The sequence below is a fragment of the Streptomyces mangrovisoli genome, assembly GCF_000974985.2.
GTDB lineage: Bacteria > Actinomycetota > Actinomycetes > Streptomycetales > Streptomycetaceae > Streptomyces > Streptomyces mangrovisoli.
In genome coordinates this window covers 57672-112656 of sequence record NZ_LAVA02000034.1, presented here as the reverse complement: position 1 = coordinate 112656, position 54985 = coordinate 57672, and the positions used below count along the sequence as shown (strand labels likewise).

Genomic DNA, 54985 nt, shown 5'->3' with positions numbered 1-54985 from the left:
CATCCGCTCGCCGGGTACCTGCTGCTGCGGGGGCTCGCGACGCTGCCGGTCCGGGTGCGGGCCGCGTCCGCGACCGCCGCGGAACTCGCCGGGCGGCTGGCCGCCGACCCGCGCGTGGCCCGCGTGCGCTACCCGCGGCTCGGCGGGGCGATGGTGGCGTTCGAGGTGCACGGCGATCCGCACGAGGTGATCTCCCGGGTCCGGCTGGTCACGCCGGCCGTCAGCCTGGGCAGCGTCGACACGCTGATCCAGCATCCGGCGTCGATCAGCCACCGCATCGTCGACGCGGACGATCGCCGGGGGGCGGGCGTGAGCGACCGGTTGCTCCGCATGTCGGTGGGCCTGGAGGACGTCGAGGATCTGTGGTCCGACCTCGACGCGGCGTTGGGCCGCCGCCGCTAGCCGGGCCGCCGGCCGCGGCGCTCGCAGGGGTCCCGGGTGGTCTGGCGTGCCGCGGATCCGCGGGTGCGTGGTGGCCGCTCGCGCAGTTCCCCGCGCCCCTTGCAGGGCGTGGTTGGGGATCCGCGGGTCCGTCGTGCTTGCTCGCGCAGTTCCCCGCGCCCCTTCGGGGGCACGGTGGGGGTGCCGGGTCCCTGCGGGTGCGTTGTGGTTGTTCGCGCAGTTCCCCGCGCCCCTTTCGGGGCACGGCTGCGGGAGAGCCCCTGAAAGGGGCGCGGGGAACTGCGCGACCGGCCACGACGCACCCGCAGACTACGGCTTCCGAGCCTCCGTAAAACTCCGGGGTCGTCCCTGACAGCGGCCTCGGACGGGGGGCGGCCCGGAGGTGACACACCTCCGGGCCGCCCCGCCAACCGCCGAGCCCGCCGCCAGGCGCCAGGCGCTACTCGGACGACGGCCGCGCCGCGACCGGCACCGGCGCCAGCCGGGCCGTGATGACCAGCGTGCCCTCCTCGACCTGGTAGTCGAGCGGCAGGCCGAGCCCGCGCATGGCGGCGACCATGCCGGTGTTCGACGCCTGCGTCACGGCGTACACGCTCGCGCAGCCGGCCTCCACCGCCATGTCGACGAGGCGGACCAGCAGTTCGGCGCCGACACCGCGCCGCTGCCAGGCGTCCTCGACGAGCAGCGCGACCTCCGTCTCGTCGCCGTCCCAGAGCAGATGGCCGAGCCCGACGATCCGCCCGGACGCGGTCTGCGCGGCGAGGGTGCGCCCGAAGCGGGGGCTGAGCAGGTGGTTGAGGTAGCGGTCCGCGTCGCCGACCGGGCCGTGGTAGCGCATCCCGAGGGTGCGGGGCGAGCAGCGGTCGTGCATGGCGCGGGCCGCCTCGACGTCACGGGTGTCGGCCCGTCGTACGGCGATGTCGTTGCCCTCGGGCAGCGTCAGCACGTCCTGCCCGTGCGGCAGCCGCGGGCCGAGCCGCGCGTCCAGCTCCACCAGGGCGCGGGCGCGCGCGAACTCGGTCGGGGTGAACGGCAGATAGGGCCGTTCCACGGTGATCGCCCCGCCGTCCGGTGACGGCAGCCGCATGACGGTGTCCTCCAGGACGGGTTCGGCGGGCGCGCCGGGGCCGGCCGCGGCGCCGCGCGAGGCGCTCGCGGGCAGCGAGCGGATGGTGCAGCGGCCCAGCAACTGGCGCAGCGCCAGCGGCAGTTCGGCGGCGTCCAGGGCGGTGCGGGCGGCGAGCCCGAGGATCCGGGTCGGCGCGTCCACCAGGTCGTGGGTGTCGGCCCGCTCGATCCAGGTGTCGGAGCCGCCCGCCTGCGCCACCGCGCGGGTGATCGCGGCCGCGTCGAGGGACTCCGGGGCGCGCAGCAGGAACTCGTCGACCGTGCCGAGGGCCAGCGGGTGGGTCTGGAGGGAGAGGATGTCGACCTCCAGGGCGGCGAGGGCCGAGCACAGGGCGGCCAGCGAGCCGGGTTCGTCCCGCACCGTGGTGCGCATCCGCCACAGCGTGGTCGTCCCGGCCACCGGGTCGGCGCCCGCCGCCGTGGACCGGTCGGACCGCCCGGCCTGCCGCCCGGCGGCGGTGGGCCGGGCACCGGTATCACTGGCGTCCACCGGCGGGGCATGGCCGTGGCGTCGGGCCCACCATGTGTGGAACCCGGCCGTCGCGGCGAGCGCCGCGGCCGAGATCACCAGCAGTGCGGGACCGTCGGGTCCGTGGCCGACCAGGTTCGCCACCGCGTCCGCGACCGCCACGGCCGTGAAGACGGCGGCGAGCTCGACGGCGTCCCGCCGCCAGTGGTGCACGGGACGGCCGTTCTTCGCGCGCGTCACATCAGACATGCTTCGATTCATGCAGCCACTGTGAAGGAACGGTGTTGCGTGATCACGAACGCACTGTGACTGATGGGTAAAGCGCGCTTACGCCCTAATTTGTAGTTGTTTTTTGTACTTTTCCGCAGCGAGGTGGCGTTTTCGGCACACGGCCTCAGGGAGCGCCTGCAAGGGGCGCGGGGAACTGCACGAACGAGCCCCACCGGGCCGCGGACGGACCTACGGCGATCCCCCGGACGGACACCGTGCCGCGCACCGGGGGATGACGCCGGTACGCGGCACGGTGCACAGAGAGTACGTGATCTACTGCCCGACGAGCCCCGGCTGGAGCACCTGGGTGAACAGCACGGTGCCGTCGTACTCGCGCAGCCGCACGGTCAGCTCGCCGCTGCCGCCGTCGATGGCGACCTCGCCGAAGAACTGGTAGCCCTGCGCGGGCGAGACGTTCGACGTGGCCGGTGCCTTGACGAAGACCCGGTCGGGGCCGAACGTGCCGTCGAGCGCGCTGGCCGGGAAGGCACCCGCGTTGAGCGGCCCGGAGACGAACTCCCAGAACGGCGCGAAGTCCTTGAACGCGGCGCGCGAGGGGTCGTAGTGCTGGGCCGAGGTGTGGTGCACGTCGGCGGTCAGCCACAGCGTGCCGGTGATCCGCCGGTGCTTGACGAACCGCAGCAGCTCGGCGATCTGGAGCTCGCGGCCGAGCGGCGCGCCCGGGTCGCCCTGCGCGACGGCCTCGTAGTTCGGCGCCCCCTCGGTGGTGTCGGGCACGACCAGGCCGAGCGGCATGTCGTTGGCGATCACCTTCCACACCGCGCGCGAGGCGGCGAGCTCGCGCTTGAGCCACTCCAGCTGCTCCCGGCCGAGGATGCCGACCGGGTCGGTGGTCTGGTCGTCGGGGGAGTTGGCGTTGCGGTAGGTGCGCATGTCGAGCACGAACACGTCGAGCAGCGGGCCGTGGTGGATCACCCGGTAGATCCGGCCGTCCGGGCGGGCGCTGATCGTGGAGATCGGGAAGTACTCGGAGAAGGCCCGGCGCGAGCGCACGGCCAGGTCGTCCAGGGCGGTCCCGGCCGGATACGCGGTGCCGGAGCCGATCACCTCGCCCGGGTACCAGTTGTTGCGCACCTCGTGGTCGTCCCACTGGATGATGTTGGGCACCTGGGAGTTGAACCGGCGCAGCGCCGAATCCAGCAAGTTGTAGCGGAAGTTGCCGCGGTAGTCAGCGAGCGTGGTCGCGACGTGCGCCTTCTCCTCGCTGACGACGTTCCGGTAGAGGGTGCCGTCGGGCAGCGTGGCGGTCGCGGAGATCGGGCCGTCGGCGTAGATGTTGTCGCCGCTGCACAGGAAGAAGTCCGGGTCGGTGCGCGCCATCGCGTCGAAGATGCGGTAGCCGCCGATCGACTCGTTGATGCCCCAGCCCTGACCGGCCAGGTCGCCCGACCACACGAACCGCACGTCCTGGCGCCGCCGTTCGGGCGCGGTGCGGAAGGTGCCGGTGACCGGCTCGCCGGTGCGGCGCGGGTCGTCGGGGTCGGCGAGGGTGACCCGGTAGTGGATCTGCTCGCCCGCCGGCAGCCCGTGCAGCCGGGTCGTGCCGGTGAAGTCGCTGCCCGCGCCGAGCAGCGGGCCCCGCCATCTGCGCGCGTCACGGAACGACGCGGTGGCGGCCGTCTCGACGACCATGCGGGCCGGACGGTCCGAACGCACCCACACCAGACCGGAGTTCTGCGTGATGTCACCCGCCTGTACGCCCCAGCCGGCGTTCGGGCGGCCGGACAGGGCGAGGGCCGGGGCCGCGCCGAGGGCGGCCGGCACGGTCAGGGCCGCCGACGCGGCGAGGGAGCCGCGCAGCACGCTGCGGCGCCCGGGGAAGGGACGGTGTGACATGGATGCGCCTCCAGGGACGGGGTCCGACCGGTGTGCACCGTCACACCTACTGGTGTGCCGAGACGGACGCGGAAACCCCAAGTGAACAACTGGCCCTGGAGGCACGGTGGATGGCGCGCCGGTCGGCTCAGCGGCTGCCGTCGAGGATCACCCGGGCGACCAGCGCCGGGTCGTCGTTCATCGGGCAGTGGCCGCAGCCGGGGAGGCGGACGAGGCGGGCGCGGGGGATGATCTGCTTCGCGCGCACGCCCTGGCGGCGCACCAGGAGCATGTCCCGCGAGCCCCAGGCCACGGTGACCGGGATGCCGGGGATGTCGTCGGTGAACTGCACCTGCGCGCCCGCCCGCAGCGTCCGCTCGAACCCGGTGGCGTTCGCCAGCGCCAGCGTCTCCGCCACCACCGCCTCCGGCGCACGGCGCGCCGGGCGGGCGTAGATGGTGCTGGTCAGCGCGGTGCGCCCGGCCGCCGACCGGGACATCCGCTCGACCAGCGGCAGGGGCAGCCGGCGCGAGATGTGCCGCATGGCCAGGAGCACCCCGAAGGCGTACCGGCGCTCGGCCTCCGACCAGAAGCCCGCCGGGGACAGGGCGGTGACGGACCGGACGAGCTTCTCCCGGCCGAGTTCGAGGGCGAGCAGGCCGCCGAGGGAGTTGCCCGCGACGTGCGGGCGCTCGATGTCCAGCGCCTCGCACAGCCCGGCCAGCACCCCGCCGACCGTCGGCAGGTCGTGCGCCAGGCCGTCCGGCAGCGCGGGGGAGGCGCCGAAGCCGGGCAGGTCCACGGCGATCACGTCGCGCTCGGCCGCGAGGATGTCCACCACCGGGTCCCAGGCCTGCCGGTGGTGCCCGATGCCGTGCAGCAGGAGCAGCGGTGCACCGCTGCCCACGCGCGCGTACGACAGGGTCACCGGCTGCGGGCCGAGCGCGGAGGGGGCCTTGAAGGAGACGGTGGCGGACATGTGCTGCTCCTCGTGGTGGGGAGACGACAGAGGCGGGAGAGTCCTGGGCGTCGTACACCGGTGGCTGTCGGCCGACGCTGTGTAGACAGCTTGTCAGCAATTGCTACCAGCGGGTAGCCCCCACGCCGGAAGGCACCCTTACGGCCGGACGGCGTCGCGGGCAGCCACTGCGTGCCGACGGCCCGACATGCTCCCCGCGCCCCTGGCGGGACGCCGGACCTCAACGCCCCCTGCGCACCTCGATGTTGAAGTCGGCGTCGCCGAACTGCCGGAACAGGCTCAGCCACAGCGGCAGATACATCTCCACCGCGCGGGCCGCCTCGATGCCGCCCAGGTCCAGCACCCGCTCCGCGGGCCAGCCGAACTCCCCGAGCATGGCGGTCACCTGTGCCTTGGCGTCGGCGTCCGCCCCGCACACGAAGATCTGGTGCGCGCCCGCGACCAGCGTCGGCTCCACCATCACCTGGCAGTTGACCGTGTTGAGCGTCTTCACCACGCGCGCCCCGGGGAACGCCCGCTGGATCTGCTCGCCCACGCTGTCCGACCCGACGGGGTCGAGGGTCAGCTGCCCGTCCTCGAAGGCCATCGGGTTGGAGACGTCCACCAGGACCTTGCCGTCGAGGTGCTGCGCACCCGCCGCCTCCAGCGCGGCCAGCGCGACCTGGCCGCCCACCGCGTTCACCACGGTCTCGGCCGCCGCGGCGGCCTCCGCGAACGTGCCCGTGCCGGCCCGGGGCCCCGCGGCGCCCGCCCACTCCAGCGCCGCAGGGTTGTCCTTCGTCCGCGAGCCGAGCACCACCTCGTGCCCCAGCCCCACCAGCCTGCCGCCCAGGGTCCGGCCGACGTCGCCCGTGCCCAGCACCGCGTACCGCATCGCAGACCTCCCGTCGCCGGGCCGCCGGCCACCGGCGACCCCACCGAGGATCATTCTGCGTCGCCCGCCCCGGACGGGCCGGTTCCGCGTGGACAGCGGGGCGAGTGTCGGATGGGATGGGCCCGTGGGCACCGACACCGCGACCGACGTCTTCGAAACGCACCGCTCCGTCCTGATGGGCGTCGCCTACCGGATGCTGGGGCGGGTGACGGACGCCGAGGACGTCGTCCAGGACGCCTGGCTGCGCTGGTCCGGCGCCGACCGCGCCGCGGTCCGCGACCCCCGCGCCTACCTCGTGCGCGTCACCACCCGGCTGGCCGTCGACCGGCTGCGCCGGATCAAGGCACGCGGCGAGACCTACGTCGGGCCGTGGCTGCCGGAGCCGTACCCCACCGACCTCGCCGCGACCGTCCCCGACGGCGCCGAACGCGCGGTCCTCGCCGACTCCGTCTCGCTCGCCCTCCTGGTCGTACTGGAGTCGCTCTCCCCGCTGGAGCGCGCCGTGTTCGTGCTGCGGGAGGCGTTCGGCTACCCCTACGCCGACATCGCCGCCGCGCTCGACCGCGGCGAGGCGGCCGTCCGCCAGCTCGCCGGGCGGGCCCGGCGCCATGTCGACGAACGCAGGCCGCGCTACGACGTCGATCCCGCCGAACGCCGCGACCTGACCGAGCGCTTCCTCGCCGCCGCGGTCGAGGGCGACCTCGACGGCCTGCTGGCGCTGCTCGCCCCCGACGCCCGGCTCGTCGCCGACAGCGGCGGCAAGGCCAAGGCGCCCGTCCGGGTGCTGGAGAGCGCCGACAAGGTGGCCCGGTTCATCGCCGCCGTCTCGGCACAGGGGACCCCGGACCTGTCCCTGCGCCCCCTGGAGGTCAACGGCGGCCCCGCCGTGCTGGTGCTGACCGCCGGCCGGCCCGACAGCCTCCTCCAGATCGAGGCCGACCACGGCCGCGTCCGGGCGGTGTACATCGTCCGCAACCCCGACAAGCTGACGGCCCTCGCCACGGCCTGATCCGGCCGTCCGTCCGGCCCGTCGCACGACGGGAGCTTTGCCGCGATGTCACGGAAACGGCCGACTGCGAACGCCCCATGAACGCTGCGCTGCACGGCGCCTCTATGCCCCGTATGGGTTCGATGATTGGTCTTGACCAAGGGTGGGGGCCCCCTTATCGTCGCAAAGAAGTGCAACAACCTTTAATAAACAAGGGCGCTAAAACGCTGCCGGATCACGGCGATTGCGGAGGACAGGGTGGGGACCACGCAGTTGGAATCGGTGCCGGAGCCTAAGTACTGGCACCTCAAGACCGTGCTCAGCGAAGCTTTGGACTCCGAGTTCTCGGTGGGCGAGATCCTGCCCAACGAGCGTGATCTGGCAGCCCGGTTCGGCGTCGCCCGCGCGACGCTCCGGCAGGCCCTGGAACAGCTCGAACTGGAGGGCCGGCTGCAGCGCCGCCGCGGTGTGGGGACGACCGTCGCGCCGCCGCGCATGGGCGTGGCCGTCGGCACCGAACTGCACGTGTGGCCGGGCGCGCCGGGGGACGCCTGGCAGCCCGTCGACTGCGTCACCGAGGTGCCCGCCGCGGCCGTCGCGGCGGCCCTGGAGACGGGTGCGGACGAACCCGTGCACACCGTACGGCGGTCCCGCGTGACGCACGGTCAGCGGGTCGCCGCCGAACTGCTGCACATCCCCGCCGCCTCCGTCCCCGACCTCTCGGGCATCGACGCCCCGGCCGGGGTGGCCCGCGCGCGGGCCGTGCTGCGCGAACTCCAGCGGCTGGAGCTGGAGGGCCGGGACAGCGCGGTGGAGCTCGGCTCGGCCCGCGCGGACGACGCGAAGGAGCTGGACCGCCTGCCCGGCGCCCCCGTCCTGGTCGTCACCACCCGCTACCTCGCCGCCGGCCGCACCGCCGCGCTCTCGGTCGCCACCTACCGCGCCGACACCTGCCGGCTCACCTTCGGCGACTCGGGCAACGTGGAGATCCACGAGGACCCCCACCGCCACGCGTCCTGACGCGAGCTCCGTCCGCGCGGTTCCCCGCGCCCCTCTTCGGGGCCAACTCGCAGCTGCGCGGGTCCGTCGTGGCTGGTCGCGCAGTTCCCCGCGCCCCTTTCGGGGCACGGCTGCGAGGTGCCCCTGAAAGGGGCGCGGGGAACTGCGCGAACGGGCCCCACCGGCCCGCAGATCCGGACCGACACGGCCCAGGCCCGCCTGACCCTAGCGTCGGGTGCCGCCCGTACCCTCCACGGCGAACAGCTCCTCCTCCACATGGTCCAGAGCCAAGCGCAGCGCCCCCGTGGCGACCGCCGCCTCGCCCAGCATCGACAGCGTCACCTTCGGGGGCCGCAGGCAGTAGCGGGCCAGTTCGCGGCGGAGGGGTTCCAGGACGCCGTCGAGGCCCGCCGCCCAGCCGCCGATCACGACCAGTTCGGGATCGAGGGCGAGCACCAGCGCGGCCACGTCGTGCACCAGCCGCTGGATGAACCGCTCGACGGCCGCACGGGCCCGCAGGTCGCCCTTCTTGGCCAGGGCGAAGACCTCGGCGACGGCCTGCTCGTCCAGCGGGTGCAGCGGCTCGTCCGTCGTCGACAGCAGGGTCTCCGGGGTCACCTCGCGGCCGAGCAGGTGCAGCGCGCCGATCTCGCCCGCCGCGCCGCCGTAACCGCGGTGCAGCCGCCCGCCGATGAGCGCGCCCGCGCCGGGGCTCAGCCCCGCGAGGACCATCACCATGTCATCGGACTCGGTGGCGGCGCCCTTCCAGTGCTCGGCCACCGCGGCGGCGTTCGCGTCGTTCTCGACCAGCACCGGGCACTTGAAGGACCGGCCCAGCCGCTCGCCGAGCCGCAGCCCGGTCCACTCCGGCAGCGCCGTGCCGAGCCGCACCACGCCCCCGTCCTCGACGATGCCCGGCGTGCCCACGCCGACGGCCCGCAGCGAGCCGCGGGAGACCCCGGCCCGCCGCAGCAGCTCGGCCACCGCGCCCCGCAGCCGCTCCAGCCGCTCGTCGGCGTCCAGCGTCTCGTCGACCTCGCGGGCCTGCGCGCCGATCACCCGCCCGTCCAGGTCCGCGAGGAGCGCGGCCACCCGGTGCGCGCCGACCTCCAGGCCCAGCAGATGCCCGGCCTCCGCCCGGAACCGGTAGCGCCGCGCGGGCCGCCCCTGCCGGCGTGCCATGCTGTCGTCGGCGGCCTTCTCCACCACCAGACCGGCCTCGATCAGCCCCTCGACCACGCCCTCCACGGTGGGCCGGGACAGCCCGGTGACCCGGGTGATCTCGGTGAGCGTCGCACAGTCCGTGGCGCGCAGCGCGTGCAGCACCACCGCGGAATTGATCCTTCGCAACAGCGAGGGATCCCCGCCGGTCAGCCGCCCCACCGTCCGTCCTCCCAGCTCGTGCGCGTGTTGGCCGGATCGTACTCGGCATGGCGGAAAGCGGCGATAGCCAGGTACCGCCCACCGCGTTCACTCCGGGGCCACGAACCCCGACTCGTACGCCGCGATCACGGCCTGCGTGCGGTCCCGCGCCCCCAGTTTCGCCAGCACCGCGCTGACATGCGACTTGACCGTCTCCGCACCGACGACGAGCCGCGCGGCGATCTCCGCGTTGGACAGCCCGCGGGCCATCAGCCGCAGCACCTCGGCCTCCCGCTCGGTCAGCCGGGCCCGCTCCAGCGCCGCCCGCGCGGCCGGATTCCCGCGCTCGGCGCCGTAGGTGTCGACGAGCCGCCGTACCGACGCGGGGAAGAGCAGCGAGCCGCCCTCGGCGACCAGCCGTACCGCGTGCACGATCTCCTCGGGGCGGGCCCGCTTCAGCAGGAAGCCGTCGGCACCGGCCCGCAGGGCCTCGTAGACGTACTCGTCGTTCTCGAACGTCGTCACCACGAGGATCCGCGGCGGCTCGGGAACGGTGCGCAGCACCGCGCGCGTCGCCTCGATGCCGTCGAGCAGCGGCATCCGTACGTCCATGGCGACCACGTCCGGCCGCAGCCGCCGCACCAGCGGGATCACCGCCGCGCCGTCCGCGGCCTCGCCGACCACCTCGATGTCCGGCTGTGCGTCGAGGATCGCGCGCAGCCCGGCGCGCACGAGAGGCTCGTCGTCGACGAGCAGCACGGTCAGCGGCATCCGGCCAGCGTAGATCCACTGGAGGGGAGCTCCACCCGGACCCGCCACTCGTGGCCCTCGGGCCCGGTGTGCGCCCGCCCGCCCAGCAGCGCCGCCCGCTCGCGCATCCCGCGCAGCCCGCTGCCCCCGCCCGGCGCCGAGGCGCCCGCGGCCAGCGGATTGCGCACCTCCAGCGCCACGACGGTGTCCGTGACGTCGACGCGGACCCGCACCGGTACCGGCCCCGCGTGCCGGATCACATTGGTCAGGGCCTCCTGAAGGATGCGGTAGCCCTCCCGGGAGACCGGGCCGGGCACCGACCCCACCGGACCGGTCACCTCGGCGTCGACCCGCGCACCGGAGATCCGCGCGGACTCCAGGAGCCGGTCCGCCTCCGCCAGCGTGGGCCGGCCGCTCAGCGGCCGCGGCGCCTCGCGCAGCACGCCGAGCACCCGTTCCAGATCCTCCAGTGCGGCCCGCCCGGTCTCCTCGATCGCCTGCAGCGCCCGGTCGGTGAACCCCGCGTCGCCGGCCGCGCGCGCCGCGCCCGCCTGCACCACCGCCACGGTCAGGGCGTGGCCGATGGAGTCGTGCAACTCCCGCGCGATACGGGTGCGTTCCAGCAACTGCTCGGTACGCGCCTCCAGGGCCGCCAGCCGCTCCGCCGCGGACGGACCCAGCAGCGCGCGGGCCGCGGCGGTCGCCGTGGCGCCGAGGCCGACGACGACGCCGTACAGCACGAGCAGCGGCACCGGGACGGCGGCGGCCCACCACCCGTGCCCGGCGAGCGGGCCGAGGGCCGGGATCTCGCCGGATCCGTGCCCGGTCGTCACCCGCGCCAGCTCGTAGGCGAGGATCGGCAGCCACACGCAGGCGACGGTCGTCACCGCGCCCAGCACCATGCGCACTTCGAGCCACACGACGGTCCGCAGCCGGTCGCCCCAGGTCGCCGCCGGGCCGACGGAGATGTCCGCCTCCGCGTCGCCCGGCGTCAGCAGCAGCCGCGCCTGCACGCCCTCGCCCCGGCGCACGGCCGGCACCAGACCCACCGGCGCGAGCACCGCCGCGGGCACCCACCAGTCCGCCATGTCGATGTAGAACCAGACACTGACGACGAGCATCGGCACCCACAGGTGCAGCAGCCGGGTGTACGTCGTCCCGCGGACGAGCGGGCGCAGCAGCCGGGTGTACGTCGTCCCGCGCCGGAGTGGGTGCGGCGGGCGGGTGTACGTCGTCCCGTGGGCGAGCAGGCGCGGCAGGCGGACCATGCCGTCATCGTGCCAGCCGCCGCCGGGCCGGACCTCCCCCGCGCGGGGGAGACGATCTCCACCCGCGGGGGAGGAGCCGGCCGCCCCGCCCGCGCGAGGCTGCCGTCATGACCGGCATCGACTTCCACGACCTCACCAAGGACCACGGCCCCCGGCGTGCCGTGGACCGTCTCACCCTCACCGTCCGGCCCGGCCGGGTCACCGGCTTCCTCGGGCCCAACGGCGCCGGGAAGTCCACCACCCTGCGGCTCGTCCTCGGCCTGGACCGGCCCACCTCCGGCACCGTCACGGTCGGCGGCCGGTCCTACGCCCGGCTGCGCGAACCCCTGCGCCACGTAGGGGCGTTGCTCGACGCGGGCGCCGCGCACGGCGCGCGCACCGCACGCGACCACCTGCGCGTGCTCGCGGCCACCCACCGCATCCCCGCGCGGCGCGCCGACGAGATGCTGGAGCAGGTGGGGCTCGCCCCGGTCGGCAGGCGCCGCGTGCGGACGTACTCGCTCGGGATGCGCCAGCGCCTCGGCATCGCCGCCGCCCTGCTCGGCGACCCCGCCGCGGTGCTGCTCGACGAGCCCTCCAACGGCCTCGACCCCGAGGGCATCGTGTGGATCCGGGGCCTGCTGCGTCGGCTGGCCGCGGAGGGCCGCACGGTGCTGGTCTCCAGCCATCTCATGCACGAGACGGCCGAGTTCGCCGACCATCTCGTCGTCCTCGGGCGTGGACGCCTGCTCGCCGACACCCCGATGCGGGAGTTCGTGGACGCGCGCGTACGGCCCCGGGTGCGGGTCCGCACCACGGAGCCGGCCGCCCTCGGCCGGCTGCTCGCGCGCCACGGGCACACCGCGGCCGACCAGGGCGGCGGACGCTGGAGCGTGTCGGGGGTCCGGGTGGACGACATCGGGCGCATGGCCGGCGCCGCGGGCATCCCGCTCCTGGAACTCGCTCCGGAGAACGGCACCTTGGAAGAGGCGTACCTCGATCTGACGGGTTCCGAGGCCGAGTTCACGACCCCGCACGCGCAGGAGGCCTGATCATGCGGACGACTCCCCCCATGCCCTTCCTGCCGGTGCTGCACGCCGAGTTGCTGAAGATCCGTACGGTGCGCTCGCATCTCGTCGCGCTGTGCGCGGTGCTGCCGGTCACCGTCGGGTTCTCCGTGCTCGCCGCGCGGGGCGACGGCTCCTCGGCCGAAGACCCTTTGTTCTCGGCGTTCTTCGGCGTCACCTTCGGGCAGATCGCCGTTGTCGCCTTCGCCACGGCCGTGGTGTCGGCCGAGTTCCGGGACGGCGCCCTGCGCGTCACACTGGCCGCGGTCCCGTGCCGCGTACGGTGGTTCGCCGCGAAGGCGCTGGCGGTCGCGCTGCCCGTGCTGCTCGTCGGTCTGGTCACCGGAGTCGCGTGCGGGTGCGCCGCGGCCCACCCGCTGAGCGCGGGCGAGCAGGTGCGCGGCGCGGTCGGCTGCGGTGTCTACCTGACGCTGATGGCACTGGCCGCGGTGGGCGTGGCGGCCGTGCTGCGCAGTGGCGTCGCCACCCTCGGTCTGCTGATCCCGCTGCTGCTCTCCGTCTCCTTCGTGATCGGGGACATGTCGGGCACGCTGGCGGACGCGCTGCCCGACCGGGCCGGGCAGGTGGTGCTGCACAGCGGCTCGGACGGCGCGTTCGGAATGTGGAGCGGGCTCGCCGTGACGGCGGCATGGGCGGCCGCCGCACTGCTGGCGGGGACGGGAAGGGTACGCGGATGTGACGCCTGACCGGGCACCGGATGTCAGTGCGGGCCGGTTTACTTGCTGCCATGGACATCGCGCAGTGGGCCGAGACCGTCCTCGCCCTCGACGTGCGGGACTTCCCCGCCGAGCGGGGCCGGACGGCGTACGGCAGCGGGGGACCCGGCTACCACCTGGCGGAGTTAGCCACCAGCGGCGACTTCTGGGAGGACGACGGGACGGAACGCGAGGAGACGGAGGCGCAGTTCGGGTTCGAACGCGAGGCGCTCGCCCAGCGGTTGCGTGAACACCTGGGCCAGGCCGACCACTTCGGCCTGCACAGCACCTTCGAGCGCACTGCCGCGGGCGAGGACGTCGACGAGCCGTGGGCCTCGCTCAGCGCGCACGTGCCGGACCTGCTCCTGTGGCGCTCGCCGCGCACGGGGCGCTGGGTGGCGCTGGGCGTCTCCCAGTGGGACCGCGAACTGCCGTTCCAACTGCTGGCCGTGGTCACGGACGTGGACCCGTACTGACCCCTCCGCCGTGCTCCCCTTGGCCGTGCTCCCCGCCGCCGTGCACCCCTCGGCCGTGCTCCCCGCCGCCGCGCGCGGCCTCCCGCAGGCGGGCGTACTCCTCGGCCATCGTCGCGGCCGTCCAGTGCGCGTTCAGCCCGCTCGGGTTCGGCAGGACCCACACCCGGGTCCGGCCGAACGTCCGCTCCTGCGGGCCGACCTGGGCCAAGCGGTCGCCGAATGCCGCCCGGTAGGCGGTCACCCCGACGACGGCCAGGAAGCGGGGTTCGAGGCGGGCCACCTTCAGCGCGAGCAGCCGCCCTCCCTCCCGGTACTCCTCCGCGCCCAGCTCGTCGGCCCGCGCGGTGGCCCGCGCCACCACGTTGGTGATGCCGAGCCCGAGGGACGGCAACCGCCCCTGCTCCGCGGGCCGCAGCAGCCGGGGCGTGAACCCCGACAGATGCAGCACGGGCCAGAAGCGGTTGCCGGGGCGGGCGAAGTGGTGGCCGGTGGCCGCCGTCATCAGGCCCGGGTTGATCCCGCAGAACAGGACGTCGAGGCCGTCCGCGACCACGTCCGGGACGAGCCGGTCGCGGGCGGCCTCCAGCTCCGCCTGGGTGAAACGGGTCAGAGGATCGCCCCCGGCGTGTAACCGGCCGCCTCGGGGTGCTGCTTGAGGAGCTCCTCGATCCGGCCGGCGACCACGCCGACCTGGGCGGCCGCGGCGCCGGTGAACGACAGCTTGTCCGCCATCAGCGCCTCCAGCGCGGCACGGTCGAGGGGGAGGCGGTCGTCCGCGGCCAGCTTGTCCAGCAGGTCGTTGCGCTCGGCGCCCTGCTCGCGCATCGCGAGCGCGGTGGCCACCGCGTTCTCCTTGATCGCCTCGTGGGCGACCTCGCGGCCGACGCCCGCGCGGACCGCGCCCATCAGCACCTTCGTCGTGGCGAGGAACGGCAGGTAGCGGTCCAGCTCACGGGCGACGACCGCGGGGAAGGCGCCGAACTCGTCGAGCACCGTCAGGAACGTCTCCAGCAGGCCGTCGAGCGCGAAGAACGCGTCCGGCAGCGCGACCCGGCGGACCACCGAGCACGACACGTCGCCCTCGTTCCACTGGTCGCCGGCCAGCTCGCCGGTCATCGAGGCGTAGCCGCGCAGGATCACCATCAGGCCGTTGACCCGCTCGCAGGAGCGCGTGTTCATCTTGTGCGGCATCGCGGACGAGCCGACCTGGCCCGGCTTGAAGCCCTCGGTGACCAGCTCGTGCCCGGCCATCAGGCGGATCGTCTTCGCCAGCGAGGAGGGCCCCGCGCCCAGCTGCACCAGCGCGGTGACGACCTCGTAGTCCAGCGAGCGCGGGTAGACCTGGCCGACCGAGGTGAACGCCTGCGAGAAGCCGAGGTGGCGGGCGATCCGGTCCTCCAGCTCGGCGAGCTTGTCCGCGTCGCCGCCCAGCAGGTCCAGCATGTCCTGGGCGGTACCGACCGGGCCCTTGATGCCGCGCAGCGGATAGCGCCCGAGCAGCTCCTCCACCCGGCCGTAGGCGACGAGCAGCTCGTCCGCGGCGGTCGCGAAGCGCTTGCCGAGGGTGGTGGCCTGCGCGGCCACGTTGTGCGAACGGCCGGCCATGACCAGCTCGGCGTACTCGCCCGCGAGCCGGCCGAGACGTCCGAGGACCGCCACCGTGCGGTCGCGCATCAGCTCCAGCGACAGCCGGATCTGGAGCTGCTCGACGTTCTCCGTGAGGTCGCGGGAGGTCATGCCCTTGTGCACGTGCTCGTGCCCGGCGAGGTCGTTGAACTCCTCGATGCGGGCCTTCACGTCGTGCCGGGTGACCTTCTCGCGCTCGGCGATGGAGGCCAGGTCGACGGTGTCGAGGACGCGCTCGTAGTCGGCGATCGCCGCGTCCGGCACCTCGATGCCGAGGTCCTTCTGGGCGCGCAGCACGGCGAGCCAGAGCTGCCGCTCCAGCCTCACCTTCTGCTCGGGGGACCAGAGCGTGGCGAGCTCGGCGGAGGCGTAGCGTCCGGCGAGGACGTTCGGGATGCGGGGCTTGGCGGGCGCAGAAGTCACGTGACGTGATTCTACTGGCGATTCGTGCAGGCCAGCGACGCGGCCGGGGTTGTCGGAACCTACGAGACGCCCGTCACGCGCCCGCGCCGGGGAAGTCCCTACGCGACCGGGCCGTCGTACGGCAGCAGCTCGGGGCGCTTCGGCGGCAGTCCGTCGCCCGACGAGCGGCCGGTGAGGCGGCGGCCTATCCACGGCAGCAGGTGCTGCCGGGCGAACCGGGCGTCCGCGACCCGGCGGGCGGCCCACCCGGGCGGCAGCGTGGCCGCCATCGGGGTGCGCCACTCGGCGTCCTCCGCCGCGTAGCCGAGCGTCTGCCAGACCGCCTCGGCGACCCGGCGGTGCCCCTCTGCCGTCAGGTGCAGCCGGTCCACGTCCCACATGCGCGGGTCGGCGAGCGAGGGCGCGCCGTACAGGTCGACCACCACCGCCCCGTGCCGTTCGGCGAGGCCGTCGACGTGGGCGAAGAGTTCCTCCATGCGCGGCCGGAACCGCTCCAGGACGGGCCCCTGGCGGCCGGGGCTGCGCATCAGCACGAGCTGCTTGCAGGACGGCGCGAGCCGCTCGACGGCCTCCGTCAGCGCGCCCTTGACCCGCTCCATGTCGCACTTGGGGCGCAAAGTGTCGTTGAGCCCGCCGACGAGTGTGATCACGTCGGGGTTCATGGCCGCGGCGACGTCGACCTGCTCGTCGAGGATCTGGCCGATCAGCTTTCCGCGCACCGCCAGGTTGGCGTACCGGAAGCCGGGCGTCCGCGCGGCCAGCCGGGCCGCCAGAAGGTCGGCCCAGCCCCGGTAGGTACCGTCCGGGAGGAGGTCCGACATGCCCTCGGTGAAGGAGTCGCCGATCGCGACGAGACTGCTGTGGGTGGGATTCGTGTGCATGGCGACAGCGATGGTAACCCGCCTCCATACCCGCCGGTCGGTCGGCCTCCCCGGGCGCGGAGGCAGCCGGCCGGCCTCTCCGGGCCGGGCGGCCGCCGCTCGGCCTCCGGGCCGGCGGACGAGCCGTCCCGAGGAACGGCGGGCCGCTCAGACCGGCTGCCCGAACAGCTCCCGCAGCACGTCCTCCATCGTCACCAGTCCCGTGAGCCGCCCGTCCGCGCCCTGCACCGCCGCGAGATGCGTCCGGCTGCCGCGCATCGCGGTCAGCACGTCGTCCAGCGGGGTCGCCTCCCGCACCCGCGCGATCGGCCGCATGTCCCCCATCGGGAACGGCGCGTCCCGCGGCAGGGAGTCCAGCGCGTCCTTCACGTGCAGATAGCCGACGATGCGCCGCTCACGGTCCACCACCGGGAAACGGGAGAAGCCGGACTCCGCCGAGACCGCCTCCAGCTGCTCCGCGGTGATCCCGACACCCACCCGCACCACCCGCTCCAGCGGCAGCATCACCTCGCGCACGGGCCGCCGCCCCAGCTCCAGGGCGTCGTTCAGCCGCTCCAGCGCCCGCGCGTCGATCAGGCCCGCCGCGCCGGAGTCCTTCACCAGCATGGCCAGCTCGGCGTCCGAGAACGCGGCCGCGACCTCGTTCTTCGTCTCGACGCGCAGGAGCTTCAGCAGCCCGTTGGCGAACGCGTTGACCGTGAAGATCACCGGGCGCAGCGCGCGCGCCAGGGTGACCAGCGGCGGCCCGAGGAACAGCGCGCTGCGCACGGGCTCCGCGAGGGCGATGTTCTTCGGCACCATCTCGCCCAGCAGCATGTGCAGATACGTCGCCAGGGACAGCGCGATCGCGAAGGAGACGACGTGTCCGACGCCCTTGGAGACGCCCAGCGCGTGGAACACCGGCTCCAGCAGATGCGCGATGGCCGGTTCGGCGACCACGCCCAGGACCAGGGTGCACAGCGTGATGCCGAGCTGGGCCGCCGCGAGCAGCGCGGAGACGTGCTCCAGGCCCCACAGCACGCTCTTGGCCCGCCGGTCGCCGTTCTCGGCGTGCGGCTCGACCTGGGAGCGGCGTACGGAGATCAGCGCGAACTCGGCTCCGACGAAGAACGCGTTGAGGACCAGGGTGGCGAGGCCGACCAGCAGCTGCAGCGCCGTCATCGGGCGTCCTCCTCGTCCGAGGCGATCGGGGCGTGCAGCAGGACGCGGGCGGCCCGGCGCCCGGCGTCGTCGACGACGTCGAGCCGCCAGCCGGCGACCTCGACGGTGTCGCCCACGTCCGGTATGCGGCCGAGCCGCGTCGCCACCAGCCCGGCCAGCGTCTCGTACGGCCCCTCCGGCGCGCGCAGGCCCACCCGGGCGAGCTGGTCCATGCGGGCCGAGCCGTCCGCCGAGTACAGCGCGCGGCCCTCGTCGTCGACCCCGGCGAGCGCGAGGTCCGGGGTCTCGTGCGGATCGTGTTCGTCGCGGACCTCGCCCACGACCTCCTCGACGATGTCCTCCAGTGTGGCGACGCCCGCGGTGCCGCCGTACTCGTCGATGACGACGGCCATGGTGCGCTTGCCGGAGAGCCGGTCGAGCAGCCGGTCGACGGTGAGCGTCTCGGGGACCAGCAGCGGTTCGCGCATCACCTCGGCGACCGAGACCCGGGCCCGGCGCCAGGCCGGGACGGCCAGCACGTCCTTGATGTGCGCGGTGCCCACGACCGAGTCCAGGCTGTTCCGGTAGACCGGGAAACGGGACAGGCCGGTGGCGCGGGTCGCGTTCGCGACGTCCTCACAGGTGGCCTGGACCTCCAGGGCCATGACCTGGACGCGGGGCGTCATCACGTTCTCGGCGGTGAGGTCGGCGAGGTTCAGGGTCCGTACGAACAGCTCGGCGGTGTCCGGCTCCAGGGCGCCCTCCCGGGCGGAGTGCCGGGCGAGCGCGGCCAGTTCCTTGGGCCCGCGGGCCGACGCCAGCTCCTCGGCGGGCTCCAGGCCGAACCGCCGTACGATCCGGTTGGCGGTGTTGTTGAGATGGGTGATGAAGGGCCGGAACGCGGCGCTGAACACGCGTTGCGCGTTGCCCACCCGCTTGGCGACGGCGAGCGGCGAGGAGATGGCCCAGTTCTTCGGCACCAGCTCGCCGACGACCATCAGGAACACGGTCGACAGGGCCGTGCCCAGCACCAGCGCGACCGAGCCGGCCGCCGAGGCGGGTATGCCGATCGCCTCCAGCGGACCGGCCAGCAGCTTGGCGATCGACGGCTCGGCGAGCATGCCGACCACCAGGTTGGTCACGGTGATGCCGAGCTGCGCCCCGGACAGCTGGAAGGTCAGATTCCGTACGGCCTCCAGGGCGCCGGAGGCCCCCCGCTCACCGCGCTCGGCGGCCCGCTCCAGCGCGCCCCGCTCGACGGTGGTCAGCGAGAACTCGGCGGCGACGAAGGCGCCGCAGGCCAGCGAGAGCAGCACCGCCACGAGAAGCAGAAGCACCTCGGTCATCGGCTCACCTCCGTCCCATCGTCGGACAGGGCACGGAGGTTCGCTCGGTGTCGGTCGCCGGGAAGCTCGTCCATGGGCGGACGTTCACACCTTTCATCGGAGGGCGGGTCACTCTCCGATGGTAAAGGAAAGGCAAAGGGGCCGGGAGTCCCCGATCCGGGTGATCAGTCGGCGAGCGGCTTGACCCAGCGCCGCCAGTGCTCCTCCGGCTGGTACCCGGCCGCCCGCCAGGCATGCTGCCCCGTCTCGTTGCGCACCAGGACCATCGCGTCCCCGCGCCGGCCGCCCAGCCGGACGAACCGCTCCTCGGCCGCGGCGAGCAGCGCGGAGCCGATGCCCTGCCGGCGCCGCTCCGGGTCCACGGCCAGCCGGTAGAGATGGCAGCGCCAGCCGTCGAACCCGGCGATCACCGTGCCGACCAGCACCCGGTCCCGCTCGGCCAGCAGCAGCGCCTCCGGGTCCCGCGCCACGAGCCGTTCCACGCCGTCGCGGTCGTCGCTGATGCTCGTGCCCTCCGCGGCGGTCTTCCAGAAGGCCAGCACCGCGTCGAGGTCGGCGGGCCCGGCGGGGCGGATGCGCAGCTCCGCAGTCATGTTTGTCATGCCCCTGATCCCAGCACGGAGGGTGCCCGCCGCCCCGGCATTTCCGCGATGTGGACAGCCGGGCGGGATCCCCGAGCCGGCCGCCCCTCTCACTCGTGCGCGATCGCCGCCAGCACGTTCATGCGCGACGCCCGCAGCGCGGGCAGCAGCGCCGCCACCACCCCGACCACCGCGGACCCGATGACGACCGCGACCACCGTGCTCCACGGGATCGCCAGCGCCTTCAGGCCCCGCAGCGCCAGCACCTGCTGCGTGCACACCCCCCACACCAGCCCCAGCGCGAGCCCGAGGACCGCGCCGAACACCGCGATCACCACCGACTCCAGCCGGATCATGCGCCGCAACTGCCGGCGCCCCAGGCCGATCGCGCGCAGCAGACCGATCTCCCGGGTGCGCTCGACCACCGACAGCGCGAGCGTGTTGACCACGCCCAGCACCGCGATCACGATCGCGAGGCCGAGCAGCGCGTACACCAGGTACAGCAGCACCGCGATCTGGTCGTGCACCAGCTGCTTGTAGTCGGCCTGGTCACGGACCTGGACCTGGGGATACGGCCGGAGGGTCCGGTCGAGGCGGGCCCGCAGGGTGTCCGCGCCGGTGCCGGGGGAGGCGTTGACGTAGAGCGCGGAGTCCTGCCCGCTCGGGACGTACTTCTCGACCGTGGCGATGCCGAAGTAGAGCCCGCCCTGCGTGCCGAAGCCGTCGGCCGTGTCCTGGTTGGTGAGCGCCCCGACCCGCAGGGAGGTCTTACGGCCGCCCTGGAACTCCACCGGCAGGACGGTGCCGATCCGCACGCCGTGGTCCGCGGCGAAGCCCGCGTCCATGGCGAGGCTCCCCGGCGCGAGGGCCGACGTCGTGTTCCCCGCCTCGTACTTGATGTGGGCGACGTCGTCGAGCCGGTCGTCATACCCGGCCGCGGTGGTCTCCACGCGCCGGCCGTCCGGCAGCCGTACCGCCACCGCCGCGAACCGCTGCCGTACGACCAGACCGACACCGTCGGTCGCGCGGACCGTGCCGGTCACCTCGGACGAGAACGGCAGGAAGTTGCCGTTCTGGACGACGAAGTCCGCGCCGAGGGTCTTGTCGATCTGCTCGTCGAAGGAGCGCGACATGGACGCGCTGGCCACCGACATGCCGGTCACCAGGGCGAGCCCCACCATCAGCGCCGACGCGGTGGCGCCGGTCCGGCGCGGATTGCGCAGGGCGTTGCGCTGGCTCATCCGGCCCACCGAGCCGAACACGGCGGGGAAGGCCCCGCCCAGCACCCGGATCACCGGGCGCACCAGCAGCGGTCCGGCGATCACGGTCGCGACGAGGGTGAGCACCACGCCGAGCCCCAGCAGCGAGGCGGACGTCGCCGTGCGGTCGGCCGCCGCACACCCGGCGAGCGCGGCCGCGCCGACCGCCCCGACCAGGCCGCCCACGATCGCCCGTACCGTCAGCGGCCGTCCCACCCCGGCCACCTCGGCGTCCGCGAGCGCCGCCATCGGCGACACCGCCGCCGCCCGCCGGGCCGGGAGGTACGCCGCCACGAAGGTGACGCCCACGCCGACGGCGTACGCCGCGACGGGGGTGCCCCACCCGATGACCATCTCCGCGGTGCTGAGGTTCATGCCGAAGGCGCTCATCAGCCCGATCAGCCCGACCGCCAGCCCGATCCCGGCCGCCAGACCCAGCGTCGACCCGACCAGGCCGAGCAGCACCGCCTCGGTGAGGACGGACCGGCGCACCTGACGCCGGTCGGCGCCCAGGGCCCGCAACAGGCCGAGTTCCCGGGTGCGTTGCGCGATCAGCATGGAGAAGGTGTTGACGATGAGGAATATCCCGACGAGGGTCGCGATCCCGGCGAAGCCGAGCATGACGTACTTGATGACGTCGAGGAACGTGCCCAGTTGGGCGGCCGCGGACTTGGCCTGCTCGCCCGCTGTCTTCACGTCGTAACCGGTGCCGCCGAGCGCGGCGACGACCCGGCGCTTGAGCACCGCGTCGTCGACCCCCTTCGCCGCGTCCACCGAGATGCTCGTCGCCCGACTCGTCGAGCCGAGCAGCCTGCGCTGCGCCGTCGGCGTGTCCAGGAAGACCAGCGCGGAGCCCGGGTTGGTGGTGCTGAAGGTGGCGATGCCGACGATCCGCACCCGGAAGGTGCCGGGCTGCGCCTGCACGGACATGACGTCGCCGATCCCCAGGTGCCTGCGGTCGGCGGTGTCCGCGTCGAGCAGCGCCTGGTCCGCGCCGTGCGGGGCGTGCCCGGAGGTCAGCCGCACCGGACTGCGGTCGGTGACGTACCAGTTGGTGACGATGGTGGGGGCGCCGGTGGTCGGGCCGACCGGGTCGTTCCTCGCGTCGACGACCGTGACCTGGTTGGTGGCCGCGTCGATGTGGGTCGCGGCGACACCGTCCACCTTCGCCACCGTCGCGGCCAGCGCGGCGGGCAGGGTCTGGGTCGCGCCGGTCGGCACGGCGGAGGTGAGGTCCTGCTTCGGCTCCACCGTCACATCGGCGGAGGTCGACGCGAACAGCCGGTCGAAGGTGCGCGAGACCGTGTCGGAGAAGATCAGGCTGCCCGCCACGAAGGCCACGGACAGGACGATCGCCAGGGCGGACAGCAGCAGCCGCCCCTTGTGGGCGAGAAAGCTGCGCAGCGTCGCCTTGAGCACGGGGTCAGTCTCCCTCGGCGACGCCTCGTTCGGCCGCGTGCGATGCGGCTGTGTCGCCGTGCTCCGTCGCGTCCGGCTGCCCGCCGAGCGTGGAGCGGATGCCGTCGAACCGCTTCATCCGCTCCAGCACCGCGTCCGCCGTGGGGCGCTCCATCGCGTCCACGATCCGCCCGTCCGCGAGGAAGAGCACCAGGTCGGAGTGGGCCGCCGCGCCGGGGTCGTGCGTCACCATGACGACGGTCTGCCCGAGGCCGTCCACCGCCTCCCGCAGAAAGCCGAGCACCTCCAGACCCGCCCGGGAGTCGAGGTTGCCGGTCGGCTCGTCCGCGAAGATCAGCTCCGGCCGGGAGGCCAGCGCCCGCGCGCACGCCACCCGCTGCTGCTGGCCGCCGGAGAGCTGGGCGGGCCGGTGCTTGAGGCGGTCCCGCAGCCCCAGGGTGTCGATGACCTGGTCGAGCCACTTCTCGTCCGGCCGGTGACCGGCGATGTCCATGGGGAGCGTGATGTTCTCGAGGGCGTTGAGCGTCGGGATGAGGTTGAACGACTGGAACATGAAGCCGATCCGGTCCCGGCGCAGCCGCGTCAGCTCCCGGTCCCTGAGCCCGGTGATCTCCGTGCCGCCGAGCCACACCTGACCGGCCGAGACCGTGTCGAGGCCGGCCAGACAGTGCATCAGGGTGGACTTCCCGGAGCCCGAGGGCCCCATCACGGCGGTGAAGCGGCCGCGCGCGATGTCGACGTCCACCGCGTCCAGGGCGAGGACCGTCGTCTCGCCCGTGCCGTACGCCTTGGTCAGGCCCCGGGCGCGGGCGGCGACGCCGGTGTCCTGGGCGTGCTCCGCAGCAGATGTGGACAAGACTGCCTCCCTGGCGGTCCTTCGCGGGCATGGCGTGCTGACAGACTCCGTTTCCCCGGCCGAGCGTAATGTGATGCGGCCCACAGCCGGTATCCCCCCGAGGTCGCAGGCGGCTTCCTCCCCAGGTCGGGCATCCGACACCGGTGTAGGGGGCACTCTCCACCCGGGAGAGGAGCCTTGCCGTGCTAGCGCTGCGGCGCTAGCTTCGAGTCATGGCGAAGACTCAGCTGAACGTGCGCGTGGACGAGGACACCGCCCGCGCGGCGCGCGAGCGCGCCGTGGCCCGCGGCATGAGCGTCAACCGCTACATCGAGGAACTCGTCCGGCAGGACACCGGCGAGGCGGGACACACCTTCGTCGAGGCCGCCGCGGACTTCATGAAGCAGTACGAGTCCGTGTTCGCGGGGGAGCAGACCCGCACCCCGGCACCGGTCCGACCATCCGGCGAGCCCGGCGCCGCCGCCCGAGCCCGCGAAGAGCGCCGCTGACCCGCTGAGCGACGACTCCCCGGACGCAGACCCCTTGAGCGACGACTCCCCGGACGAAGAACCCTTCAGTGACGACTCCCCAGGCGAAGACGCCTTGAGTGACGACCCTTCGGACAAAGGCCCGTTGAGCGAAGACCCCCCGGACAAAGGCCCCCTGAGCGACCTCGCCGTCGACCTCGCCTGGCTGCTCATGCTCGCCGAGCAGCGGACCCCCGGCGACGCCCAGGTGGCCGACTGGGGCGCGCTGGTCGCGGCCGTCGCCCGCCATCGCGCCGAGATATTCGGCGTCCCGGTCTACGACACCCCGCACGCCCGCGCCGCCGCGCTGCTCCAACTCCTCATCCGCGTCCCCGCCCTGGAGCGCTCCAACGCGCTCTTCGCGTGCGCGGTGGCGTACGGCTACCTGGTCGCCTCCGGCCTCAAGCCCGCCCCCTCGGCCGAGCAAGTGCGCGACCTGGCCCGGCTGGTGGCGACCGGCGAGGTGTCGATGCACGACATCGCGGGCGAACTCCGCCGCTGGGGCGCCTGACAACTGGCGCGCTGGACCGCCGTGTCCGGCCCCGGGCGGCTCGGGGTCTTCGTCTCAGACCGCCTCCACCGGCCGCCACGCCGTACCCAGTACGCAGTACGACGTCGGCAGCACCGGCCCCTTGTCCGGAACCAACAGCCGCCGGTACGGCCCGAGTTCGAAGCCGGCCTCCCGTACGGCGGCGATCGGGTCGCGCGCCAGACGGCAGCCGCCGTTCAGTGCCGGCCACACCGTGCGGTCCAGGGTCCGCTGGGTGACGCCCATCAACCGGCCGCCGCCTGCGCCGTGTTCGAAGAACCGCAGCTCACCGCCCGGCCGCAGCACCCGCCGCGCCTCCGCGAGCGCTCGCGGCACATCCCGCACGCTGCACAGCACCAGCGACAGGACGGCCGCGTCGAACGCCTCGCTCTTGACCGGCAGCGCCTCCGCCGCACCGGGCGCGACGTCGACCGGCACCTCCGCGCGCAGGGCCGCCTGAACGGCCGCCTGCCGCAGGGTGTGCTCCGGTTCGATCGCCACGACCTCGGCGACCGCGCCCGGATAGTGGGCGAAGTTCAGCCCGTTGCCCGCGCCGATCTCGATCACCCGGCCGGAGAGCCCGGCGAGCAGCCGGTCGCGCAGGGCGGCCATGCCGAGCGCGCTCTCCGCCCGCACGCTGACCCGCGTGTAGTACCGCGCGAAAAGGGGGTGGTGGACGGCGTCCCGGGTGGTTCGCGTGGTCATGGCGGACCTCCTGCGCGCTGGCCGATACCGCGATTCTTCCCGCAACACCGCCCGCGCACCCCCTGCGGCTCACGCCCGACCGCTCACGCTTCACCGTTCACGCTCCATCGCTCACCGGGCCTGCGCGGCCTCCCGCCCCGGGAACGCCCGCGCTGCCTCCCGCTCCCGGAACGCCTCCGCGTCCCACCGGCCGTGCAGCCCGGGGGCGAGCCAGCCCGGAGCCGCCGCCCGGAACGCCGCCGGGGTCAGCGAACCCGCGCCCGCGGGCAGCGCGCCCAGCAGCGGCGCGCCCGCCACCTCCGGCAGGTCGGCGAGGTTGCAGCGCGCCGCGAGATCCGGCTCCTCGGGCCAGCTGCCGATCACCACGCCTGCCAACTCGATCTCACGGAACCGCAGTTCACGAGCGGTCAACTCGGTCGCGTTCAGGGTGCCGAGACCGGCCGGGGCGACCACGAGCACCGGTGCGCCGAGCAGGCCCGCCGCGTCCGCCAGCGTGCCGCCCGCCGCGTCGAACCGCACCAGCAGCCCGCCCGCGCCCTCGACCAGCACCAGGTCGTGCTCGGCGGCCAGCTTCTGCGCCGCCTCCGCCACCTGCTCCGGGCCCACGGGAGCGAGACCGGCCCGGCGCGCCGCGGTCGCGGGCGCCAACGGCTCGGGAAAACGGGCCAGTTCGGCGGCGGTCACGGGGCCCGCGAGCCGCGCGACCTCCTCGGCGTCCCCGGGCTCGTCCGGTCGTACCCCCGTCTGGGCCGGCTTGAGCACGGCCACCGAGCGGCCCGCCGCGAGCGCCGACGCCGCGACGGCGGCCGTGGCGACCGTCTTGCCGATCTCCGTGCCCGTCCCGCTGATCACCAGAATCGGCATGTCATCCCTCCCGCGCCGCGGCGCACACCGCGCGCGCGATCCGTGCCACGTCCTCGTCACCCGTCACATACGGCGGCATCGTGTACACGAGGTCGCGGAACGGCCGCAGCCACACGCCCTCGCGGACCGCGGCCCGGGTCGCCGCCGCCATGTCGACCTCGTGGTCCAGCTGGACGACCCCGATGGCGCCGAGGACCCGTACGTCCTTCACGCCGTCGAGGTCCGCCGCCCCGGCCAGCCCGTCCCTGAGGCCCGCCTCGATCCGCCCGACCTCGGCGCGCCAGTCCTGCCCGAGCAGCAGCCCGAGCGAGGCGCAGGCCACCGCCGCGGCCAGCGGGTTGCCCATGAACGTCGGGCCGTGCGCCAGCACCGGCACCTCGCCGCGCGAGATGCCCTCGGCCACCCGCGAGGTGCACAGCGTCGCCGCCATCGTCAGATAGCCGCCGGTCAGCGCCTTGCCGACGCACATCACGTCCGGGGTCACGCCCGCGTGCTCCGCCGCGAACAGCGCGCCGGTGCGCCCGAAGCCGGTGGCGATCTCGTCGAACACGAGCAGCACGCCGTGCTCGTCGCACGCCTCGCGCAGCACCCGCAGATAGGCGGGGGAGTGGAAGCGCATCCCGCCCGCGCCCTGCACCACCGGCTCGACGATCACGGCGGCCAGTTCGTCGGCGTGCCGGGCGACGAGCGCGCGCAGCCGGTCGGCGTACCGCTCGTCGAACTCGGCCGGAGGCGCGTCGGCGAAGATCTGGCGCGGCAGGACCCCGGTCCACAGGTCGTGCATCCCGCCGTCCGGGTCGCACACGGACATGGGTTGCCACGTGTCACCGTGGTAGCCGCCGCGCCAGGTCATCAGCCGGTGCTTGCCGGGCCGCCCGAGCGAGCGCCAGTACTGGAGGCACATCTTCACGGCCACCTCCACCGACACCGAGCCGGAGTCGGCCAGGAAGACGTGCTCCAGACCCTCGGGCGTGATGTCGACGAGGAGTTTCGCCAGACGTACGGCGGGCTCGTGGGTGAGCCCGCCGAACATCACGTGGCTCATCCGGCCGAGCTGGGCGTGCGCGGCCTCGTTCAGCACCGGGTGGTTGTAGCCGTGGATGGCCGACCACCAGGAGGACATGCCGTCGACCAGCTCGCCCGCGCCGTCCGCGAGCCGCAGCCGGACCCCGCTCGCCGACTCCACGACGAGCGGTTCCTGACGGCCCGGCATGGGTCCGTACGGGTGCCAGACGTGCCGCCGGTCGAGTGCGAGCAGCTCGGCCGTGTCCGGCCCCGCGACGGACGCGGGGCCGGGCGACGCGAGGTCGGGCGGGGACGCGGGCAGGGCGTCAGGCATTGGGCGCCAGGTCCGTTCCGGCGCCCCGGCGGCGGACCGCCACGAGGTCGGGGCGCGGCTCGTTCGGGCCGGCGGGAGCGGGAGCGGCCTCGGTCGAGGCCTCGGCCGGCGCCGCCGTCGTCGTACCGCAGACGCCACCGCCCGCGTGGGAGCCGCAGACGCCGCCCGCGTGCGAGCCGCAACCGCCGCCCGCGTGGGAGCCGCAGCCGGCCTCCTCGTGCGAGCCGCAGCCGCCGCTCTCCGTGCCCGCGTGTGCGCCGCAGCCGCCGCCGGCGACCCGGTGCTCGGGCAGGGTGACCTGGTCGGCGCCCTCCACCTCGAAACCGGCGTCGGCGATCATCTCCAGGTCGGCCTTGCCGGCCTGGCCCTCGCTGGTGAGGTAGTCGCCGAGGAAGATCGAGTTGGCGAGGTTCAGCGCGAGCGGCTGCATGGTGCGCAGATGGACCTCGCGGCCGCCCGCGATGCGGACCTCGGAGTCGGGGCAGACGAACCGGACCATCGCGAGGATGCGCAGGCAGCGCTGCGGGGTCAGGTTCCACTCCTTCGCCAGCGGAGTTCCCTCGAACGGGATCAGGAAGTTCACCGGAACGGAGTCCGGGTCCAGCTCGCGCAGCGAGAACACGACGTCAACCAGGTCCTCGTCGCTCTCACCCATACCGGCGATCAGGCCCGAGCAGGCGGAGAGCCCGGCCGCGTGCGCCTTCTGCACGGTGTCGACCCGGTCGGCGTACGTGTGCGTGGTGGTGATGTCGCCGTAGGTGGCCTCGGACGTGTTGAGGTTGTGGTTGTAGGCGTCCGCGCCCGCCTCGCGCAGCCGCTCGGCCTGGCCGTCGGAGAGCAGGCCGAGACAGGCGCACACCTCGACGCCCTCGTTCTGTTCCTTGATCGTGCGGATCGTGTCCGACACCCGGTCGACGTCCCGGTCCGTCGGACCGCGCCCGGACGCCACCAGGCAGACCCGCTTCGCGCCCCCGGCCAGGCCCGCCGCGGCCGCCTCGGAGGCCTGGTCGGGCTTGAGCCAGGTGTACTTCAGGATGCCCGCCGTCGAGCCCAGGCGCTGCGAGCAGTACGAGCAGTCCTCCGGGCACAAGCCGGACTTGAGGTTGACGAGGTAGTTCAGTTTCACCCGTCGGCCGAACCAGTGCCGGCGCACCTTGCCGGCCGCGGCCACCACATCGAGCAGGTCGTCGTCGGAGGTGGCGAGAACGGCCAGAGCTTCCTCGCGGGTCGGCGTCTCGCGCCGAAGCCCCTTGTCCACCAGCGTGTTCAGCAGGTCCATGAGGGTCGATCCTGTCCTACAGGAGGGTCCGGGGCCAAGGAGAGTCCGCACAACAGACACGGTTCGACGTGTGGGTATTGCCACACCCTGGGGTGCAGGACGTCCGGCTAGTGTCTGTTCGCTACCTACAAAATCCCCGGAGGAGCCATGGCGTTCGGCTGGATCGACGAGCAGGCGGAGCTGCGCCGCCGCGCCGGACTCGTACGGACGCTGCGTCCGCGCCCCGCCGACTCACCCCTCCTGGATCTCGCGAGCAACGACTATCTGGGCCTGACCCGGCATCCCGAGGTCGTCGAGGGCGCCGCGGCGGCCGCCCGCACCTGGGGCGGCGGCGCCACCGGCTCCCGGCTGGTCACCGGCACCACGGAACTGCACACCACGCTGGAGCGGGAGCTCGCCGAGTTCTGCGGCTTCGAGGCCGCCCTGGTGCTGTCCTCCGGGTACGCCGCCAACCTCGCGGCGGTCACCGCGCTCGCCCCGCACGGCTCCCTGATCGTCTCCGACGCCGGCAACCACGCCTCCCTGATCGACGGTTGCCGGCTGGCCCGCGGCACCACCCAGGTCATCGGCCACGCCGACCCGGAGGGGGCGCGCAAGGCGCTCGGCACCCACGACGGGCCCGCGGTGGTCGTCTCCGACACGGTCTTCTCCGTCGACGGCGACGCGGCCCCGCTCGCCGGGTACGCGCGCGCGTGCCGGGAGCACGGCGCCGGGCTGCTGGTGGACGACGCGCATGGTCTCGGCGTGCTGGGCGAGGGCGGCCGGGGCGCTCCCCACGCGGCGGGCCTCGCGGGCGCCGACGACGTCGTCACGACGCTCACCCTGTCGAAGTCGCTGGGCAGCCAGGGCGGTGCCGTCCTCGGCCCGGCGCGGGTGATCGACCATCTGGTCAACGCGGCCCGCACGTTCATCTTCGACACCGGGCTCGCGCCGGCCGCGGCGGGGTCGGCGCTGGCCGCGCTCAGGCTGCTGCGCCGCGAGCCGGAGCGCGCGGCGCGGGCCCGCGCGGTCGCCGCGGAACTGCACGCGCGCCTGACCGCCGCGGGTCTGGAGGCGGTGCCCCCGGACGCCGCGGTGGTCTCGGTGCGCGCGCCGTCGCCGGAGCAGGCGGTGCGCTGGGCGGCCGACTGCCGGTCGGCGGGTCTGGCGGTGGGGTGCTTCCGTCCTCCTTCCGTGCCCGACGGCATCTCCCGACTGCGGCTGACGGCCCGCGGCGACCTCTCCGAGGCGCAGATCGAGCAGGCGGTGCGGGTGATCGACGCGACACGACCATGAGTCGGCGTGACACGGCCGTGCGCCGACCGCGGACCTGAGAGGGGCTCAGCGGAGCGCGGCGAGAAAGCCCGTCCAGCTCTCGGGGGAGAAGAGCAGGGCGGGTCCGGCCGGATCCTTGGAGTCCCGTACGGCGAGCAGTCCGGCCCAGCGCCCGGCGGGCGGTGCGGCGGTCTCCACGCAGTTGTTCGCTCCCGTGCTGTGGCTGCTGCGCAGCCAGCGCACGTCGTGCAGCTCGGTACTGGAAGGTACGTTCCGAGGCAGTGCAGACATGGTGCCTCCTTACGCGCCGTCACGAATCCCGGCGATGTAATCCAACGAGTCCTCGGGGGAAAGGGCGTGGATCTGCAGTGCGTCGAAGGCCTCCGCATACGCCTGGAGGTCCTCTTTTCGCTCCAGATAGAGGCTACTCGTCAAGTGGTCGAGAACAACCACGTCCAGATCAGATGTGCTCGAAAATGAGAAAATAACGAAAGGACCGGTCACGCCGATGTGCGCCCCGGCCGCGAACGGCAGTACCTGGAGCCGCACTTGGGGCAGCGCGGCCTCCTGAAGCAAACGGTCCAGCTGCCGGGTCATCACACCCGGACCGCCGACCTCCCTGCGCAGCACCGCCTCGTCGAGCACCGCGCTCAGCTCCAGCGGCGGTTCCTCGTGCAGCACGTCCTGCCGGGCCAGCCGCACCTGGACCAGCGCCTCCAGTCGGTCGTCGCCCGCGTCGGGGCCGCCCACGGCCGCCCGGGTCACCGCGCGGGCGTACTCCGGGGTCTGGAGCAGTCCGGGCACCACGGACGTCTCCAGCGTCCGCATACCGCCGGCCTGCGACTCCAGGCTGATGAAATCCCGGTAGGCGGGGGGCAGTACGCCGCGGTAGGCGTGCGACCAGTGGTGCCGGCCGCCCTGGTCGTCCGAGCCCGCGAGGACCAGCAGCAGTTCGCGCAGGTGCGGATCGTGCACCGCGTAGACGTCCAGGAGTAACCGCACATCGGCCGGTTTCACCCCACTGGCGCCGGTCTCTATCCGGCTCACTTTCGACTGGTGCCAGCCGACGAGGCGCGCCGCCTCGCCACTGGTGAGGCCCGCACCCGCGCGCAACGCGCGCAGTTCGGCGCCCAGTTTCCGGCGGCGCACCGCGGGACCGTGTTGCATGGATTACTCCCTACTCCTCCTGGACCGCCCAAATACGCTCTGCCGTAGCAGAGTTCACCGCATCGAGCGACAGATATATGCATATCTTGGTGGATCGCCACCCGCGGACGGCGCTGTGATGGCACTCTGGCGACGAAGCACCAGTCCGGGACCGTACTCGAACCATCCGCTCCGTGTCGGACTCCGGTGCCGTGCGAAAGGGACGACGTCGCCATGGCAGACCATCTGGAAGCATCCGTCACTCTGCCGAGCGATCCCGCCTCGGTGGCCGCGGCCCGCGGCTATGTCGTCACCACCCTCGCGGAGTGGGGTCTGCCCGTGCACACGGAGGTGTCGGACACCATCCGGCTCATCGTCTCCGAGCTCGCCACCAACGCCGTGCAGCACACCTTCGGCCAGTCACCCACCTTCACGGTGGGGCTCACGCTGGTCCGTGACGAACACCTGCGCATCGGCGTCACCGACAGCCATCCGCGCTTCCCGAAGCGGCTGCCCGCGGCCGTCCAGCAGGACAACGGGCGCGGCATGGTCATCATCCGCTGGCTCGCCGCCGAGTGCGGGGGCAAGCTCAGCGTGCTGCCGACCCGCGAGGGCGGCAAGACGGTCTCCATCGAGCTGCCCTGGACGGTGCCGGCCCGCCCGGTCACCACGGCGGGGCAGCAGGAGCCGTGACGCGTCCGCGGGCTCGCAGGGGGTGCGGAGGGCCGGGAGAGGTTCCGGTGGTCCCGGAGCGGTGGCGGCGTGTCAGGGTGCCGCCACCGGCCCCGGAGAGGGTCAGCTGACCCGGCCGTACCAGACGCTCTTGGTCCAGATCTTCTGCAGCCTCACCACGTCGCCCGTCTTCGGGGCGTGCCAGATCTTGCCCTTCCCCGCGTAGATCCCCACGTGGTACACGCTGGATCCGTAGTGGAAGAAGACCAGGTCTCCTGCCTTGCGGTGGCTCGCGGAGATGTGGTGGGTCCGGTTGTACTGCGCCGCCGCCGTACGGGGCAGAGACTTCCCCGCCTTCTTGAACGAGTACAGCGTGAGCCCGGAGCAGTCGAAACGATTCGGCCCCGTGGCGCCCCACCTGTAGGGGGCACCCTTCTTTGAGGCCGCGATCTGAAGTGCCTTCGTCGCGGTGGTCGCGGCCGCGGCGTCGGTGGCGACGCCCGGAATCACGATCGAACCGCCCACGGCGGCGATGGTGAGGGCCGAGGCGGTGCCGGCCCGAGCCATCAGCGACGGGACACGATTGAGCGCAGTCATGCGCAACCCTTCGTCAGCCGCCTGTGAAGGATGACCTGTCGGATTCGGGCTGGCGAAGTTGCCCGGCCGCGGATGCGGCTTCACCCCAAGGGCTGCTCGGCCCGGCCATGGCGCGACCGTGCCGGCGACCCGTCTTGCTCGGGTCCTCCACTCCTGCCGATGCACTCCTGTCGACCGGGCATCCGGGCGGCGGCAGGACTCGGCGTCCGCCCGGACCGCCCCGCCGTGGTGGCGGGGGCTTGTCGTCAGACAGGGATCTTCACCTACGCATGTCTGAAAATCCCAACGGAACCTAGGATTTGTGTTGTTACTCACCACTCACCCGTTCGGGTGGACAGTGCTCTGTTCGAATCTCCGTCGAGGTGGCCGATGAGCCTCCCACCAGCGGCGATACCCGTCATCCCGCCCTGGGTGTCCACCCGTTGCGCAAGCCTTCCGGGCCCGAAGAATCATCGGCGAGTACGCCGAACGGCGGTCAGCCTTTCGGCCCGTTTGGTCTCCGTGTCGGCGCCTTCGGCGACATGACGGACCGTCCGCTGCGGACCGCGCCCGGCGCGCGGCCCTCGCCGTGGTCACCTCGCGTGGCCCCCGCCGTGGTCAACTCGCTCGGGCCGGCGGCACGGTGACCCGGGCGGTGCGCCGCTCGCCGTCCAGCACCCGCAGCGCCCGCGCCAGGGTCGGCGCGTGCAGTTCCGTCTCGCCGCGCTGGTGCATCAGCGCCAGCGCGTCGCGCAGCGCGGTCGCCTTCGCCACCAGGGCCTGGGCGGCGCGCAGCCCGCTGTAGGTGTCCCCGTGCCGGCCCGGATTGATCCGGCCCATGAGGTCCGCCACCTCCAGATAGCGGTCGATCAACTCGCCCTCCGCCCGGGTCAGCGCGGGCAGCGGCGGCAGCTCGGGAGGCAGCATCGGCGCCTCACCCCGCGACCGGCGCGCCGGGGCGGGCCGCACCGGCCGGCGCGACGCGGTCCACCAGCCCGTACGCCACCGCCTCGCGTGCCGGGAGGACCCGGCCCCGCTCGATGTCCTCGCCCACCTCGCCGCGGCCGCGGCCGGTGTGGCGTCCGAGCATCTCCTCCAGCAGCGCCCGGGTGCGCAGCGCCTCCCGCGCCCGTACGGCGAGATCGCTCGCCGAGCCCTCGACCCGCTCCGGCAGCTCCGGCCGGCGCAGCAGCACCCGCGCCCCCGGCAGCATCGAACGCCTGCCCGGTGCGCCCGCCGCCAGCAGCACCGCGGCCGCCGTGCCGGCCTGCCCGAGGCAGACCGTCGCGACCTGGCACGCGACGAACCGCATGGTGTCGTAGATCGCCGTCATGGCCTCGAACGAGCCGCCGGGTGAGTTGACGTACAGCGAGATGTCCCGGTCCGGCGCCTGGTGCTCCAGGTGGACCAGGCGCGCCACCACGTCGTTCGCGGCCGCGTCGTCGATCTCCGTGCCGAGCAGGACGATCCGTTCGCCGAGCAGCTTCTCGTACGGGTCGAACGGTCGGTTCATCGTGTACCCCTTTTCGCGGCGGGTGGCGCTTCCGTAAAAAATGTACAGGACGTACGTCCCGTCAGGGTGGGGCATGATGGGGGCATGGCCTACGAGATTCCGGTGACGCAAGCCAGGGCTGAGCTCGCCGACCTGATCAACCGGGTGGTGTACGGCGGCGAGCGCGTCGTCGTGACCCGGCACGGCAAGCCCCTCGTCGCCCTGGTCTCCGCCGCCGACCTGGAACGGCTGCAAGAGGTCGAGAAGGAGGTGGCCCTCCCGGAGCGGCCGGAGGAGCAGGTGGTCAGCGCCGTCTCGCGGCTGCGCGAGGTGACGTCCGCGTCCCGGGAGCGGCAGCGGTTCGGCATCACGGCGGAGCACCGGGGGCCGGGAGCGTCGTAGGGCCGCCCCGCTCCACCACGCCGTATACGGTCCCGCCCGTCGCCCGGGACCCGGGTGGCGGACCCGCGCGTGCGGACGGCCGTGATCCGCGCGGCGTGTGGTTAACGTGCCGGAAACCAGCTCCAACTAGCCTCCCCTCCACGCCACCAGGGACTTTGCCCCGGGGCTGCGGCGACCGGACCCCGCACGGTCCGGGTGAGGACGGTGAGGTGGGCTGTGCAACTGACCCCGCACGAGCAGGAGAGGCTGCTGATCCACGTGGCGGCCGACGTCGCCGAGAAGCGCAGGGCCCGCGGTCTCCGGCTCAACCACCCCGAGTCCGTCGCGCTCATCACCTCGCACATCCTCGAAGGCGCGAGGGACGGCCGTAGCGTCGCCGAACTCATGTCCTCCGGCAGGAAGTTGCTCACCCGCGACGATGTCATGGAGGGCGTGCCCGAGATGATCCACGACGTGCAGGTCGAGGCGACCTTCCCGGACGGCACCAAGCTCGTCACCGTCCACGACCCGATCGTCTGACCAGGGGGCAGGCCGCCATGATTCCCGGAGAGATCCTGTTCGCCGAGGACCCGGTCGTGTGCAACGCGGGCCGCGAGGTCACCCGGCTGACCGTGCTCAACGCCGCCGACCGGCCCGTCCAGGTCGGCTCCCACTACCACTTCGCCGAGGCCAACCCCGGCCTGGAGTTCGACCGGGCGGCGGCGCGCGGAAAGCGGCTGAACATCGCCGCGGGCACCGCTGTCCGCTTCGAGCCCGGCATCCCCGTCGACGTGGAACTCGTGCCGATCGCCGGTGCCCGGGTGGTGCCGGGGCTGCGCGGGGAGACCGGAGGTGCCCTCGATGCCTGAGCTGTCCCGTGCCGCCTACGCCGACCTGTTCGGCCCCACGACGGGCGACCGCATCCGGCTCGCCGACACCGATCTGCTGATCGAGATCGAGGAGGACCGCTCCGGCGGCCCCGGACTCTCCGGCGACGAGGCGGTGTTCGGCGGCGGCAAGGTCATCCGCGAGTCCATGGGGCAGTCCCGCGCCACCCGCGCCGAGGGCACCCCGGACACCGTGATCACCGGCGTGGTGATCGTCGACCACTGGGGGATCGTCAAGGCCGACGTCGGCCTGCGCGACGGCCGGATCACCGGCATCGGCAAGGCGGGCAACCCGGACACCATGGACGGGGTCCACCCTGACCTGGTCATCGGCCCGGAGACCGAGGTGATCGCGGGCAACGGGCGCATCCTCACGGCCGGCGCGATCGACGCGCACGTCCACTTCATCTGCCCGCAGATCGCCGACGAGGCGCTGGCCGCGGGCATCACCACCCTCGTCGGCGGCGGCACCGGACCCGCGGAGGGGTCCAAGGCCACCACCGTCACGCCCGGCCCCTGGCATCTGGCCCGGATGTTCGAGGCGATGGAGGGCCACCCGGTCAACTTCGGCCTGCTCGGCAAGGGCAACACCGTCTCCCACGAGGCGATGCTGTCGCAGATCCGCGGCGGCGCGCTGGGGCTGAAGCTGCACGAGGACTGGGGCTCCACGCCCGCGGTCATCGACGCCTCGCTCACCGTCGCCGACCGAACCGGCGTGCAGATCGCCATCCACACCGACACCCTCAACGAGGCCGGTTTCGTGGGCGACACGCTCGCCGCGATCGCCGGGCGGGGCATCCACGCGTACCACACCGAGGGCGCGGGCGGCGGGCACGCGCCGGACATCATGACCGTCGTCTCCGAGCCCAACGTGCTGCCCAGCTCCACCAATCCGACCCGGCCGTTCACCGTCAACACCGCCGAGGAACACCTCGACATGCTGATGGTCTGTCACCACCTCAACGCAGCCGTGCCGGAGGACCTGGCGTTCGCCGAGTCCCGCATCCGGCCGTCGACGATAGGGGCCGAGGACATCCTGCACGACCTCGGCGCGATCTCGATCATCTCCTCCGACTCGCAGGCCATGGGACGCGTCGGCGAGGTCGTCATGCGCACCTGGCAGACCGCCCACGTGATGAAGCGACGGCGGGGCGCGCTGCCCGGGGACGGCCGCGCGGACAACCACCGGGTGCGGCGCTACGTCGCCAAGTACACGATCAACCCCGCCATCGCGCAGGGACTTTCGCGGGAGATCGGCTCCGTGGAGAGCGGCAAGCTCGCCGACCTCGTGCTCTGGGAGCCCGCGTTCTTCGGGGTCAAACCGCACCTCGTCATCAAGGGCGGCCAGATCGCCTACGCGCAGATGGGCGACGCGAACGCCTCCATCCCCACGCCCCAACCCATCCTGCCGCGGCCGATGTTCGGGGCGATCGGGCGGGCGCCCGCCGCCAACTCCTTCAACTTCGTGGCCCCGCTGGCCGTCGAGGACGGGCTGCCGGAGCGGTTGCAGCTCGGCAAGCGGTTCGTCGCCATCGAGTCGACCCGCGCGGTGACCAAGGCCGACCTGAAGGAGAACGACGCGCGCCCCCGGGTCCAGGTCGACCCCGACAGCTTCGCCGTGCACATCGACGGCGAACTCGTCGAGGCCGAGCCCGCGGCCGAACTGCCCATGGCCCAGCGTTACTTCCTCTTCTGATGTCCAGGGCCGCACTGCTGGTCCTGGCCGACGGCCGCTTCCCCGCCGGAGGGCACGCGCACTCCGGCGGGGCGGAGGCCGCGGTCCGGGCCGGACGGATCGACTCGGCGGCGGACCTGGCGGACTTCTGCCGGGGCCGGCTGCACACGGCCGGCCTGGTGGCCGCCGCGTTCGCCGCGGCGGCGGCCCTCGGCGCCGACCCGGTGGAGCTGGACGCCGCCGCGGACGCCAGGACGCCCTCGCCCGCGCTGCGCGCGGCCGCGCGCAAGCTCGGCCGACAGCTGATGCGGGCCGCGCGCGCCACCTGGCCCTCCGACGAACTCGACGCGCTGGCAAGGGCGTTCCCCAAGGGCGCGCATCAGCCGGTGGTGCTCGGGCTCGCGGCGCGGGCCGCGGGGCTCGGCGGCGAGGACGCCGCCCACTGCGCGGCGTACGAGAGCGTGAGCGGTCCGGCCTCCGCGACGGTACGGCTGCTCAGCCTCGACCCGTTCGACGCGACAGGGGTGCTGGCGCGGCTGGCGCCGGAGCTGGACCTCGTCGTCGACCGCGCGGTGGCCGCCGCCCGGCTCGCCCTCACCGAGGGCACCGACGCCCTGCCCGCGGCGTCCGCGCCCCTGCTGGAGATCGGCGCGGAGGCCCATGCCGCCCGGCCGATGCGCCTGTTCGCGTCCTAGGCCGTGACGTGGCCGCGAAGTCCCTTCTCCCCGGCGTGACTCCGCGGACACGCCCTGACCCCGACCGTCCGCGTGTCCGGCACCCGCTCCCGGGTGGGTGAGCGGACACGTCCTGGCCCCGACCACCCCGCGCGCCCGGCACCCGCCCCCGGGTGGGTGCCTGCCCCTCCCCGACCCCGTCGGCCGTGACCGCCGACCCTCGCCCCCGGAGCCGTACATGCACCTCGACCACTCCCACGACCACACCCCCGCCGTCGGCGCGGACGCGCACCGCGCGGACGGGACCCGACGGGCGTTCCGTGTCGGGCTCGGCGGTCCCGTCGGCTCCGGCAAGACCGCCACCGTCGCGGCCCTGTGCCGGGCGCTGCGCGAGGAGTTGTCGCTCGCCGTCGTCACCAACGACATCTACACCCGCGAGGACGCCGAGTTCCTGCTCCGCGAGGCGGTGCTGCCGCCCGAGCGGATCACCGCCGTGGAGACCGGCGCCTGCCCGCACACCGCCATCCGGGACGACATCTCCGCCAACCTGGAGGCGGTGGAGGACCTGGAGGACACCGTGGGACCGCTCGACCTCGTGCTCGTCGAGTCCGGCGGGGACAACCTCACCGCCACGTTCTCCAAGGGGCTCGTGGACGCGCAGATCTTCGTCATCGACGTCGCCGGCGGCGACGACATCCCGCGCAAGGGCGGCCCCGGCGTCACCACCGCGGACCTGCTCGTGGTGAACAAGACGGACCTCGCGCCCTACGTCGGCTCCGACCTCGCGCGGATGGCCGCCGACGCGAAGGCCGCCCGCGGCGAACTGCCCGTCGTCATGCAGTCGTTGCGCGGCGAGACCGGGGTCGCGGACGTCGCCGCCTGGGTGCGCGCGCGGCTCGCCGCGTGGACGGCGTGACGCGGGCCGGGGTCCGCGCGACCGCGCGGATCGTCGCCCGCGCCGACGGCCGCGGAGCAACCGCCCTGCCGGTGCTGGACGGTGAGGGCCCGCTGGCCCCGCGCCGCACCCGCGGCGAGAGCGGCGAGGCGCGCGTGCTGCTGGTCGGCGCGATGAGCGGCCCGCTCGGCGGGGACCGGTTCACCGTCGAGGCGGAGGCGGAAAAGGGCGCGCGGCTGCGCGTCGGCTCGGCCGCCGCGACCATCGCGCTGCCCGGCCAGGCCAAGGAGGAGGCCCACTACGACGTCCTGCTGCGGGTCGCCGACGATGGCGAACTGCACTGGCTGCCCGAGCCGTTGATCTCCGTGGCCGGCAGTGATCTGCGTGTGCGCACCCGGGTGGAGCTGGCGGCAGGCGCGCGGCTGGTGCTGCGCGAGGAACAGGTGCTGGGGCGGGCGGGGGAGGAACCCGGCCGGCTGACGAGCCGTCTGAGCGTACGGATCGCGGGCCGGGCCGTGCTGGACCAGGAGCTTGCGTGCGGGCCCGGGGCGCCGGGCGGCTGGGACGGCCCCGCCGTGCTCGGCGGACAGCGCGCGGCCGGGCAACTGATCGTCGTACGGCCGGAGTTCGCCGCGGAACCGGTGCGGGCGCGGATGCTGGGGGAGGGGGCCGCCGTACTGCCCCTGCCGGGTCCCGCGGCGGCGGTGACCGCCGTCGCGCCCGACGGCCTGCGGCTGCGCCGCGTGCTGGACGAGGCGTTGGCCCTCCTGCGGTGAACAACCGCTGAGCGGGACTGTCTCGTCCGGTTATCGGATTGGCAAAGAAGGTCAACGAACCCTGTTCTCAGGTATGTCACAGCCGCGAGGATCCCGGGTGACCATTCGAAGCCATGTACGGGGAGGCCCCTCTTGAGGGACATCAGACCGAAGAACCGTGTGTTCGCGCTCGGTTCGGCCGGAGTGCTGGTCACGGCGACCCTGATAACCGGCGCGCTCGCCGCGCCCGCGGCGAGCGCCGACAGCCACAAGGGCCAGGACCGCGAGGCGCGCGGCGCCGCCGTCGCCGCCGCCCGCGCCGCCAAGGCCGGCATCGACTGGCAGGACTGCCCCGCCGACTGGGGCCTCGAAAAGCCCATCCAGTGCGGCTATGTCACCGTCCCGCTGGACTACGCGCACCCCGACGGCAAGCAGATCAAGCTCGCCGTCGACCGCATCGGCGCCACCGGCACCCCGCAGGAACGTCAGGGTGCCCTGATCTACAACCCGGGCGGCCCCGGCGGCTCCGGCCTGCGCTTCCCGCGCCGCGTCACCACCAAGAGCGCCCTGTGGGTCAACACCTCCAAGGCGTACGACTTCGTGGGCTTCGACCCGCGCGGTGTCGGCCACTCCGCCGCCATCTCCTGCATCGACCCGCAGGAGTACGTCAAGGCGCCCAAGGCCGACCCGGTCCCCGACACGGAGGCCGACAAGACCGCCCAGCGCAAGCTCGCCAAGGAGTACGCCGACGGCTGCTACCAGCGCAGCGGCACGATGCTGCCGTACATGACCACGGCGAACACCGCGCGCGACCTCGACGTCATCCGCGCCGGGCTCGGTGAGAAGAAGCTCAACTACCTGGGCGTCTCCTACGGCACCTACCTCGGCGCCGTCTACGGCACGCTGTTCCCGGGCCATGTCCGCCGGATGATCGTCGACAGCGTCGTGAACCCGGACCGCGACAACATCTGGTACCAGGCCAACCTGGACCAGGACGTCGCCTTCGAGGGCCGCTGGAAGGACTGGGAGGACTGGGTCGCGAAGAACGACGCGGCCTACCACCTCGGCACCACGCGCGCCGAAGTCCAGGCCAAGTGGCTCCAGTTGCGCGCCACCGCGAAGAAGAACCCCATCGGCGGGGTCGTCGGCCCGGCCGAACTGATCGGCTTCTTCCAGAGCGCCCCGTACTACGACTCCTCGTGGGCGCCGGTCGCGAAGGTCTTCAGCGCCTACTTCGCCGGTGACACCCAGTCGCTCGTCGACGCGGCCGCCCCCGACATGTCGGACACCGCGGGCAACGCCACCTCGGAGAACGGCACCGCCGTCTACACGGCCGTCGAGTGCACCGACGCCAAGTGGCCCACCAGCTGGAAGAAGTGGGACCGCGACAACACCGAGCTCAACAAGAACTACCCGTTCATGACCTGGGCCAACGCCTGGATGAACCTGCCGTGCGCCACCTGGCCGGTCAAGCAGCAGACCCCGGTCGAGGTGCGCACCGGCAAGGGCCTGCCCCAGGTGCTGATCGTGCAGTCCACCAACGACGCCGCCACGCCGTACCAGGGCGCCGTCGAACTGCACAAGCGCTTCAAGGGCTCCCGCCTGATCACCGAGCAGGGCGCCGGCTCCCACGGCGTGACCGGACTGGTCAACCCCTGCATCAACAGCCGGGTCGACACCTACCTGCTCACCGGCAAGGTGGACAGCAAGGACGTGACCTGCGCACCGCACGCCACGCCGACGCCGTAACCTCGGCGCCGCACACCGCGCCGACGCCGTAGCCTCGGCGCCGCACACCGCTTCGACGCCGTAGCCTCGGCGCCGACGTGAACAGGGGCGGCCGGAGTCCATCCGGCCGCCCCTCGTGCGATCAACTCGCCTTCGAAGGCGGCGACTCGCGATCCCGATCCCGATCCCGGTCGGTCAACTCAGCGGCGCCCGCGGGAACCTGCGTTCCCGGGCCCCCTTCGCCTCCGCCTCCTGCGCCTTGACGACGGCCGCGTACTCGTCGACGTACTCCTGCTCCGACAGGGACAGGATGGCGTACATGATCTCGTCGGTGACCGCCCGCAGGATCGCCTTCTCGTTCTCCATGCCCGCGTAGCGGGAGAAGTCCAGCGGCTTGCCGAACCGGATCACCACCGGGTGGACGCGCGGGAGCACCGCGCCGGGCGGCTGCGCCTCGAACGTGCCGATCATCGCGCACGGGATCACCGGGACGCCCGCCTTCAGCGCCATCACCGCGACCCCGACCTTGCCCTTGTAGAGCCGTCCGTCGTGCGAGCGCGTGCCCTCCGGGTAGATGCCGAGCAGATGGTCCTGGCGCAGCACCCCGAGGCCCTCGCGGATCGCGGCCTGGCCCGCCTCCTTGCCGGAGCGGTCGACCGGGATCTGCCCGATGCTGCGGAAGAACGCCGCCGTCAGCCGGCCCTTGATGCCGGGTCCGGTGAAGTACTCGGCCTTGGCGAGGAAGGTGATGCGCCGCTTGAGGATGGCGGGCATCAGGAAGTGGTCCGAGAAGGAGAGGTGGTTGCCCGCGACGATGGCCGGTCCCTGCGCCGGTACGTGCTCGAGGCCCTCGATCCTGGGCCGGAACACCAGCCTCAACAGGGGCCCCAAGAGCACGTATTTCAGCAGGTAGTAGAACAAGGGGTCGCTCCTCACTCGGGCCCGGTCGGCTCGACCGCCAAGTTCCAGCAGGTCAACGGGCGTTCTGGTGGGGTGCAGTGTAGGGGCAGGCGCGCGCGGCCGGAACCTGGGACGGCCGGGACCGGCCAGGGCGCGGCGGAAGGATCCCCGCCGCGCACCGGACCCGGCCAGGTCGCGGCGGAAGGACCCCGGTCGCGGCGGAAGGGTCCCGGCCGCGGCGGAAGGATCCCGGCCGCGCGCGCCGGACCCGGTCAGCCGGCCGCGGTCTCCGTCAGCACCTTCTCCAGGGACGCCAGCGCCCCTCGCAGCTCCTCCTCGGTGATGGTCAGCGGCGGCGCGATCCGGATCGTGGAGCCGTGGGTGTCCTTGACCAGGATGCCCGCGCGCATCAGCCGCTCGCTGATGTCGCGGCCGGTGCCGAGCGCGGGGTCGATGTCCACGCCCGCCCACAGTCCGCGCGAGCGGAAGCCGACGACGCCCCGGCCCACCAGATCGGTCAGTCCCTCGCGCAGCACCGCGCCCAGCTCGGTGGCCCGGAGCTGGAACTCGCCGGTCTCCAGCAGGTCGAGCACCGCGCAGCCGACCGCCGCCGCGAGCGGGTTGCCGCCGAACGTGGACCCGTGCTCGCCCGGCCGCAGCACCCCGAGCACCTCGCGCCGGCCCACCACCGCCGACACCGGCACGATGCCGCCGCCCAGCGCCTTGCCGAGCAGCACCAGGTCCGGGACGACGTCCTCGTGGTCGACGGCGAGCGTGCGCCCGGTGCGGCCGAGCCCCGACTGGATCTCGTCCGCGACGAACAGGCAGCCCGCGCGGCTGGTCAGCTCGCGCACGCCCGTCAGGTAGCCGTCGTCGGGGATCAGTACCCCGGCCTCGCCCTGGATGGGCTCGATGAGCACCGCGGCGGTGGTCTCGTCGACGGCCGCCTCCAGCGCCGCGAGGTCGTTGTACGGCACGATCCGGAAGCCCGGCGTGAACGGGCCGAATCCGGCGCGCGCCGACTCGTCGGTGGAGAAGCCCACGATGGTCGTCGTACGGCCGTGGAAGTTGTCGGCCGCGACCACGATCGTCGCCCGGTCGGCGGGCACGCCCTTGACGTCGTACGCCCACTTGCGGGCCAGTTTGACGCCGCTCTCCACCGCCTCGGCGCCGGTGTTCATCGGCAGCATCATGTCCTGCCCGACCAGCTCGACCAGGCGCTCGGCGAAGGAGGCGAGCCGGTCGTTGTGGAAGGCGCGGGAGGTGAGGGTGAGCCGGTCCAGCTGGGCGTGGGCCGCCTCGATCAGGGCCGGGTGGCGGTGCCCGAAGTTGAGCGCCGAGTAGCCGGCGAGCAGGTCCAGGTAGCGGCGGCCCTCGACGTCCTCCACCCAGGCACCCTCGGCGCGGGCGACGACCACGGGCAGCGGATGGTAGTTGTGCGCGAGGACCGGCTCCTCGGCGCGGATGAGATCGGCGGACGTACGGGTGCGCGTGGGTGCGGTCATCAGCGGATCTCCTGGGTGCAGCACTTGATGCCGCCGCCGGCCTTGTGCAGCTCGGACAGGTCGACGGGGACGGGGACATAGCCGTGGCCGGCGAGCCGGTCCGCGAGCGCCTCGGCCCGCGGCGCGATGAAGACGTGGCGGCCGTCGGAGACGGAGTTCAGGCCGAAGGTCAGCGCGTCGTCGCGGGTCGCGAGCACCGCCTCGGGGAAGAGCCGGGCCAGCACCTCGCGGCTGCCGGGGGAGAACGCCTCCGGGTAGTAGACGATGTTGTCGTCGTCGAGCACGAACAGCGCCGTGTCCAGGTGGTAGAAGTACGGGTCCACCAGGGTCAGGCTGATCACCGGGTGGCCGAAGAACTCCTGCGCCTCGCGATGGGCCTCACGGGTGGTGCGGAAGCCGGTCCCGGCCAGCATGTACCGGCCGGTCCAGACCAGGTCGCCCTCGCCCTCGGCGACGGACTCCGGGCGGTACACGTCGTAGCCGGCGGTCTTGAACCAGGTGTCGTAGTGGATCGACTCGGGGCGCCGTTCCGGCGCGTGGAAGAGGGAGCCGAAGACACGGCCGTCGACGACGACGGCGGAGTTCGCGGCGAAGACCATGTCGGGGAGGCCGGGGACCGGCTCCACGGCGGCGACGCTGTGCCCGTGGGAGCGGTAGACGCGGATCAGCGACTGCCACTGCTCCTGGGCGAGGTCCACGTCGACGCGGACGTCGGGCTGCATCCAGGGATTGATCGCGTACTGCACGGCGAAGTGTCTGGGTTCGCAGACGAGGAAGCGCCGGAGACGCGGCACACGGCTTTCAGGCACGAAGGGATTCCTCCGCTTTCCTGCGTGTCGGGTCGAGGGTTGACACCAAGGTAAGAAGTGACAGGGACGCTCGACAAGCAAGGAAGGGTGCGTGTCCGCGCAGGAATGCTGCGTCTTCGGCCAGGTCAGCGCAGTTCTGCTGCGTCTGCCGCGACGGTGGGGCCGGCGGCGCCCGCCCCGTCCGGCGCCATCTGGTTCGCGCCCGCCTCCGGGCTCTCCGGGATCAGGTGCGACAGCACCATCACGCTGATCGTCTTGCGGATGAACGGCTCCGTGCGGATGCGCTCCAGCACCTCCTCGAAGTGCTCCACGTCCCGCGCCCGCACATGCAGCAGCGCGTCCGCCCCGCCCGTCACGGTCATCGCGGCGGTGATCTCCGGATGGTTGCGGACCACCTCCGCCAGCCGCCGCGGCGGCGCCGCGCCCTCGCAGTACACCTCGACGTACGCCTCCGTGCGCCAGCCCAGCGCGGACGGCTGCACGGTCGCGGTGAACCCGGTGATCACGCCGGTCTCGCGCAGCCGGTCCACCCGCCGCTTGACCGCCGTCGCGGAGAGTCCGACGTCCGCGCCGATCTCGGCGAAACTCCGGCGGGCGTTCGCCATCAGAGCGGTGATGATCTTCCGGTCGAGCTCGTCGAACGGCGGGGTCCTGCTGTTCATGTGGGCACTGTAACCACCCGGGGCGGTCATACGGCGGTGCGCGGACGCCCGCGCCGGGCACATGTCCAGCCGCCCCGATCGCCCCTACACTCCACGTTCATGCTGCGCGCCCTCGCCGTCGACGACGAACGCCCCTCGCTGGAGGAACTGCTCTATCTGCTGCACGCCGATCCGCGCATCGGCAGCGCCGAGGGAGCGGGCGACGCCACCGAGGCGCTGCGCCGCATCACCCGCGCCCTGGAGTCGGGTCCGGACGGCCCCGACGCGATCGACGTCGTCTTCCTGGACATCCAGATGCCGGGCCTCGACGGGCTCGAACTGGCCCGGCTGCTCACCGGGTTCGCCCGCCCGCCGCGGGTCGTGTTCGTCACCGCCCACGAGGACTTCGCCGTCCAGGCGTTCGACCTCTACGCCGTCGACTACATCCTCAAGCCCGTGCGCAAGGAGCGGCTGGCCGAAGCGGTGCGCCGGGCCGCCGAACTCGGCGGCGCCGCACCGCGGATACCCGTGCACGAGCCCGACCCCGACCACATACCCGTCGAACTCGGCGGCGTGACCCGCTTCGTGGCCGTCGACGACATCACCCACGTCGAGGCGCAGGGCGACTACGCGCGGCTGCACACCCACAAGGGCAGCCATCTGGTGCGCATCCCGCTGTCCGCCCTGGAGGAGCGCTGGCGTGCCCGCGGGTTCGTCCGCATCCACCGCCGGCATCTGGTCGCCCTGCACCACGTCGGCGAACTCCGCCTGGACACCGGCACGGTGAGCGTCCTGGTCGGCGCCGAGGAGCTCCAGGTCAGCCGCCGCCACGCACGGGAGCTGCGGGACCTGCTGATGCGCCGGACCGCCGGATAGGGGGAGGCGAGCATGGAGCCCAGCGAACGCCGGGTCGTCGTCACCGGACCGCCCCGCCGCGCCCTCCCGCACACCCGCCTGCGCGCACGCGGGCGCTACCCGCACAGCGGCGGCTACTACCGGCCCCGCACCGAGATAGACGAACTCACCACCCTCGGGGACACCTACGTCCGCTCCCTGATGCGCAGTCAACTGCGCGCGGCCCTCGCGGTGTTCGCGTTCCTCGTGCTGCTGGTCGGGCCGTTGCCGCTGGTGTTCGCCGCGGCGCCCGAGGCCCGCCGCCTGCAGTGGGCGGTGCTCGGCTTCTGCCTCTACGCGCCGCTGGTCCTGCTCGCCCGCTGGTACGTGCGGCGCGCCGAACGCAACGAGGCCGACTTCGTGCGGCTGGTCGAGGACCGATGAACTCCGGCTACGCCGTCCCGGCCGTCGCGCTCGTCGTCGTCGCGACCGTCCTCGTCGGCGCGTTCGGCCTGCGCATCTCCCGGACGACCTCCGACTTCTACGTCGCCTCCCGCACCGTCGGCCCGCGCCTGAACGCGGCCGCCATCAGCGGGGAGTACCTCTCCGCCGCCTCCTTCCTCGGCATCGCGGGCCTGGTCCTGGTGCAGGGCCCCGACATGCTCTGGTACCCGGTCGGCTACACCGCCGGATACCTGGTGCTGCTGCTGTTCGTCGCCGCCCCGCTGCGCCGCTCCGGCGCCTACACCCTGCCCGACTTCGCCGAGGCCCGGCTCGCCTCGCCGTCGGTCAGATGGCTCGCCGCGGCCTTCGTCGTCGGCGTCGGCTGGCTCTACCTGCTCCCTCAACTCCAGGGTGCCGGGCTGACGTTGACCGTGCTGACCGGGGCGCCGGGCGCGCTCGGCGGGATCATCGTCGCGGTCGTGGTGGTGGCGACCGTCGCCGCGGGCGGCATGCGCAGCATCACCTTCGTGCAGGCCTTCCAGTACTGGCTCAAGCTGACCGCGCTGCTCGTCCCCGCCCTCTTCCTGGTGCTCGCCTGGCAGGCCGACGGCGCCCCCCGCCACCCCTTCGAGGAACCGGCCGCCTTCCGCGAGCGGCGGGCCGTGCGGGTCGCCGACACCCTGGACCTCAGGCTCGACCGGCCGCTCACGGTGACCGTGGACGGCACCGTCGACGGCGTACCGCGCGAGGACTCCGAGGTCCGCCTGGCGACCGGCACCCACCGGATCGCCGCCGGCACCCGGCTGACCTTCGCCGCGGGCGCCACCGTGCCCACCGCCGCCCGGGGCAGCGGCAGCGGCATGTCCTCCTCGCTCGCCGAGAGCCGCGAGGAGCGCCCCCTGTACGCCACCTACGGGCTGATCCTCGCCACCTTCCTCGGCACCATGGGCCTGCCGCACGTCGTCGTCCGCTTCTACACCAGCCCGCACGGCGTGGCCGCCCGCCGCACCACCGTCGCCGTGCTCGCCCTGATCGGAGGCTTCTACCTGCTGCCCCCGCTCTACGGCGCCCTCGGCCGGCTCTACGCCCCCGAGCTGACCCTCACCGGCGACGCCGACGCCGCCGTACTGCTGCTGCCGGGGCGGATGATCGGCGGGGTCGGCGGCGACCTGCTGGGCGCGCTGATCGCGGGCGGCGCCTTCGCCGCGTTCCTGTCCACCGCGTCCGGGCTGACCATGGCCGTCGCCGGGGTGCTCACCCAGGACGTGCTGCCCTCCCGGGGCGTACGGCACTTCCGGCTCGGCACGGTCCTCGCGATGGCGGTGCCGCTGGCGGCCTCGGCCCTGGTCGGCGGGCTGCCCGTGGCGGACGCCGTGGGGCTCGCCTTCGCGGTCTCCGCCTCCTCCTTCTGCCCGCTGCTGGTCCTCGGCATCTGGTGGCGGCGGCTCACCCCGCCCGGCGCGGTCGCGGGGATGCTGGTCGGTGGCGGCTCCGCGTTCGCCGCCGTCGCCGCCACCATGACCGGGTTCCCCGGCACCGGCACCCTGCACGCCCTGCTCGCCTGGCCCGCGCCCTGGTCGGTGCCGCTCGGCTTCCTCACCATGGTGCTGGTGTCGCTGGCCACCCCAGGGCGGGTGCCCCCGGGCACGGCCGCGATCCTCGCCCGCTTCCATCTGCCGGAGGAGCTGCGCGCGGAGGTCACCGGGTGAGCGGCTTCCTCGCCGGGCTGCTGGTCGCCGTGCTGCCGCTGCTGGCCGCCGGGTTCTGGCTGGGCCGGCGCACCGCCCGCCCCGAGAGCCTCGGCGGGCTCGGCACCCCCGTGGAGCACGCCACCTTCGAGACCCTGCACACCGCCTCCCTCGCCGCGCCCCCGCTGCGCGCCGGGCTCACCGAGGAGACCGCCCGCCGCTCGGCCCGCCGGCTGCGCGATCTGCTCGGCACGGACGCGCTGTGCCTGACCGACACCACGGACGTCCTCGCCTGGGACGGGGTCGGCGCCCACCACCGTACGGAGATCATGGAGCGGCTCGCGGGGGCGCTGGAGAGCGGGCGCGGCGAGGCGTTCCGGCTGCGCTGCGACACCGCCGACTGCCCGGTGCGCTGGGCCGTCGTCGCCCCCCTGACCGTCGACGAGCGGGTGCACGGCGCCCTGGTCGCGTGCGCGCCGCGCGAGTCGGCCGTGCTGGTGCGGGCGGCCGGCGAGGTGGCCCGCTGGGTCTCCGTGCAGCTGGAGCTGGCCGACCTGGACCAGTCCCGCACCCGGCTCATCGAGGCCGAGATCAGGGCGCTGCGCGCGCAGATCTCCCCGCACTTCATCTTCAACTCGCTGGCGGTGATCGCGTCCTTCGTGCGCACCGACCCGGAGCGCGCCCGCGAGCTGCTGCTGGAGTTCGCCGACTTCATCCGCTACTCGTTCCGCAGGCGCGGCGACTTCACCACCCTCGCCGACGAGCTGCACGCCATCGACCACTATCTGGCGCTGGTGCGGGCCCGCTTCGGCGACCGGCTCTCGGTCACCCTGCAGATCGCCCCGGAGGTGCTGCCGGTCGCGCTGCCGTTCCTGTGCCTGCAGCCGCTCGTCGAGAACGCCGTCAAGCACGGTCTGGAGGGCAAGGCGGACAAATGCCACATCACCATCACCGCGCAGGACGCCGGCGCCGAGGCGCTCGTCGCCATCGAGGACGACGGCGCCGGGATGGACCCCGAGGTGCTGCGGCGCATCCTGGCCGGCGGCCCGAGCCCGTCCGGCGGCATCGGCCTGTCCAACGTCGACGACCGGCTCCGGCAGGTCTACGGCGACGACCACGGCCTCGTCGTCGAGACCGCGGCCGGCGCCGGGATGAAGATCACCGTACGGCTGCCGAAGTACCAGCCGGGGGTGCACTCGGGCGGCCGGATCGCGGGGGAGTGAATCCGGCCGCACCGGGCGGGGAGATCCGCCCGATACGCCTCACGTGCTGTGGGTCGCCGCCATCCCCAGCGTGATCAGACCCAGCACCACCCAGCCGAACCACAGCCAGCCGTTGCTGCCGAGCGCCACCGTGTAGGCCGTCACCACGACGAGAGCGCCGAGGGTGACCACCCCCATCGTCTTTGTGGAACCGTCCGGGGAACCGGGCATCGCGACACCCTCCTCATGGTCCGATCCCTCCATGGTGCCCCGGGACCGGCCGAACGGAAGGGGTTCAGCCACCACCGCGTGCGTTGAGGGAGGCCAGATAGGCGTTGTACGCCTCCAGCTCCTGGTCGCCGTCGCGGTCCGCGGCCCGGTCCGAGCGCTTGGCCTGCCGCTTCTCGGAGGCGTACCACTGGAAGAGCAGGGCGATCAGCACCAGGACCGAGGGGACCTCGCTGAAGGCCCAGGCGATGCCGCCCGCCGCGTTCTGGTCGGAGAGCGCGTCGAGGCCGAGCGAGGCGGGCGGATGCTCGAAGGTCTTCACCATCGGCGCCGACGCCATCATCAGCGCGATGCCGAAGAACGCGTGGAACGGCATCCCCGCGAACAGCTCCAGCATCCGCATGAGATGGCCCGGCCGGTGCGGACCCGGGTCCACGCCGATGATCGGCCAGAAGAACGCCACGCCCACGGCGAGGAAGTGGATCATCATCACGACATGCCCGGTCCGCGACCCCATCAGGGTGTCGAACAGCGGGGTGAAGTACAGCCCGTACAGGCTCGCGATGAACATCGGGATGGTGAACGCGGGATGGGTCACGATCCGCATGTACCGGCTGTGCAGCACCGCCAGCAGCAGCTCGCGCGGGCCCTTGCGGCCCCGGCCCGCGACCGGCAGCGCGCGCAGCGCGAGCGTCACCGGCGCGCCCAGCAGCAGCAGGATCGGCGACAGCATGCTGATGATCATGTGCTGCACCATGTGCACGCTGAACATCACCATGCCGTAGTCGTTCAGCGCGGTGCACATCATCAGCGCGATGGTCAGCACCCCGACGGTGAAGGACACCGTCCGCGCCACCGGCCAGGAGTCCCCGCGCCGCCGCAGCCGCAGCACGCCGAAGCCGTACAGGGCCAGTCCCAGGACGCAGGCGACGAGGAAGAACGGGTCCGCCGACCACTGGAGTCCCCGCCCCAGCGTGAACGGCGGCAGATCCATGGTCATGCCGTGCCCGCTGTGGTCCATCCGCCGGCTCCTGGTTCGTGGGGGTTGTGTGCCGTCTGTCCGGACCCAGAGTAGAACTGCCCCCGGCCGCGTCCGCGACCGGGGGCAGTTCGAGCACTGTGGATCAGAGCACGCACTCCGCCTCGTCGTACCGGTCGGCGGGCACCGTCTTCAGCGTCTCCACCGCCTCCGCGAGCGGCACCATCACGATGTCGGTGCCGCGCAGCGCGGTCATGTGGCCGAACTCGCCGCGGTGCACGGCCTCCACCGCGTGCCAGCCGAACCGGGTGGCCAGCACCCTGTCGTACGCGGTCGGAGTGCCGCCGCGCTGGACGTGGCCGAGGATGACCGGACGGGCCTCCTTGCCGAGCCGCTGCTCCAGCTCGATGGAGAGCTGGCGCGCGATGCCCGCGAACCGCTCGTGGCCGTAGATGTCCTTGCCGCCCTCGTCGAAGTCCATGGACCCGGCCGCGGGCTTGGCGCCCTCCGCGGCGACGACGATGGCGAACCGCTTGCCCGCCTCGAACCGCTCGCCGACCCGGCGGGCCAGCTCCTCGATGTCGAAGGGGCGTTCCGGCACGACGATGGCGTGCGCGCCCGCCGCCATGCCGGAGTGCAGCGCGATCCAGCCGGTGTGGCGGCCCATGACCTCCACGACCAGCACGCGCTGGTGGGACTCCGCGGTCGTCTTCAGCCGGTCCAGGGCGTCGGTGGCGACACCCACGGCCGTGTCGAAGCCGAAGGTGACGTCCGTGACCGCGATGTCGTTGTCGATGGTCTTCGGCACGCCCACCACGGGCAGCCCGTTGTCCGACATCAGCCGGGCCGCCTTGAGCGTGCCCTCACCGCCGATGGGGATGATCGCGTCCAGGCCGAGTTCCTGGAGGTGGCCCTTGGCCCGCTCCACGCCGTCCCGCAGATGGGACGGCTGGACGCGGGAGGAGCCCAGGATGGTTCCGCCGCGAGCAAGGATTCCGCTCACCGCGTCGAGGTCGAGCTTGAGGTAGTCGCACTCCAGGAGGCCCTTCCAGCCGTCCCGGAAGCCGATGACCTCGTCGCCGTGGTCCACGACGGCGCGGTGCACGACCGACCGGATGACGGCGTTCAGGCCGGGGCAGTCGCCGCCGGACGTGAGGACACCAATGCGCATAGCCCGAAATACCTTCTCAACGTGGGCCGGGGACCGGACCACGCTGTCCGGCTGGATCCCGGCCACCATATCGGCGTATGGGGGTCGCACCGTAGCGGGCGTCCGCCTGGTGGACGGGCCCGCACAGGTGAGCGGGCCCACCGTCAGGCGGGCCCGCTCACGAGGCTGCCGATACCTGCTTGAAGGTTCCTGCAGTGGCTCTGGAACTGCTGTCCGGGCGAGCCGTGGCCCACCCGCGGCTCACGCCGGCTGCTGCGCCGCCGCGATGCGCTCGTTCCGCAGCGCCTCGTACCAGTGGTCGTCGATCGGCGGCAGCGCGTTCACGTCCAGCGCCAGCTTCAGCAGCAGATCGGCGATCTGCGGGTTGCGGGCGAGCACGGGCCCGTGCATGTACGTGCCGAACACCGTGTCGTTGTACGCGCCCTCGGTGCCGTCCCCCGTGCCGTTGCCGCGGCCCAGGCGGACCTGGGCGAACGGGCGGGCCGTCGGGCCGAGCCGCGTGTGGCCCTGGTGGTTCTCGAACCCGGTCAGCGGCGGCAGGCCGAGGCGCGGGTCGATGTCCGCGAGCACGTCGCCGACGCACCGCTCGCCGTCACCGCGGACCGTGGTCACGTCGAGCAGGCCGAGGCCCGGCTCGCGCTGCCCGAGGTCGTTGATGAAGTCGTGGCCGAGGATCTGGTACCCGGCGCAGACCGAGAAGACGATCGCGCCGTTCTCCACCGCCCGGTACAGGTGCCCGTCCCGGCGCAGCCGCTCCGCCGCGAGCCGCTGCGGGCGGTCCTCACCGCCGCCGATCAGGTAGATGTCGCCGGACGTCGGGATCGGCTGGTCGCTGCGCACGTCGAGCCGCGCCACGTCCAGGCCCCGCTGCCGGGCCCGCCGCTCCACGACGAGGGCGTTGCCCTGGTCGCCGTAGGTGCTGAGCAGGTCGGGGTAGATCCACACCAGCCGCAGTTGGTTGTCGCTCATGAGGTGATCGCCCTTCGGGGTCAGTTGCCGACGCGGCGGCGCAGGTCCTGGAACGCGGTGTAGTTCGCGATGACCTCGATACGGCCGGGCGGGGCCTGCTGCACGGCCTGGTCGAGGGTGTCGCAGACCTGGAAGTGCTGGTTGGCCACCTCCAGGCGGACCGCGAGGTCCAGCTTGCGGTCGCCGATCACGAAGATCGGGTGGCCGGTGAGCCGGGTGTAGTCGACGTCCCAGAGCCAGGAGGTGTCGGTGCCGTCCGCGCCGCGGGCGTTCACCGAGAGGATCACCGGGGTCGGCGGCGGGTCGATCAGCGAGAAGGTCTCCAGCCAGCCGGCCGGGTTCTTCGCGAGCAGCAGCCGCAGGTCGCGGCCGAGGAACTGCACGACGTCGTAGCGCCCGGCGACGGCCTGCACCTGGTACATGCGCTCCAGGGCGACCTGCGGCGGCACCCCGAAGACGGCGGCGACGGCCGCGGAGCTGGCCGCGTTGGCCTTGTTGGCGCGGCCCGGCAGCTGGAGGTGGATCGGCCAGGCCGACCCGTGCGGGTCGAGCACGTGGTCACCGGAGAGCGCCCAGGTCGGCGCCGGGCGGCGGAAGCCGCACTCGCCGCAGAACCAGTCGTCGCCGGGCCGCTGCATCACACCGCCGCAGGCCGGGCAGGACCAGGCGTCGTCCTTCCACATCTGCCCCGCGGCGACCCAGATCACGTTGGGGGAGGACGACGCGGCCCACACCACCAGCGGGTCGTCGCAGTTGGCGACGATGACGGCCTTGGAACCGGCCAGGCCCTCGCGCCAGTTCTCGGCGAGCATCCGGGTCTCGGCCGCGCGGTCCAACTGGTCGCGGGAGAGGTTCAGCAGCGCGATGCACTTGGGGTCGGTGTCACGCGCCACGCCCGCCAGGTACTTCTCGTCCACCTCGATCACGGCGAACCGCGACTCCGAGCCGCCGGCCAGCGCCGAGGTGATGCCGGCCGGCATGTTCGCGCCGAGCGCGTTGGACACGACCGGGCCCGCGGCGCGCAGCGCCTCGGCGATCAGCCTGGTGGTCGTGGTCTTGCCGTTGGTCGCCGAGACCAGGACGCAGTCCAGGTTCTGGGCGAGCCGGCCGAGCAGGTCGGGATCGAGTTTGAGGGCCACCCGGCCGCCGATCACCGATCCGCTGCCGCGCCCCGCGGCTCGCGACGCCGCAGCGACCGCCTTGCCCGCGGTCACAGCGAGCTTGGCCCGCGGCGAAAGCGGGTCCGAGTTGGCTGACATCAGTTCTCGATCCTCCTTGCGTACGCGCCGCGCCTCTGCCTGACGGCAACGTGGTGATGGTCAGCCTATCGAGATACATGCATGCACCCGAATTCCGGCCTGCCCCTGCGCGGCGGGGCTGCGCCCCCGAGACCCTACTCTTGCGCTCATGCGACACCGTTCCATCCCGGGCACCCGCGGGCGCGTCCGGCCACTGACCCTGCTCGGCGACGCCGTACTGCGCGAGCCCTGCCGGGAGGTCACCGACTTCGGCCCGCATCTCGCGGGCCTCGTCGAGGACCTGTTCGCCACGATGTACGCCGCCGAGGGGGTGGGCCTCGCGGCCAACCAGATCGGCGTCCCCCTGCGGGTGTTCGTGTACGACTGCCCGGACGACGAAGATGTACGTCACTTGGGCCATCTGGTCAATCCCCGCCTGGTCACGGCCGACGGACTGGTCCTGCGGGGTCCGGAGGGCTGTCTGTCCCTGCCGGGCCTGGAGGCCGGTACGGAGCGCTACGACCATGCCGTGGTCGAGGGCTTCACGGTGACCGGGGAGCCGGTCACCGTGCACGGCACGGGGTTCTTCGCCCGCTGTCTCCAGCACGAGTGCGACCACCTGGAGGGCGGGGTGTACGCCGACCGTCTGACGGGGCTGCGCCGCCGCCGGCTGATGCGGCAGGTGACACGGGCGTCGTGGGGCCGGTGAGCCGGGTACGGGGGGCGTCGCCCCATCCCCGGTGCCGGCCGCCGGCTCGGTGGGCCGGCTCAGAAACCCGGTCCGCCGATCTTGTCGCCGGCCGCGGCCAGCCGGCCCCACAGCAGGTCCGCGAGGCTCTTGACCAACTCCGCGCGGGTGCAGGGGCGTTCGCCGAGCCACCAGTCGCCCGCCGCGTGCATCATGCCGACGATGCCGTGGCCCCAGACCCTGGCCAGCTGCTGGCTGCCCGGGCCGAGGTCGAGGCGCTCCTCGATGACCTGGGCCAGCTCCTCGCCCATTCTGCGCAGCAGCGGTGCGCTGTGCTTGCCGGTGTCGAACTCCTGCTCACCCTGGGTGCCCTCGGCCGGATGCATCAGGAACCGGTACACCTGCGGGCGGGCCTCGATCGCGGCGAGATAGGTGTCGAGGGTGGCCTCCACCCGCTCGCGGCGCTCGGCGGGGGCGTCCAGCGCGGCCCGCAACGAGGCCAGCAGGGCGTCGGTGTGACGCTTGGCCAGCGCCGCGTAGAGGCCGCTCTTGTCGCCGAAGTGCCGGTAGAGGATCGGCTTGGTGATGCCCGCTTCGGCGGCGATGGCGTTCATCGAGGCCTGCGGGCCGTCGCGGAGCACCACTCGGTCCGCGGCCTCGAGGAGTTCGCGCCGTCGGCGGTCGGCGGACCTCTGCTGTTCGGTCCGCTGCGTGGTGTCCATGTGCTCTCCCCACCCGTGCTGTTTCGGTGACGCCTGCGCAAACTAACACTGACAACGCCCCTGACATCGAACGGGCTGCCGACCCGACGTCAGGAGTTGACTTTTCCTACTGATCGGTAACAGACTCAGGTTACCGCTAGTAACATGCACGCACCGCCGCTGGAGGGGACATGGCCGAGTTCACCATGGAGCTCAACGACGAACAGAAGGAGGTCCGGGACTGGCTGCACGGCTTCGCCGCCGACGTGATCCGCCCCGCGGCCGCCGAATGGGACGAGCGTGAGGAGACTCCCTGGCCGGTCATCCAGGAGGCCGCGAAGGTCGGCATCTACTCCCTCGACTTCTACGCGCAGCAGTATTTCGACTCCACCGGCCTCGGTATCCCGATGGCCATGGAGGAGCTGTTCTGGGGCGACGCGGGCATCGCCCTGTCCATTGTGGGCACGGGCCTGGCCGCCGTGGGCGTTCTCGCCAACGGCACCGAGGAACAGATCGGCACCTGGATCCCCCAGATGT

General features: G+C 73.1%; 58 protein-coding genes (2 of these 58 only partly in view). 24 read left to right on the top strand and 34 right to left on the bottom strand.

Going from position 1 to position 54985, the window contains the following annotated elements; translation table 11 throughout:
- Positions 1-402, top strand: the 3' end of a protein-coding gene (locus WN71_RS15935) for a trans-sulfuration enzyme family protein (RefSeq protein WP_240529671.1). The gene continues 813 nt to the left of window position 1, outside the view; 402 of the gene's 1215 nt are visible here — the last part of the coding sequence; its start codon lies off the left edge, out of view; its stop codon occupies positions 400-402.
- A 439-nt stretch (positions 403-841) separates the two neighbouring features.
- Here WN71_RS15935 and WN71_RS15930 read toward each other — a convergent pair whose 3' ends face one another.
- The 4 genes from WN71_RS15930 to WN71_RS15915 form a co-directional block, all read right to left on the bottom strand.
- Positions 842-2248, bottom strand: coding sequence for a GNAT family N-acetyltransferase (locus WN71_RS15930; RefSeq protein WP_206300085.1), 1407 nt, complete (start codon positions 2246-2248; stop codon positions 842-844).
- A gap of 294 nt (positions 2249-2542) precedes the next feature.
- Positions 2543-4126 carry an alkaline phosphatase D family protein gene (locus tag WN71_RS15925; protein ID WP_046587606.1) on the bottom strand — a complete coding sequence of 528 codons (1584 nt, stop codon included), beginning with the start codon at positions 4124-4126 and terminating at the stop codon, positions 2543-2545.
- A 127-nt stretch (positions 4127-4253) separates the two neighbouring features.
- Positions 4254-5084, bottom strand: a complete 831-nt coding sequence (locus tag WN71_RS15920) for an alpha/beta fold hydrolase (protein WP_046587603.1) — start codon at positions 5082-5084, stop codon at positions 4254-4256.
- Between the two features lie 220 nt (positions 5085-5304).
- Positions 5305-5958, bottom strand: coding sequence for an NADPH-dependent F420 reductase (locus tag WN71_RS15915; protein WP_046587602.1), 654 nt, complete (start codon positions 5956-5958; stop codon positions 5305-5307).
- 124 nt (positions 5959-6082) lie between these two features.
- On the opposite strand from WN71_RS15915, the gene WN71_RS15910 reads away from it, so the two are divergent.
- Positions 6083-6967: an RNA polymerase sigma-70 factor gene (locus tag WN71_RS15910; RefSeq protein WP_046587599.1), complete on the top strand. Its 885-nt coding sequence runs from the start codon at positions 6083-6085 to the stop codon at positions 6965-6967.
- A gap of 237 nt (positions 6968-7204) precedes the next feature.
- The gene (locus tag WN71_RS15905; protein WP_046587597.1) at positions 7205-7966 is read left to right on the top strand and encodes a GntR family transcriptional regulator; all 762 of its coding nucleotides are present in this window, start codon (positions 7205-7207) and stop codon (positions 7964-7966) included.
- A 204-nt stretch (positions 7967-8170) separates the two neighbouring features.
- Here the strand turns inward: WN71_RS15905 and WN71_RS15900 are convergent, their stop codons facing one another.
- The 3 genes from WN71_RS15900 to WN71_RS15890 all read right to left on the bottom strand — a co-directional run bounded on the left by WN71_RS15900 (position 8171) and on the right by WN71_RS15890 (position 11325).
- Positions 8171-9328 (bottom strand): ROK family transcriptional regulator, encoded by a 1158-nt coding sequence (locus tag WN71_RS15900; RefSeq protein WP_046587595.1) that lies wholly within the window; start codon positions 9326-9328, stop codon positions 8171-8173.
- 87 nt (positions 9329-9415) lie between these two features.
- Positions 9416-10078: a response regulator transcription factor gene (locus WN71_RS15895; RefSeq protein WP_046587593.1), complete on the bottom strand. Its 663-nt coding sequence runs from the start codon at positions 10076-10078 to the stop codon at positions 9416-9418.
- The gene (locus WN71_RS15890; RefSeq protein WP_079177889.1) at positions 10069-11325 is read right to left on the bottom strand and encodes a sensor histidine kinase; all 1257 of its coding nucleotides are present in this window, start codon (positions 11323-11325) and stop codon (positions 10069-10071) included. The genes WN71_RS15895 and WN71_RS15890 overlap by 10 nt, the downstream gene beginning before the upstream one ends.
- Before the next feature lie 107 nt (positions 11326-11432).
- Here WN71_RS15890 and WN71_RS15885 point away from each other — a divergent pair, with 107 nt between their 5' ends.
- The 3 genes from WN71_RS15885 to WN71_RS15875 are packed head-to-tail and all read left to right on the top strand — an operon-like array spanning position 11433 to position 13563.
- The gene (locus WN71_RS15885) at positions 11433-12356 is read left to right on the top strand and encodes an ATP-binding cassette domain-containing protein (protein WP_046587590.1); all 924 of its coding nucleotides are present in this window, start codon (positions 11433-11435) and stop codon (positions 12354-12356) included.
- Between the two features lie 20 nt (positions 12357-12376).
- Positions 12377-13078: an ABC transporter permease gene (locus WN71_RS15880; RefSeq protein ID WP_046587793.1), complete on the top strand. Its 702-nt coding sequence runs from the start codon at positions 12377-12379 to the stop codon at positions 13076-13078.
- Positions 13079-13119: 41 nt separating this feature from the next.
- The gene (locus WN71_RS15875; RefSeq protein WP_046587588.1) at positions 13120-13563 is read left to right on the top strand and encodes a hypothetical protein; all 444 of its coding nucleotides are present in this window, start codon (positions 13120-13122) and stop codon (positions 13561-13563) included.
- On the opposite strand, the gene mug is transcribed toward WN71_RS15875, so the two are convergent.
- From mug to WN71_RS15835, 8 genes are all read right to left on the bottom strand, one after another.
- Positions 13541-14173 (bottom strand): G/U mismatch-specific DNA glycosylase, encoded by a 633-nt coding sequence (gene mug, locus WN71_RS15870; protein WP_079177888.1) that lies wholly within the window; start codon positions 14171-14173, stop codon positions 13541-13543. The two genes, WN71_RS15875 and mug, sit on opposite strands and share 23 nt — an antisense overlap.
- Complete coding sequence (gene purB, locus WN71_RS15865) at positions 14170-15612, bottom strand: adenylosuccinate lyase (protein ID WP_046587585.1); 1443 nt, start codon at positions 15610-15612, stop codon at positions 14170-14172. Before purB ends, mug begins: the two co-directional genes overlap by 4 nt.
- 98 nt (positions 15613-15710) lie before the next feature.
- Positions 15711-16493 (bottom strand): SGNH/GDSL hydrolase family protein, encoded by a 783-nt coding sequence (locus tag WN71_RS15860; protein WP_046587582.1) that lies wholly within the window; start codon positions 16491-16493, stop codon positions 15711-15713.
- 147 nt (positions 16494-16640) lie between these two features.
- Entirely contained in the window at positions 16641-17654 is a 1014-nt protein-coding gene (locus WN71_RS15855; protein ID WP_046587580.1) for a hemolysin family protein, read from the bottom strand.
- Positions 17651-18979 (bottom strand): hemolysin family protein, encoded by a 1329-nt coding sequence (locus WN71_RS15850; protein ID WP_046587578.1) that lies wholly within the window; start codon positions 18977-18979, stop codon positions 17651-17653. Before WN71_RS15850 ends, WN71_RS15855 begins: the two co-directional genes overlap by 4 nt.
- Before the next feature lie 164 nt (positions 18980-19143).
- The gene (locus tag WN71_RS15845) at positions 19144-19581 is read right to left on the bottom strand and encodes a GNAT family N-acetyltransferase (protein WP_107469663.1); all 438 of its coding nucleotides are present in this window, start codon (positions 19579-19581) and stop codon (positions 19144-19146) included.
- A gap of 89 nt (positions 19582-19670) precedes the next feature.
- The gene (locus WN71_RS15840; protein ID WP_046587572.1) at positions 19671-22238 is read right to left on the bottom strand and encodes an ABC transporter permease; all 2568 of its coding nucleotides are present in this window, start codon (positions 22236-22238) and stop codon (positions 19671-19673) included.
- A gap of 4 nt (positions 22239-22242) precedes the next feature.
- Positions 22243-23094, bottom strand: coding sequence for an ABC transporter ATP-binding protein (locus WN71_RS15835; RefSeq protein WP_046587570.1), 852 nt, complete (start codon positions 23092-23094; stop codon positions 22243-22245).
- Positions 23095-23306: 212 nt separating this feature from the next.
- Here WN71_RS15835 and WN71_RS15830 point away from each other — a divergent pair, with 212 nt between their 5' ends.
- Positions 23307-23582, top strand: a complete 276-nt coding sequence (locus tag WN71_RS15830) for a hypothetical protein (RefSeq protein ID WP_046587568.1) — start codon at positions 23307-23309, stop codon at positions 23580-23582.
- A gap of 154 nt (positions 23583-23736) precedes the next feature.
- Positions 23737-24111: a hypothetical protein gene (locus tag WN71_RS15825; RefSeq protein WP_046587788.1), complete on the top strand. Its 375-nt coding sequence runs from the start codon at positions 23737-23739 to the stop codon at positions 24109-24111.
- Positions 24112-24165: 54 nt separating this feature from the next.
- On the opposite strand, the gene WN71_RS15820 is transcribed toward WN71_RS15825, so the two are convergent.
- The 4 genes from WN71_RS15820 to bioB all read right to left on the bottom strand — a co-directional run bounded on the left by WN71_RS15820 (position 24166) and on the right by bioB (position 28316).
- Positions 24166-24834 carry a class I SAM-dependent methyltransferase gene (locus WN71_RS15820; protein WP_046587566.1) on the bottom strand — a complete coding sequence of 223 codons (669 nt, stop codon included), beginning with the start codon at positions 24832-24834 and terminating at the stop codon, positions 24166-24168.
- 111 nt (positions 24835-24945) lie between these two features.
- Positions 24946-25698, bottom strand: a complete 753-nt coding sequence (bioD, locus tag WN71_RS15815; protein ID WP_046587564.1) for a dethiobiotin synthase — start codon at positions 25696-25698, stop codon at positions 24946-24948.
- A 1-nt stretch (position 25699) separates the two neighbouring features.
- Positions 25700-27037, bottom strand: coding sequence for an adenosylmethionine--8-amino-7-oxononanoate transaminase (locus WN71_RS15810; protein WP_420856503.1), 1338 nt, complete (start codon positions 27035-27037; stop codon positions 25700-25702).
- Positions 27030-28316 (bottom strand): biotin synthase BioB, encoded by a 1287-nt coding sequence (gene bioB, locus WN71_RS15805; RefSeq protein ID WP_046587561.1) that lies wholly within the window; start codon positions 28314-28316, stop codon positions 27030-27032. Before bioB ends, WN71_RS15810 begins: the two co-directional genes overlap by 8 nt.
- Positions 28317-28463: 147 nt before the next feature.
- Between bioB and WN71_RS15800 the strand changes: the two genes are divergently transcribed.
- A complete protein-coding gene (locus WN71_RS15800; protein ID WP_046587558.1) occupies positions 28464-29591 on the top strand; it encodes an 8-amino-7-oxononanoate synthase in 1128 nt (375 codons plus the stop codon).
- A 45-nt stretch (positions 29592-29636) separates the two neighbouring features.
- Here WN71_RS15800 and WN71_RS15795 read toward each other — a convergent pair whose 3' ends face one another.
- Both WN71_RS15795 and WN71_RS15790 read right to left on the bottom strand, forming a co-directional pair.
- On the bottom strand, positions 29637-29861 hold the full coding sequence (locus WN71_RS15795; RefSeq protein WP_046587555.1) for a DUF397 domain-containing protein: 225 nt from the start codon (positions 29859-29861) through the stop codon (positions 29637-29639).
- 9 nt (positions 29862-29870) lie between these two features.
- The gene (locus WN71_RS15790; protein WP_046587553.1) at positions 29871-30737 is read right to left on the bottom strand and encodes a helix-turn-helix domain-containing protein; all 867 of its coding nucleotides are present in this window, start codon (positions 30735-30737) and stop codon (positions 29871-29873) included.
- Between the two features lie 213 nt (positions 30738-30950).
- Here WN71_RS15790 and WN71_RS15785 point away from each other — a divergent pair, with 213 nt between their 5' ends.
- On the top strand, positions 30951-31409 hold the full coding sequence (locus tag WN71_RS15785) for an ATP-binding protein (protein ID WP_046587551.1): 459 nt from the start codon (positions 30951-30953) through the stop codon (positions 31407-31409).
- Between the two features lie 102 nt (positions 31410-31511).
- On the opposite strand, the gene WN71_RS15780 is transcribed toward WN71_RS15785, so the two are convergent.
- The 3 genes from WN71_RS15780 to WN71_RS15770 form a co-directional block, all read right to left on the bottom strand.
- Entirely contained in the window at positions 31512-31985 is a 474-nt protein-coding gene (locus WN71_RS15780) for a C40 family peptidase (RefSeq protein ID WP_046587548.1), read from the bottom strand.
- Positions 31986-32582: 597 nt separating this feature from the next.
- Positions 32583-32891, bottom strand: coding sequence for a hypothetical protein (locus WN71_RS15775; protein WP_046587784.1), 309 nt, complete (start codon positions 32889-32891; stop codon positions 32583-32585).
- 7 nt (positions 32892-32898) lie between these two features.
- The gene (locus WN71_RS15770) at positions 32899-33552 is read right to left on the bottom strand and encodes an ATP-dependent Clp protease proteolytic subunit (protein WP_052743083.1); all 654 of its coding nucleotides are present in this window, start codon (positions 33550-33552) and stop codon (positions 32899-32901) included.
- A 9-nt stretch (positions 33553-33561) separates the two neighbouring features.
- On the opposite strand from WN71_RS15770, the gene WN71_RS15765 reads away from it, so the two are divergent.
- From WN71_RS15765 to WN71_RS15730, 8 genes are all read left to right on the top strand, one after another.
- Positions 33562-33858, top strand: a complete 297-nt coding sequence (locus WN71_RS15765; protein ID WP_046587544.1) for a type II toxin-antitoxin system Phd/YefM family antitoxin — start codon at positions 33562-33564, stop codon at positions 33856-33858.
- A gap of 216 nt (positions 33859-34074) precedes the next feature.
- Positions 34075-34377 (top strand): urease subunit gamma, encoded by a 303-nt coding sequence (locus WN71_RS15760; RefSeq protein WP_046587541.1) that lies wholly within the window; start codon positions 34075-34077, stop codon positions 34375-34377.
- Positions 34378-34394: 17 nt separating this feature from the next.
- On the top strand, positions 34395-34706 hold the full coding sequence (locus tag WN71_RS15755) for an urease subunit beta (protein WP_046587539.1): 312 nt from the start codon (positions 34395-34397) through the stop codon (positions 34704-34706).
- Positions 34699-36420 carry an urease subunit alpha gene (locus WN71_RS15750; RefSeq protein ID WP_046587536.1) on the top strand — a complete coding sequence of 574 codons (1722 nt, stop codon included), beginning with the start codon at positions 34699-34701 and terminating at the stop codon, positions 36418-36420. The genes WN71_RS15755 and WN71_RS15750 overlap by 8 nt, the downstream gene beginning before the upstream one ends.
- The gene (locus WN71_RS15745) at positions 36420-37094 is read left to right on the top strand and encodes an urease accessory protein UreF (RefSeq protein ID WP_046587535.1); all 675 of its coding nucleotides are present in this window, start codon (positions 36420-36422) and stop codon (positions 37092-37094) included. The genes WN71_RS15750 and WN71_RS15745 overlap by 1 nt, the downstream gene beginning before the upstream one ends.
- A gap of 217 nt (positions 37095-37311) precedes the next feature.
- On the top strand, positions 37312-37989 hold the full coding sequence (gene ureG / locus WN71_RS15740; protein WP_046587533.1) for an urease accessory protein UreG: 678 nt from the start codon (positions 37312-37314) through the stop codon (positions 37987-37989).
- Positions 37977-38744, top strand: coding sequence for an urease accessory protein UreD (locus tag WN71_RS15735; RefSeq protein WP_206300084.1), 768 nt, complete (start codon positions 37977-37979; stop codon positions 38742-38744). The genes ureG and WN71_RS15735 overlap by 13 nt, the downstream gene beginning before the upstream one ends.
- A 132-nt stretch (positions 38745-38876) precedes the next feature.
- On the top strand, positions 38877-40472 hold the full coding sequence (locus WN71_RS15730) for an alpha/beta hydrolase (protein ID WP_046587531.1): 1596 nt from the start codon (positions 38877-38879) through the stop codon (positions 40470-40472).
- A 174-nt stretch (positions 40473-40646) separates the two neighbouring features.
- Here the strand turns inward: WN71_RS15730 and WN71_RS15725 are convergent, their stop codons facing one another.
- From WN71_RS15725 to WN71_RS15710, 4 genes are all read right to left on the bottom strand, one after another.
- Complete coding sequence (locus WN71_RS15725) at positions 40647-41372, bottom strand: lysophospholipid acyltransferase family protein (protein ID WP_046587529.1); 726 nt, start codon at positions 41370-41372, stop codon at positions 40647-40649.
- A gap of 251 nt (positions 41373-41623) precedes the next feature.
- Positions 41624-42856 carry an ornithine--oxo-acid transaminase gene (gene rocD, locus WN71_RS15720; protein WP_046587527.1) on the bottom strand — a complete coding sequence of 411 codons (1233 nt, stop codon included), beginning with the start codon at positions 42854-42856 and terminating at the stop codon, positions 41624-41626.
- Entirely contained in the window at positions 42856-43665 is an 810-nt protein-coding gene (gene ddaH / locus WN71_RS15715; RefSeq protein ID WP_046587525.1) for a dimethylargininase, read from the bottom strand. Before ddaH ends, rocD begins: the two co-directional genes overlap by 1 nt.
- Positions 43666-43790: 125 nt before the next feature.
- Complete coding sequence (locus WN71_RS15710) at positions 43791-44327, bottom strand: Lrp/AsnC family transcriptional regulator (protein ID WP_046587523.1); 537 nt, start codon at positions 44325-44327, stop codon at positions 43791-43793.
- Between the two features lie 99 nt (positions 44328-44426).
- On the opposite strand from WN71_RS15710, the gene WN71_RS15705 reads away from it, so the two are divergent.
- From WN71_RS15705 to WN71_RS15690, 4 genes are read left to right on the top strand one after another with little or no spacing between them, the layout of a single operon-like run.
- The gene (locus WN71_RS15705) at positions 44427-45182 is read left to right on the top strand and encodes a LytR/AlgR family response regulator transcription factor (protein ID WP_046587521.1); all 756 of its coding nucleotides are present in this window, start codon (positions 44427-44429) and stop codon (positions 45180-45182) included.
- Positions 45183-45194: 12 nt separating this feature from the next.
- Positions 45195-45584, top strand: coding sequence for a hypothetical protein (locus WN71_RS15700; RefSeq protein WP_046587518.1), 390 nt, complete (start codon positions 45195-45197; stop codon positions 45582-45584).
- Positions 45581-47293 carry a sodium/solute symporter gene (locus tag WN71_RS15695; RefSeq protein ID WP_046587517.1) on the top strand — a complete coding sequence of 571 codons (1713 nt, stop codon included), beginning with the start codon at positions 45581-45583 and terminating at the stop codon, positions 47291-47293. Before WN71_RS15700 ends, WN71_RS15695 begins: the two co-directional genes overlap by 4 nt.
- Positions 47290-48495, top strand: a complete 1206-nt coding sequence (locus tag WN71_RS15690) for a sensor histidine kinase (RefSeq protein ID WP_046587515.1) — start codon at positions 47290-47292, stop codon at positions 48493-48495. Before WN71_RS15695 ends, WN71_RS15690 begins: the two co-directional genes overlap by 4 nt.
- Before the next feature lie 39 nt (positions 48496-48534).
- Here the strand turns inward: WN71_RS15690 and WN71_RS40930 are convergent, their stop codons facing one another.
- The 5 genes from WN71_RS40930 to WN71_RS15670 form a co-directional block, all read right to left on the bottom strand.
- Positions 48535-48705, bottom strand: a complete 171-nt coding sequence (locus WN71_RS40930; protein WP_046587513.1) for a hypothetical protein — start codon at positions 48703-48705, stop codon at positions 48535-48537.
- A 64-nt stretch (positions 48706-48769) separates the two neighbouring features.
- Positions 48770-49723 carry a cytochrome c oxidase assembly protein gene (locus WN71_RS15685; RefSeq protein WP_046587511.1) on the bottom strand — a complete coding sequence of 318 codons (954 nt, stop codon included), beginning with the start codon at positions 49721-49723 and terminating at the stop codon, positions 48770-48772.
- A 103-nt stretch (positions 49724-49826) separates the two neighbouring features.
- Positions 49827-50852 carry a 6-phosphofructokinase gene (locus WN71_RS15680; protein ID WP_046587509.1) on the bottom strand — a complete coding sequence of 342 codons (1026 nt, stop codon included), beginning with the start codon at positions 50850-50852 and terminating at the stop codon, positions 49827-49829.
- A 240-nt stretch (positions 50853-51092) separates the two neighbouring features.
- On the bottom strand, positions 51093-51821 hold the full coding sequence (locus WN71_RS15675; protein WP_046587506.1) for a type 1 glutamine amidotransferase: 729 nt from the start codon (positions 51819-51821) through the stop codon (positions 51093-51095).
- A gap of 20 nt (positions 51822-51841) precedes the next feature.
- Positions 51842-53080, bottom strand: coding sequence for a MurT ligase domain-containing protein (locus WN71_RS15670; protein ID WP_046587505.1), 1239 nt, complete (start codon positions 53078-53080; stop codon positions 51842-51844).
- A gap of 148 nt (positions 53081-53228) precedes the next feature.
- Between WN71_RS15670 and def the strand changes: the two genes are divergently transcribed.
- Complete coding sequence (def, locus tag WN71_RS15665) at positions 53229-53768, top strand: peptide deformylase (protein WP_046587502.1); 540 nt, start codon at positions 53229-53231, stop codon at positions 53766-53768.
- 59 nt (positions 53769-53827) lie between these two features.
- Here def and WN71_RS15660 read toward each other — a convergent pair whose 3' ends face one another.
- A complete protein-coding gene (locus tag WN71_RS15660) occupies positions 53828-54469 on the bottom strand; it encodes a TetR/AcrR family transcriptional regulator (protein ID WP_046587501.1) in 642 nt (213 codons plus the stop codon).
- Positions 54470-54639: 170 nt separating this feature from the next.
- On the opposite strand from WN71_RS15660, the gene WN71_RS15655 reads away from it, so the two are divergent.
- A protein-coding gene (locus WN71_RS15655; protein WP_046587499.1) for an acyl-CoA dehydrogenase family protein crosses the window boundary here: on the top strand, positions 54640-54985 show its start. The gene runs 884 nt beyond the window's last position; the window shows 346 of its 1230 coding nt (coding positions 1-346); it begins with the start codon at positions 54640-54642; the stop codon falls past the right edge of the window.

Excerpts from the sequence above, each read along its gene's own strand:
- WN71_RS15930 (WP_206300085.1), bottom strand. The coding sequence starts at position 2,248 with ATGTCTGATGTGACGCGCGCGAAGAACGGCCGTCCCGTGCACCACTGG.
- WN71_RS15925 (WP_046587606.1), bottom strand. The coding sequence starts at position 4,126 with ATGTCACACCGTCCCTTCCCCGGGCGCCGCAGCGTGCTGCGCGGCTCC.
- WN71_RS15920 (WP_046587603.1), bottom strand. The coding sequence starts at position 5,084 with ATGTCCGCCACCGTCTCCTTCAAGGCCCCCTCCGCGCTCGGCCCGCAG.
- WN71_RS15915 (WP_046587602.1), bottom strand. The coding sequence starts at position 5,958 with ATGCGGTACGCGGTGCTGGGCACGGGCGACGTCGGCCGGACCCTGGGC.
- WN71_RS15895 (WP_046587593.1), bottom strand. The coding sequence starts at position 10,078 with ATGCCGCTGACCGTGCTGCTCGTCGACGACGAGCCTCTCGTGCGCGCC.
- WN71_RS15890 (WP_079177889.1), bottom strand. The coding sequence starts at position 11,325 with ATGGTCCGCCTGCCGCGCCTGCTCGCCCACGGGACGACGTACACCCGC.
- WN71_RS15885 (WP_046587590.1), top strand. The coding sequence starts at position 11,433 with ATGACCGGCATCGACTTCCACGACCTCACCAAGGACCACGGCCCCCGG.
- WN71_RS15880 (WP_046587793.1), top strand. The coding sequence starts at position 12,377 with ATGCCCTTCCTGCCGGTGCTGCACGCCGAGTTGCTGAAGATCCGTACG.
- WN71_RS15875 (WP_046587588.1), top strand. The coding sequence starts at position 13,120 with ATGGACATCGCGCAGTGGGCCGAGACCGTCCTCGCCCTCGACGTGCGG.
- WN71_RS15860 (WP_046587582.1), bottom strand. The coding sequence starts at position 16,493 with ATGCACACGAATCCCACCCACAGCAGTCTCGTCGCGATCGGCGACTCC.
- WN71_RS15855 (WP_046587580.1), bottom strand. The coding sequence starts at position 17,654 with ATGACGGCGCTGCAGCTGCTGGTCGGCCTCGCCACCCTGGTCCTCAAC.
- WN71_RS15850 (WP_046587578.1), bottom strand. The coding sequence starts at position 18,979 with ATGACCGAGGTGCTTCTGCTTCTCGTGGCGGTGCTGCTCTCGCTGGCC.
- WN71_RS15845 (WP_107469663.1), bottom strand. The coding sequence starts at position 19,581 with ATGACAAACATGACTGCGGAGCTGCGCATCCGCCCCGCCGGGCCCGCC.
- WN71_RS15830 (WP_046587568.1), top strand. The coding sequence starts at position 23,307 with ATGGCGAAGACTCAGCTGAACGTGCGCGTGGACGAGGACACCGCCCGC.
- WN71_RS15820 (WP_046587566.1), bottom strand. The coding sequence starts at position 24,834 with ATGACCACGCGAACCACCCGGGACGCCGTCCACCACCCCCTTTTCGCG.
- bioD (WP_046587564.1), bottom strand. The coding sequence starts at position 25,698 with ATGCCGATTCTGGTGATCAGCGGGACGGGCACGGAGATCGGCAAGACG.
- WN71_RS15810 (WP_420856503.1), bottom strand. The coding sequence starts at position 27,037 with ATGCCTGACGCCCTGCCCGCGTCCCCGCCCGACCTCGCGTCGCCCGGC.
- bioB (WP_046587561.1), bottom strand. The coding sequence starts at position 28,316 with ATGGACCTGCTGAACACGCTGGTGGACAAGGGGCTTCGGCGCGAGACG.
- WN71_RS15800 (WP_046587558.1), top strand. The coding sequence starts at position 28,464 with ATGGCGTTCGGCTGGATCGACGAGCAGGCGGAGCTGCGCCGCCGCGCC.
- WN71_RS15795 (WP_046587555.1), bottom strand. The coding sequence starts at position 29,861 with ATGTCTGCACTGCCTCGGAACGTACCTTCCAGTACCGAGCTGCACGAC.
- WN71_RS15790 (WP_046587553.1), bottom strand. The coding sequence starts at position 30,737 with ATGCAACACGGTCCCGCGGTGCGCCGCCGGAAACTGGGCGCCGAACTG.
- WN71_RS15785 (WP_046587551.1), top strand. The coding sequence starts at position 30,951 with ATGGCAGACCATCTGGAAGCATCCGTCACTCTGCCGAGCGATCCCGCC.
- WN71_RS15780 (WP_046587548.1), bottom strand. The coding sequence starts at position 31,985 with ATGACTGCGCTCAATCGTGTCCCGTCGCTGATGGCTCGGGCCGGCACC.
- WN71_RS15775 (WP_046587784.1), bottom strand. The coding sequence starts at position 32,891 with ATGCTGCCTCCCGAGCTGCCGCCGCTGCCCGCGCTGACCCGGGCGGAG.
- WN71_RS15770 (WP_052743083.1), bottom strand. The coding sequence starts at position 33,552 with ATGCCCCACCCTGACGGGACGTACGTCCTGTACATTTTTTACGGAAGC.
- WN71_RS15765 (WP_046587544.1), top strand. The coding sequence starts at position 33,562 with ATGGCCTACGAGATTCCGGTGACGCAAGCCAGGGCTGAGCTCGCCGAC.
- WN71_RS15755 (WP_046587539.1), top strand. The coding sequence starts at position 34,395 with ATGATTCCCGGAGAGATCCTGTTCGCCGAGGACCCGGTCGTGTGCAAC.
- WN71_RS15750 (WP_046587536.1), top strand. The coding sequence starts at position 34,699 with ATGCCTGAGCTGTCCCGTGCCGCCTACGCCGACCTGTTCGGCCCCACG.
- WN71_RS15745 (WP_046587535.1), top strand. The coding sequence starts at position 36,420 with ATGTCCAGGGCCGCACTGCTGGTCCTGGCCGACGGCCGCTTCCCCGCC.
- ureG (WP_046587533.1), top strand. The coding sequence starts at position 37,312 with ATGCACCTCGACCACTCCCACGACCACACCCCCGCCGTCGGCGCGGAC.
- rocD (WP_046587527.1), bottom strand. The coding sequence starts at position 42,856 with ATGACCGCACCCACGCGCACCCGTACGTCCGCCGATCTCATCCGCGCC.
- WN71_RS15710 (WP_046587523.1), bottom strand. The coding sequence starts at position 44,327 with ATGAACAGCAGGACCCCGCCGTTCGACGAGCTCGACCGGAAGATCATC.
- WN71_RS15705 (WP_046587521.1), top strand. The coding sequence starts at position 44,427 with ATGCTGCGCGCCCTCGCCGTCGACGACGAACGCCCCTCGCTGGAGGAA.
- WN71_RS15700 (WP_046587518.1), top strand. The coding sequence starts at position 45,195 with ATGGAGCCCAGCGAACGCCGGGTCGTCGTCACCGGACCGCCCCGCCGC.
- WN71_RS15695 (WP_046587517.1), top strand. The coding sequence starts at position 45,581 with ATGAACTCCGGCTACGCCGTCCCGGCCGTCGCGCTCGTCGTCGTCGCG.
- WN71_RS40930 (WP_046587513.1), bottom strand. The coding sequence starts at position 48,705 with ATGCCCGGTTCCCCGGACGGTTCCACAAAGACGATGGGGGTGGTCACC.
- WN71_RS15685 (WP_046587511.1), bottom strand. The coding sequence starts at position 49,723 with ATGGACCACAGCGGGCACGGCATGACCATGGATCTGCCGCCGTTCACG.
- WN71_RS15680 (WP_046587509.1), bottom strand. The coding sequence starts at position 50,852 with ATGCGCATTGGTGTCCTCACGTCCGGCGGCGACTGCCCCGGCCTGAAC.
- WN71_RS15675 (WP_046587506.1), bottom strand. The coding sequence starts at position 51,821 with ATGAGCGACAACCAACTGCGGCTGGTGTGGATCTACCCCGACCTGCTC.
- WN71_RS15670 (WP_046587505.1), bottom strand. The coding sequence starts at position 53,080 with ATGTCAGCCAACTCGGACCCGCTTTCGCCGCGGGCCAAGCTCGCTGTG.
- def (WP_046587502.1), top strand. The coding sequence starts at position 53,229 with ATGCGACACCGTTCCATCCCGGGCACCCGCGGGCGCGTCCGGCCACTG.
- WN71_RS15660 (WP_046587501.1), bottom strand. The coding sequence starts at position 54,469 with ATGGACACCACGCAGCGGACCGAACAGCAGAGGTCCGCCGACCGCCGA.